Origin of the sequence: Leuconostoc miyukkimchii (genome assembly GCF_019656055.1) — a bacterium.
In the GTDB taxonomy this organism is placed as follows: Bacteria; Bacillota; Bacilli; order Lactobacillales; family Lactobacillaceae; genus Leuconostoc; species Leuconostoc miyukkimchii.
The window spans coordinates 57,672-115,342 of sequence record NZ_BPKY01000006.1; the positions used below are offsets into that span (position 1 = coordinate 57,672).

General features: G+C 36.5%; 46 protein-coding genes, 5 tRNA genes and 1 riboswitch (2 of these 52 cut by a window edge). Of the genes, 14 read left to right on the forward strand and 37 right to left on the reverse strand.

Annotated features, from left to right (window positions below; all coding sequences use genetic code 11):
- Positions 1-1,173, reverse strand: partial view of a cation-translocating P-type ATPase gene (locus K5Q13_RS06300; protein ID WP_220740867.1) — the 5' portion only. The gene continues 1,491 nt to the left of window position 1, outside the view; 1,173 of the gene's 2,664 nt are visible here — the first part of the coding sequence; its start codon is at positions 1,171-1,173; its stop codon lies off the left edge, out of view.
- A gap of 454 nt (positions 1,174-1,627) precedes the next feature.
- On the opposite strand from K5Q13_RS06300, the gene K5Q13_RS06305 reads away from it, so the two are divergent.
- From K5Q13_RS06305 to K5Q13_RS06330, 6 genes are all read left to right on the forward strand, one after another.
- Positions 1,628-2,296 (forward strand): YoaK family protein, encoded by a 669-nt coding sequence (locus K5Q13_RS06305; protein WP_220740868.1) that lies wholly within the window; start codon positions 1,628-1,630, stop codon positions 2,294-2,296.
- Positions 2,297-2,738: 442 nt separating this feature from the next.
- The gene (locus K5Q13_RS06310; RefSeq protein ID WP_220740869.1) at positions 2,739-3,590 is read left to right on the forward strand and encodes a MetQ/NlpA family ABC transporter substrate-binding protein; all 852 of its coding nucleotides are present in this window, start codon (positions 2,739-2,741) and stop codon (positions 3,588-3,590) included.
- 110 nt (positions 3,591-3,700) lie between these two features.
- Positions 3,701-4,546 carry a MetQ/NlpA family ABC transporter substrate-binding protein gene (locus K5Q13_RS06315; RefSeq protein ID WP_220740870.1) on the forward strand — a complete coding sequence of 282 codons (846 nt, stop codon included), beginning with the start codon at positions 3,701-3,703 and terminating at the stop codon, positions 4,544-4,546.
- Between the two features lie 83 nt (positions 4,547-4,629).
- Positions 4,630-5,961 carry a M20/M25/M40 family metallo-hydrolase gene (locus K5Q13_RS06320; RefSeq protein ID WP_220740871.1) on the forward strand — a complete coding sequence of 444 codons (1,332 nt, stop codon included), beginning with the start codon at positions 4,630-4,632 and terminating at the stop codon, positions 5,959-5,961.
- Between the two features lie 38 nt (positions 5,962-5,999).
- A complete protein-coding gene (locus K5Q13_RS06325) occupies positions 6,000-7,079 on the forward strand; it encodes a methionine ABC transporter ATP-binding protein (RefSeq protein ID WP_220740872.1) in 1,080 nt (359 codons plus the stop codon).
- Between the two features lie 2 nt (positions 7,080-7,081).
- Positions 7,082-7,777: a methionine ABC transporter permease gene (locus K5Q13_RS06330; RefSeq protein ID WP_220740873.1), complete on the forward strand. Its 696-nt coding sequence runs from the start codon at positions 7,082-7,084 to the stop codon at positions 7,775-7,777.
- Positions 7,778-7,897: 120 nt separating this feature from the next.
- Here the strand turns inward: K5Q13_RS06330 and K5Q13_RS06335 are convergent, their stop codons facing one another.
- The 3 genes from K5Q13_RS06335 to K5Q13_RS06345 form a co-directional block, all read right to left on the reverse strand.
- Positions 7,898-8,605, reverse strand: a complete 708-nt coding sequence (locus tag K5Q13_RS06335) for a GntR family transcriptional regulator (protein WP_220740874.1) — start codon at positions 8,603-8,605, stop codon at positions 7,898-7,900.
- Positions 8,602-9,750: an N-acetylglucosamine-6-phosphate deacetylase gene (gene nagA / locus K5Q13_RS06340; RefSeq protein WP_220740875.1), complete on the reverse strand. Its 1,149-nt coding sequence runs from the start codon at positions 9,748-9,750 to the stop codon at positions 8,602-8,604. The genes K5Q13_RS06335 and nagA overlap by 4 nt, the downstream gene beginning before the upstream one ends.
- A 128-nt stretch (positions 9,751-9,878) precedes the next feature.
- Entirely contained in the window at positions 9,879-10,400 is a 522-nt protein-coding gene (locus K5Q13_RS06345) for a phosphatidylglycerophosphatase A family protein (RefSeq protein ID WP_220740876.1), read from the reverse strand.
- Between the two features lie 110 nt (positions 10,401-10,510).
- Here K5Q13_RS06345 and K5Q13_RS06350 point away from each other — a divergent pair.
- Positions 10,511-10,582 (forward strand) — tRNA-Gln (locus tag K5Q13_RS06350).
- A gap of 101 nt (positions 10,583-10,683) precedes the next feature.
- On the opposite strand, the gene K5Q13_RS06355 is transcribed toward K5Q13_RS06350, so the two are convergent.
- The 10 genes from K5Q13_RS06355 to K5Q13_RS06400 form a co-directional block, all read right to left on the reverse strand.
- Positions 10,684-11,853: a DUF2075 domain-containing protein gene (locus tag K5Q13_RS06355; RefSeq protein WP_220740877.1), complete on the reverse strand. Its 1,170-nt coding sequence runs from the start codon at positions 11,851-11,853 to the stop codon at positions 10,684-10,686.
- Positions 11,854-11,945: 92 nt separating this feature from the next.
- Positions 11,946-13,127 (reverse strand): MFS transporter, encoded by a 1,182-nt coding sequence (locus tag K5Q13_RS06360; RefSeq protein ID WP_220740878.1) that lies wholly within the window; start codon positions 13,125-13,127, stop codon positions 11,946-11,948.
- A gap of 35 nt (positions 13,128-13,162) precedes the next feature.
- Positions 13,163-14,338 (reverse strand): pyridoxal phosphate-dependent aminotransferase, encoded by a 1,176-nt coding sequence (locus tag K5Q13_RS06365; RefSeq protein ID WP_220740879.1) that lies wholly within the window; start codon positions 14,336-14,338, stop codon positions 13,163-13,165.
- Positions 14,339-14,361: 23 nt separating this feature from the next.
- Positions 14,362-15,282, reverse strand: coding sequence for an NAD(P)-dependent oxidoreductase (locus K5Q13_RS06370; RefSeq protein ID WP_220740880.1), 921 nt, complete (start codon positions 15,280-15,282; stop codon positions 14,362-14,364).
- Between the two features lie 21 nt (positions 15,283-15,303).
- On the reverse strand, positions 15,304-16,026 hold the full coding sequence (locus K5Q13_RS06375) for an amino acid ABC transporter ATP-binding protein (protein ID WP_220740881.1): 723 nt from the start codon (positions 16,024-16,026) through the stop codon (positions 15,304-15,306).
- The gene (locus K5Q13_RS06380) at positions 16,019-16,678 is read right to left on the reverse strand and encodes an amino acid ABC transporter permease (protein ID WP_220740882.1); all 660 of its coding nucleotides are present in this window, start codon (positions 16,676-16,678) and stop codon (positions 16,019-16,021) included. Before K5Q13_RS06380 ends, K5Q13_RS06375 begins: the two co-directional genes overlap by 8 nt.
- Positions 16,675-17,529 carry a basic amino acid ABC transporter substrate-binding protein gene (locus K5Q13_RS06385; RefSeq protein ID WP_220740883.1) on the reverse strand — a complete coding sequence of 285 codons (855 nt, stop codon included), beginning with the start codon at positions 17,527-17,529 and terminating at the stop codon, positions 16,675-16,677. Before K5Q13_RS06385 ends, K5Q13_RS06380 begins: the two co-directional genes overlap by 4 nt.
- 29 nt (positions 17,530-17,558) lie before the next feature.
- Positions 17,559-18,740 (reverse strand): trans-sulfuration enzyme family protein, encoded by a 1,182-nt coding sequence (locus K5Q13_RS06390; RefSeq protein WP_220740884.1) that lies wholly within the window; start codon positions 18,738-18,740, stop codon positions 17,559-17,561.
- 204 nt (positions 18,741-18,944) lie between these two features.
- Entirely contained in the window at positions 18,945-20,498 is a 1,554-nt protein-coding gene (locus K5Q13_RS06395) for a PucR family transcriptional regulator (RefSeq protein WP_220740885.1), read from the reverse strand.
- A 187-nt stretch (positions 20,499-20,685) separates the two neighbouring features.
- Positions 20,686-21,210 (reverse strand): dihydrofolate reductase family protein, encoded by a 525-nt coding sequence (locus K5Q13_RS06400; RefSeq protein ID WP_220740886.1) that lies wholly within the window; start codon positions 21,208-21,210, stop codon positions 20,686-20,688.
- Positions 21,211-21,315: 105 nt separating this feature from the next.
- Positions 21,316-21,405: riboswitch (TPP riboswitch) on the forward strand.
- A 152-nt stretch (positions 21,406-21,557) separates the two neighbouring features.
- On the opposite strand from K5Q13_RS06400, the gene K5Q13_RS06405 reads away from it, so the two are divergent.
- The 4 genes from K5Q13_RS06405 to tenA are packed head-to-tail and all read left to right on the forward strand — an operon-like array spanning position 21,558 to position 24,877.
- On the forward strand, positions 21,558-22,139 hold the full coding sequence (locus K5Q13_RS06405) for an ECF transporter S component (protein WP_220740887.1): 582 nt from the start codon (positions 21,558-21,560) through the stop codon (positions 22,137-22,139).
- Positions 22,132-23,541 carry an ABC transporter ATP-binding protein gene (locus K5Q13_RS06410; RefSeq protein ID WP_220740888.1) on the forward strand — a complete coding sequence of 470 codons (1,410 nt, stop codon included), beginning with the start codon at positions 22,132-22,134 and terminating at the stop codon, positions 23,539-23,541. The genes K5Q13_RS06405 and K5Q13_RS06410 overlap by 8 nt, the downstream gene beginning before the upstream one ends.
- Positions 23,538-24,200 carry an energy-coupling factor transporter transmembrane component T family protein gene (locus K5Q13_RS06415; protein ID WP_220740889.1) on the forward strand — a complete coding sequence of 221 codons (663 nt, stop codon included), beginning with the start codon at positions 23,538-23,540 and terminating at the stop codon, positions 24,198-24,200. Before K5Q13_RS06410 ends, K5Q13_RS06415 begins: the two co-directional genes overlap by 4 nt.
- Before the next feature lie 11 nt (positions 24,201-24,211).
- Positions 24,212-24,877: a thiaminase II gene (tenA, locus tag K5Q13_RS06420; protein WP_220740890.1), complete on the forward strand. Its 666-nt coding sequence runs from the start codon at positions 24,212-24,214 to the stop codon at positions 24,875-24,877.
- A gap of 60 nt (positions 24,878-24,937) precedes the next feature.
- On the opposite strand, the gene K5Q13_RS06425 is transcribed toward tenA, so the two are convergent.
- Positions 24,938-27,580 (reverse strand): cation-translocating P-type ATPase, encoded by a 2,643-nt coding sequence (locus tag K5Q13_RS06425; RefSeq protein WP_220740891.1) that lies wholly within the window; start codon positions 27,578-27,580, stop codon positions 24,938-24,940.
- A gap of 395 nt (positions 27,581-27,975) precedes the next feature.
- Positions 27,976-29,334, reverse strand: coding sequence for an MFS transporter (locus K5Q13_RS06430; protein ID WP_220740892.1), 1,359 nt, complete (start codon positions 29,332-29,334; stop codon positions 27,976-27,978).
- Between the two features lie 171 nt (positions 29,335-29,505).
- On the opposite strand from K5Q13_RS06430, the gene K5Q13_RS06435 reads away from it, so the two are divergent.
- On the forward strand, positions 29,506-30,465 hold the full coding sequence (locus K5Q13_RS06435; protein ID WP_220740893.1) for a Dyp-type peroxidase: 960 nt from the start codon (positions 29,506-29,508) through the stop codon (positions 30,463-30,465).
- 85 nt (positions 30,466-30,550) lie between these two features.
- Here the strand turns inward: K5Q13_RS06435 and K5Q13_RS06440 are convergent, their stop codons facing one another.
- From K5Q13_RS06440 to K5Q13_RS06480, 9 genes are all read right to left on the reverse strand, one after another.
- Positions 30,551-31,750, reverse strand: coding sequence for an ATP-binding protein (locus tag K5Q13_RS06440; protein ID WP_220740894.1), 1,200 nt, complete (start codon positions 31,748-31,750; stop codon positions 30,551-30,553).
- A 117-nt stretch (positions 31,751-31,867) separates the two neighbouring features.
- Complete coding sequence (locus K5Q13_RS06445) at positions 31,868-32,701, reverse strand: helix-turn-helix domain-containing protein (RefSeq protein ID WP_246574206.1); 834 nt, start codon at positions 32,699-32,701, stop codon at positions 31,868-31,870.
- Between the two features lie 187 nt (positions 32,702-32,888).
- A complete protein-coding gene (locus K5Q13_RS06450; protein ID WP_220740895.1) occupies positions 32,889-37,592 on the reverse strand; it encodes a glycoside hydrolase family 70 protein in 4,704 nt (1,567 codons plus the stop codon).
- Positions 37,593-37,814: 222 nt separating this feature from the next.
- Complete coding sequence (locus tag K5Q13_RS06455; protein ID WP_220740896.1) at positions 37,815-39,893, reverse strand: DNA topoisomerase; 2,079 nt, start codon at positions 39,891-39,893, stop codon at positions 37,815-37,817.
- Positions 39,894-39,957: 64 nt separating this feature from the next.
- Positions 39,958-41,820, reverse strand: coding sequence for an alpha/beta hydrolase family protein (locus tag K5Q13_RS06460; RefSeq protein ID WP_220740897.1), 1,863 nt, complete (start codon positions 41,818-41,820; stop codon positions 39,958-39,960).
- Positions 41,821-41,909: 89 nt separating this feature from the next.
- A complete protein-coding gene (locus tag K5Q13_RS06465; RefSeq protein ID WP_220740898.1) occupies positions 41,910-42,302 on the reverse strand; it encodes a DUF3021 domain-containing protein in 393 nt (130 codons plus the stop codon).
- Positions 42,289-42,756, reverse strand: a complete 468-nt coding sequence (locus tag K5Q13_RS06470; RefSeq protein WP_220740899.1) for a LytTR family DNA-binding domain-containing protein — start codon at positions 42,754-42,756, stop codon at positions 42,289-42,291. Before K5Q13_RS06470 ends, K5Q13_RS06465 begins: the two co-directional genes overlap by 14 nt.
- Positions 42,734-43,459, reverse strand: coding sequence for a hypothetical protein (locus K5Q13_RS06475; protein WP_246574208.1), 726 nt, complete (start codon positions 43,457-43,459; stop codon positions 42,734-42,736). Before K5Q13_RS06475 ends, K5Q13_RS06470 begins: the two co-directional genes overlap by 23 nt.
- Positions 43,459-44,259, reverse strand: a complete 801-nt coding sequence (locus K5Q13_RS06480; protein WP_220740900.1) for an ATP-binding cassette domain-containing protein — start codon at positions 44,257-44,259, stop codon at positions 43,459-43,461. Before K5Q13_RS06480 ends, K5Q13_RS06475 begins: the two co-directional genes overlap by 1 nt.
- 210 nt (positions 44,260-44,469) lie before the next feature.
- On the opposite strand from K5Q13_RS06480, the gene K5Q13_RS06485 reads away from it, so the two are divergent.
- Positions 44,470-44,541, forward strand: a tRNA-Glu gene (locus K5Q13_RS06485).
- Between the two features lie 121 nt (positions 44,542-44,662).
- Here K5Q13_RS06485 and K5Q13_RS06490 read toward each other — a convergent pair.
- From K5Q13_RS06490 to K5Q13_RS06505, 4 genes are all read right to left on the reverse strand, one after another.
- Complete coding sequence (locus K5Q13_RS06490; RefSeq protein ID WP_220740901.1) at positions 44,663-46,069, reverse strand: DNA/RNA helicase domain-containing protein; 1,407 nt, start codon at positions 46,067-46,069, stop codon at positions 44,663-44,665.
- 122 nt (positions 46,070-46,191) lie between these two features.
- A complete protein-coding gene (locus K5Q13_RS06495; RefSeq protein ID WP_220740902.1) occupies positions 46,192-46,407 on the reverse strand; it encodes a helix-turn-helix transcriptional regulator in 216 nt (71 codons plus the stop codon).
- Positions 46,408-46,578: 171 nt separating this feature from the next.
- On the reverse strand, positions 46,579-47,973 hold the full coding sequence (locus K5Q13_RS06500) for a DUF2130 domain-containing protein (protein WP_220740903.1): 1,395 nt from the start codon (positions 47,971-47,973) through the stop codon (positions 46,579-46,581).
- A 156-nt stretch (positions 47,974-48,129) separates the two neighbouring features.
- Positions 48,130-49,452, reverse strand: a complete 1,323-nt coding sequence (locus K5Q13_RS06505; RefSeq protein WP_220740904.1) for an APC family permease — start codon at positions 49,450-49,452, stop codon at positions 48,130-48,132.
- Between the two features lie 289 nt (positions 49,453-49,741).
- Here K5Q13_RS06505 and K5Q13_RS06510 point away from each other — a divergent pair, with 289 nt between their 5' ends.
- Positions 49,742-50,914: an MFS transporter gene (locus K5Q13_RS06510; RefSeq protein WP_220740905.1), complete on the forward strand. Its 1,173-nt coding sequence runs from the start codon at positions 49,742-49,744 to the stop codon at positions 50,912-50,914.
- 65 nt (positions 50,915-50,979) lie between these two features.
- Here K5Q13_RS06510 and K5Q13_RS06515 read toward each other — a convergent pair.
- The 8 genes from K5Q13_RS06515 to tilS form a co-directional block, all read right to left on the reverse strand.
- Positions 50,980-51,052 (reverse strand) — tRNA-Thr (locus tag K5Q13_RS06515).
- A 31-nt stretch (positions 51,053-51,083) separates the two neighbouring features.
- Positions 51,084-51,156: transfer RNA gene (locus K5Q13_RS06520), tRNA-Asn, on the reverse strand.
- Between the two features lie 116 nt (positions 51,157-51,272).
- Positions 51,273-51,345: transfer RNA gene (locus K5Q13_RS06525), tRNA-Asn, on the reverse strand.
- A gap of 110 nt (positions 51,346-51,455) precedes the next feature.
- A complete protein-coding gene (gene lysS / locus K5Q13_RS06530) occupies positions 51,456-52,937 on the reverse strand; it encodes a lysine--tRNA ligase (protein ID WP_220740906.1) in 1,482 nt (493 codons plus the stop codon).
- 158 nt (positions 52,938-53,095) lie between these two features.
- Positions 53,096-53,992, reverse strand: a complete 897-nt coding sequence (hslO, locus tag K5Q13_RS06535) for an Hsp33 family molecular chaperone HslO (RefSeq protein ID WP_220740907.1) — start codon at positions 53,990-53,992, stop codon at positions 53,096-53,098.
- Between the two features lie 76 nt (positions 53,993-54,068).
- Complete coding sequence (ftsH, locus tag K5Q13_RS06540) at positions 54,069-56,162, reverse strand: ATP-dependent zinc metalloprotease FtsH (RefSeq protein WP_220740908.1); 2,094 nt, start codon at positions 56,160-56,162, stop codon at positions 54,069-54,071.
- Between the two features lie 24 nt (positions 56,163-56,186).
- Complete coding sequence (hpt, locus tag K5Q13_RS06545) at positions 56,187-56,726, reverse strand: hypoxanthine phosphoribosyltransferase (RefSeq protein WP_220740909.1); 540 nt, start codon at positions 56,724-56,726, stop codon at positions 56,187-56,189.
- Positions 56,726-57,671, reverse strand: partial view of a tRNA lysidine(34) synthetase TilS gene (tilS, locus tag K5Q13_RS06550; protein WP_220740910.1) — the 3' portion only. It continues 362 nt past the right edge of the window; 946 of the gene's 1,308 nt are visible here — the last part of the coding sequence; its start codon lies beyond the right edge, outside the window; its stop codon occupies positions 56,726-56,728. The genes hpt and tilS overlap by 1 nt, the downstream gene beginning before the upstream one ends.

The following is a 57,671-nucleotide window of genomic DNA, read 5'->3' on the forward strand; positions in this document are numbered from 1 at the left end:
AGTTTCTGTTGGATCTCCAATATAACCATCTTCAGTACGTTTTGTATCATTGTTTAATGCTAACAAATCAGCTAATCGACTATATGTCCCTGTCAAAGGTGCTGTTGTTGCAGCATCAGATATTTCAGCATTAACAACAATCTTTTCAACTGTCATTTTATTCTGAGTTAACGTCCCTGTTTTATCAGAACCAATAATATCAGTTGATCCTAATGTCTCCACTGCTGGCAACTTACGAATCAAAGCATTTCTAGCTGCCATGCGTGTTGTACCAAGTGCCAAAGTAATTGTCACAATAGCAGGCAAACCTTCAGGAATAGCCGCTACTGCCAATGAAATTGATGTCAACAACATGTCAACAATTGTTTCTTTACCACGTAATAGGCCGACAACAAATGTAATTGCAGCAATTACTAATATAAGATAAGTTAGAATACGGCCTAATTTAACAAGATTTTCTTGCAAGGGCGTTTTGGTTTCATCTGCAGACTCAAGCATTCCCGCAATATGACCAATTTCAGTGTTCATTCCTGTTGCTACGACAACACCAACACCTCGACCATACGTCACATTGGTGTTCATAAATCCTAGATTTTTACGATCTCCTAATGGTAGGTCACTGTCATCTAAAGTCAATGCAACTTTATCAACAGCGATTGACTCACCAGTTAACGAGGCCTCTTCTATTTGCAACGAAGCAGATTCAATAATACGAATATCAGCAGGTACAATATCACCCGCCTCAAGTCTTACAATATCTCCTGCAACTAATTCTGTCGACTTAACAGATATTTCCTTGCCGTCGCGGATAGCGTTGGCATTTGGCGTGGACATTTCTTTTAAAGCATTAATCGCATCTTCCGCTTTTGCCTCCTGAAATACACCAAAAACAGCGTTAATAATCACAATTGCTAATATGAAGATAGCATCAACTAATTCACCAGTAAATGCGGCTACAACTGCGGCTACCAATAGTATAGCAATCATAAAGTCTTTAAATTGATTAATGAACTTTTGAAAAAGTGTTGTCGACTTTGCTTCCTTTAATTGATTAGGACCATCAACCTCTAAACGCTTTGCTACTTCAGACTGAGTTAATCCAGTCTCCCCACTTGTTCGCAAATCTGCCAACACTTTTGTGACATCTTGATTGTATAATGGCTGTTCTGCCATGCTCTTCCTCCTACGCCTAATGCGTCTATATTCCTGTGGGTTAACTTCAAATAAAAAAACTCGTGCAAATGTAACTGAACGAACCCGCGTCAGCCATTTACATGAGTCTCACCATTTAAGATAGTACCGGAACAAATTGTTCGATATAAGCAAAGACTTTTGTTTTGCTCGCTTTGACGGTATTATCGCGGAAAATCCGCCAGTTACTCCCTCAGGAATTATTATATGTTAATTGTACCAAAGCACGTAGCTTGGTGCAAGGTCGATTCATTAATAAATTCCTAAATAGGCGTATATTCACATCGTAGTTAAAATAAAAAATCCATCAAAATATCAGCTTTATTTTTTGATATAGCGTAAAATAAAAAAATAGAATTTTTTGAAAGGAACAACAAGGTTAAACATCATGATTCCTAGTGAATTAATTATTAACCTTGTCACTATAATATTGACCATGTCAGAAACCCTCACCCACCCGATTCACGAGCGTCTACCAATTGCTCTTTTATTAGCAACGCATTCTGGATTTATTGATGCATACACTTTTCAATATCACGCTGAACGTTTCGCTAGTTTACAAACTGGTAATATTATTCAAGCAGGTATTGCTTTAGCTAAAGGACATTTTAATGATGCTTTAAGTTTCATCATGCCTATTTTATTTTTCTTACTCGGTGCAGCTTTTAATAGTATGCTCAAACACACATTCAAAGTAGGTAAGTTATCGATACAGCAACACAGTCTATTAGTTGAGACAATCGGTATTGCAACACTCGTTGTTTTCCGTACACATATTTCTGGTACTGTTTTTATTACATTGCTATCTTTTTTCTTAGCCATTCAACTTGACGCTTTTCCAAAAGTTCAAGGACTACCATTTACTAGTGTGATGTCAACTGGTAATTTACGAAATGTCGGTGTTAATTTAATGCAATATTTTTATACGAGAGAACATTCTGCAATCAGAAATGCTGGACTTTTTTCACTAATTATTTTGGCCTTTTTATTCGGTGCATTTCTGTCAACTCTGATTTCAAATTGGTTAAATTACATCACACTGCTCGGCTCCATACCTATCTTGTTGACAATTTTCATATTACTTTTTGATTATTCAAGAAAGTAGTTGACAAAAATTATTCAAGCAGGTAATATAAAGTTTAACGATTTTAGAAATAAACAAGTTGAACAGAAAAGTAACAGTTAAGCAAAGCTAAGAAAACTAATGGTTGATGCAAATTAGTGTGCGTGCGATTGTGAAAATGACCTGTGATTGGTGTTGACGAATTGGTTTACCATTTAGTTGACAACGGTTTGACCCACGTTATTGGGTACACCATTCGGCTAGGGCCATTTCCCGATGCTCGATGGTTAGTGAGCAAGTTATTAGCAATAATAACTGACAACTCAGAATGGTAACGCGCTATTTTTAGTCGCTTCTGTATTTAAGTGTACAGAAGTGGCTTTTTTTCTTTATCTAAAAATCACTTACCTCTATACTGATCAACTATTTTTTCTAAAATCAACGACACACGCATTCGTACAAAACAACTTGGGAGAATATATTCATGAGTAAAGTAACAAACTGGGTTATCGCTGGCGCCGCAGTGGTTGTCATTGGTGGTATTGCCTACGCTAGTTTTGGTCATAAGTCATCAGCAAAGTCTGAAGACAAGGTTGTTAAAGTTGGTATCATCGCCGGCTCAAAGCAAGATACACAAATTTGGGATACTGTTTCCAAAACAGCAAAAGACAAGTACGGTATTACGTTGAAGTTCAAGCAATTCTCGGACTACAATCAACCTAACAAAGCGCTTGCTGATGGTGATATCGACGTCAACGCTTTCCAACATTATGCTTTCCTTGACGCCTCTAATAAATCAACTGGTAACAAAATTGTATCAATTGGCGATACTGTCATTTCACCTATTCGTTTATACTCGAATACGTATAAGAAAGTTTCAGAATTTAAAACTGGTGACACAATTGCCGTACCAAATGATGCATCAAACGAAAGCCGTGCACTCTACGTTTTGAAGTCAGCTGGTTTGATTGACCTTAAGGCTGGTCTTAAAACTGCAACTGTGAAAGATATTACCAAAAATCCAAAATCATTAAAGATTAAGGAATTAGCCGCCGATCAAACTGCCCGTGCTCTATCTGACGTACAAGGTGCTGTGGTCAACGGTACTTATGCTGATACAGCTGGCCTTGATTACAAGAAAGCCATTTTCGTAGAACCCATCAACAAGGATTCACACCAATGGGTCAACTTCATTGCTGCCAATGAAAAAGACAAAAATAAGCAAGTATTAAAAGATGTCGTTAAAGCTTATCAAACACAAGCAACTAAGGACACCATCAAAAAAGTTTATGATGGCGTTGAATTACCAGCTTGGGGAAAAGATTTCACAAAGTAACCTACTATCAGTAGACATTAGTTTGCTGATATCAAGATTGGCATCCAATTATCAATCTTGATATGGGCGGATTAATTGTCACCCATTGACATTAAAAAGGAGATTGTATTATGAGTAAAAAAACAAATTGGATTATCGGTGGCGTTGCTGTCGTTGTCATTGCTGCTGGAGCTTATTTTGGATTTAGCGGCCACGGAAATAAAGCAGAAAGCAAGACAGTCACAATTGGTGTCATGGCAGGTGACAAGAATGAAGACGAAATATGGAAATCAGTGATTAAAACTGCCAAAGATAAGTATGGTATTACATTAAAAACGAAAAAGTTTACAGATTATTTGCAGCCAAACAAGGCATTGACATCTGGTGATATTGATTTAAATGCCTTCCAAAACTATCCCTATTTAGCTAACTGGAATAGTCAATATAAGACAGATATCGTTTCTATTGGTGACACATGGACAACACCACTTCGTATTTACTCTAACAAGTATAAGAATGTTTCAGAAATTAAAGATGGCGACCAAATCACGATTCCAAATGATACAACAAACGAAAATCGTGGTTTACATCTTTTAGCTGAAGCAGGATTATTGAAGATTAAAAATACCAATAAAGCTACGCCAAAAGATATTACATCTAATCCTAAAAACTTGAAAGTTACACCAGTTGATGCATCACAAACAGCATCATCATTGAAAGACCCTAAAATTGGTGCCTCTGTTATCAACACTAACTTTGCCAAGTCAGCCAAAATAGACATCAATTCAGCTATTTATATTGAAAGTTTGAACAAGGATTCTGAACAATACTTCAACTTTATCGCAGCAAACAAAAAAGACAAAGACAAGAAAATTTACAAAGATGTTGTGAAGTCATTGCAAACAAACAAGACTAAAGAACTAGTTAAGAAGTTCTATGGCACAGCAGAAATAACTGTCTGGGACTACAAAAAATAATTAAGTTGTTTTGATCCTCTTGGTAATCAAAACTCATCTGCAATTTTTTTGCAGGTACATAAATTTTACAGGAGACCACATAGATGTCCATTCGCTCACAATATATATCATTACTTGAACAACTAGTTGCAATACCAAGTGTCTCCGCAAAAAAAGAAAATTTGCCTGAAGCAGCCCAAATTATCGCCGATGCCTTTCAAAGACTCGGTGCACAAGTGACTTATGACGATACCTACTTTGCACCATTTATTCTAGCCCAATTTACCAGTCAAGTTCCAAATGCAAAAACGCTTGTCATTTATAATCATTATGATGTCCAACCAGCTGAGCCGTTAAGTGCATGGCAGTCTGATCCTTGGACATTAACAGCAAGAGATGGTAAATTATATGGCCGAGGTGTAGACGACGATAAGGGTAATCTTACAGCACGTCTTTCAGCAGTAGCTGAATACTTACTAGAAAATAATAATCAATTGCCGATTAACATCACCTTTATTGTTGAAGGTTCAGAAGAAACTGCGTCACGTCACTTAAAAGATTACCTTGATAAATACAAAGATCATATTAGTGCCGATCTTGTCATTTGGGAGTCTGGTGGTAAAAATGATCAAGAAAACATTGAAATATTTGGTGGCAATAAAGGTATCGTAACTTTTGACCTCTCGGTCACAACTGCTGCAAGTGATTTACATTCATCACTTGCAGCAGTTGTAGACTCTGCCGCAATGCGCTTATCACGTGCCATCGCATCACTATTTGACGAAAACGGCAATATTGCCATTCCGCATTTCTATGATGAAGTGTTGCCACCCAATGAACGAGAAAAAGAACTCATTCAAAAGTTACCACTTACACGTGAAACATTGATCGCTCAACATGGCTTAAAAGCGCCTTTATATTCAGATCTAAGTCATAGTGATCTGAAAGAGACGCTATATTTCCAGCCAACTATTAACATTGAGGGCATTATATCGGGTTATAATGGTGTTGGCGTTAAAACTATTTTACCTGCGCAAGCTACCGCCAAGTTAGAATCACGACTCGTACCAAATATGTCTCCTGATCTAACACTAAAGCGTATATCAGATCACCTCCAAGCAAAAGGATTATCAGATGTTGTCGTAACTAAGACACTAGGTCAACCGGGCTATCGCAGTGATATGTCAGATCCAGAAATTTTACGTGTTATCGACGTTGCTGCTGATTATTATCATGTCACACCTGTCGTTATTCCAACGTCTCCTGGAACTGGTCCAATGGCTATTATCCACGAGGCTTTACATGCACCAATTGCAAGCCTTGGTATTGGTTATGCACACACCTTAGACCATGCACCAAACGAAAACGTACGCCTCTCTGACTATGATCAACATATTGATGTGATCAAGTCACTTATTCATAATTATCGTGTATAATTCTATATCAATACACGTTTTATAAAAGGAGTAAACATATGAGCAATCCTATTATTGCATTAGACAATATTACTGTCACATTTCAACAAAAAAAGCGTGCCATCACAGCCGTCAACAATGTTTCTATTCATGTTGAACGTGGTGATGTTTATGGCATTGTAGGCTACTCAGGTGCTGGTAAATCAACGCTGGTTCGTGTTATTAATTTGCTACAAGAACCTACAAGTGGTTCCGTTGTTGTCAATGGCGAAACTTTCTTTCAAGCAGATGATACTTCAAGTAAGAAAGTACGTATTGCCACAAATGATCTACGCACCCGTCGCCGTAAAATTGGCATGATTTTTCAACACTTTAATTTGTTAAACGAACGAACAGTCACTGAAAATGTCGCGTTTGCATTGCAACATAGTAAGTTAACAGACAAGCAAAGAAAAGAAAAAGTCAAAGAACTGCTTGAACTTGTCGACTTGTCAGATCGTGCTGAACAGTATCCTTCTCAGTTATCAGGTGGACAAAAGCAACGTGTTGCAATTGCCCGTGCTTTAGCTAACGATCCAGAAATTCTAATTTCAGATGAAGCCACTTCTGCTCTTGATCCAAAAACAACTAACCAAATTTTAGCTTTGCTAAAGAAGTTAAATCAAGAACTTGGTTTAACAATTGTTTTAATCACTCATGAAATGCAAGCAGTTAAAGAGATCGCCAACAAAGTAGCTGTTATGCAAGACGGTGAAATTATTGAACGTGGTACGTTACTTGAAATTTTTGCGAAACCAACAGCGCAACTCACCAAAGAATTTATTGAAACCGCAACAAACATTGATAAGGCTATTACGACAATTTCTGCTCAACCTCTCATACAAAACTTACATGATGACGACCTATTCGTACGCTTGTCTTATGTTGGTGACACAACAGATGAGCCATTAATTGCTGGCCTATTCCGTGATTTCCAAGTAACTGCCAATATTTTGTACGGTAACGTTGAAGTGCTACAAAACACGCCTGTCGGCTCATTGTTAGTTATCTTATCTGGTGTACCTGATAAGATTAAAGCCGCCACATCAACGTTAGCAGACCACCATGTTGAAATTGAAGTACTCAAAGGAGGTAAATAATTATGTCAAAATGGTTTTCAGATACATTTCCTAACGTCGTCTATCAAGGATGGACTGGCGATACTGGCTGGTGGACATCTATTGTTCAAACACTTTACATGACATTTTGGTCGGCCATTTTTGGTGGTATTTTAGGATTAATTTTTGGTATTGGACTAATTATTACTCGACCAAACGGTATTGCGCCAAATAAAATATTATTTTCAGTATTTGATAAAGTTGTATCAGTCTTCCGTGCTGTTCCCTTCATCATTTTACTAGCGTTCATTGCACCTTTGACTAAGATTATTGTTGGCACACAAATTGGTACGACAGCAGCTTTGGTGCCTCTAGCACTGGGTGTTTTCCCATTTTATGCACGACAAGTCCAAGTAGCTCTATCTGAAGTTGATAGTGGTATTGTTGAAGCCGCCCAAGCTGTTGGTGCCTCATTTTGGGATATTGTCTTCGGTGTTTATATTCGTGAAGGACGTTCTGAACTTATTCGTGTATCCACAGTCACACTGATTAGTTTGATTGGTTTAACAGCCATGGCTGGGGCTATTGGTGCTGGTGGTCTAGGTAATATGGCTATTGCTTATGGCTATAATCGATTTGCGACTGACACCACGCTTGTTGCAACCTTCTTAGTCTTAATCTTTGTTCTAGTTGTGCAACTTGTCGGTGATTATCTTGCTAAACGAACGAATCATAAATAAGCCACAAATTTCCTCTAATAGAAAAACAAAAAATCACATTCAAAATTACTTTGAATGTGATTTTTTGTTACTAATTTTAAACTATCTATCATTACTTTTTGTAATCGTTTCACGCGCTTTCTATCGAGCCAGCGTAAATTCAAACCGTTCACCGACATAATAAGATCGTACGTACTCAAACGGTTGATCCTTCTGGTCAAATGATACTTGCCGCACACTCAAAATAGCATCGCCACGTTTAATCTCTAGTAATTCTGACAACCGCTCATTTGCCAAACTTGCTGAGATTGTCTGCTCGGCACGACCCGGTTTAATCCCCGCTTTTTCTAATGTTACATATAATGATTCTGTTAAATCGTGACGCGTAAATGCACGAATTAACTTCAACGGTAGTGTTGTCCGTTCAAGCAAAATTGGCTCCTCATCTCCCATTCGCAATCTTTCCATAACCAAAACTTCTTCACCTTCGGCTAATTGCAAATGCATAATTTCAGATGCAGAAGGAGAGGTTATTTTATAACGAATAGTTTTTGTTTTTGCAACACGGCCTGTATCGGCCATCAATTCCGTAAAACTTGTCATACCAAGTGCACGCTCTGAAACTTTTTTTTCAGCAACATAAGTACCGGAACCAACTTTTCTTTCTAATAAACCTTCATCTACTAGCGTTTGAATAGCTTGTCTCAACGTCATACGTGACACATTAAAATGTTCAGAAAGTTCACGCTCTGCAGGCAAGCGCTTCTGAGATTCCCATTCACCTGCTTCGATTCGCGCCTTAATTTGATTATGAATTTGAATATATCTTGGTATAACTGGTTTTGTCATAAATTTTCCCGTGCAAAACGACGACCGATTGAATACGTTGCCTGTAATTGCATATTTTCCTTATTAAAAATATTAAAATCGGCATCCTTACCAGCTGACAAGTCTCCTTTTTGAGTTAATCCAAATTCACGTGCTTGATTAACTGAACTCATCTGGACTGCATCATTGATATTAGCCGACGTAAATTGTTGAATGTTGCGAAAAGCATCATCATATGCTAACACAGAACCTGCCAAATGACCATTTTCAAGTCTTGCCTGCTTATCATGTACAATCACTTTTTGACCACCAAGTTCAGATGTGCCTTCACCCAATCCTTCAGCCCGCATGGAATCTGTGACTAATTCTAGACGATGAGAGCCTTTCAAACGAAAGGCAATTTCTAACATGTCCGGCACGATATGAAAGCCATCAGCAATCAATTCACCGGTAATTGCATCTTCTAACATGCCATGACCTGTCACACCCGGTTCACGATGATGCAAGGGCCTCTGAGCATTATATAAATGTGTTATATGTGTGGCCCGTGAGTATATCAATTGTGCACGTGTTGCATTTGAATGACCAATAGATGGTACAATATGATGCGCTAACATAAACGCTTCAAAATCAGGTATTCCACCGTTTTCTGGTGCATACGTTACCAGTCTAATACGTTCACCAGATAACGCATACCACTTCTTGAGTAACTCAGTGTTTGGATTAATAATATATTCTTCAGGTTGCGCACCCATAAACACTTTATTAATGAATGGCCCTTCTAAATGAATACCCTGAATAACTGGATTACTTTTAGCAACTTCATTGATTGTTACTAAGGCTTTTTCAATATTTTCCGGAGATTGTGTGATTGTAGTTGGAAATAACGATGTGATGCCTTCTGTGACCATTTTGTTCACCATGGTATTAAGACCTTCAGGGTCACCATCCATGGTATCTAATCCATAACCACCGTGTTTGTGAACATCAATAAATCCCGGAACAACAAGTTTACCTGTTGCTTCTACAACAAGTTCGTCATCATCGCGTGGTTGAAAGTCGACCATATAACCAACCTCGTTGATGATGTTAGTAAAACGCATGTAAGCATCTGCCATATGTTTTGAGCCAGTGTAAAGGTCGATATGCTGTAATAATTTAGCCATGAGTATAGTTGATAGTAAGCATTAATTTTTAAACTAATGCTTGCCTTTCCTCCTATTTATTCTTAACCTTATTATAATTGGTATAGACCGATTATGCAAATTTTTATCTGACTTCATCATCAAAAAAGCTATAATTCACCTAAATTTTCATCCGTCTTACTCAAACCACGCGCATATTTGTGGGCAACCTTTGATGCTGCTGCCGCTGCTAAGGCACCAACGATATCATCTGCAAATGTTGTCACAGCAGGTGTCGTCTTACCTTTTCTGTCTAGTTCACCAACCAAACCAACTTTTATTTTATCAATGTAACCATAATTCGTAACACCTATGGTATCAAATGACATAGCAATGGCTGTCCCTAATGTCTCATCCACACCAAAAAGTGTATCATCATTTTCCACCAAATCTTGAAGTGGTGATTCAAGTAAATGTGCTTCTGCTAATCGATCTAACTCCAAAGCAACCCATATTTGATGTTGCACAACCCGCTTGTGTAAAATGCTGATAACTGCCGCTTCGACCTGTTCAACGGTCAGTTCGGCTACGTAATTTTTTTCGCTATTATAACCAATAAGAGCAATGTCATGCAATTCAATATGATGTTGCTTCAATTTGTTTACCGTGTTTTCGTAAGTTGCATATGCCATACCATTTCCCCCTGCTTTTTTATCTAGTATATACAAAAAATAAATATTTAACAAAGCCAATATTTACTCTTGCAAAAGTCACCAAAACTCTGTAAAATAGTTAGAGTAATTGCCCCTTGGCCAAGCGGTAAGGCGGTGGCTTCTGGTGCCACTACGCGCTGGTTCGAATCCAGCAGGGGCAATAATTCTTGACGATCGATATGATCGTCTTTTTTGTTGTAGTCGATTGGAAAATCGCAACGACTCTAATCAATCCAAATACTAGTTTTTGCGACACAGTCGATTATTTATTATTTTGATATAAATTAACTAAACGTGCTCTTAACGCATCATCATAAGCTGTCAAATATAACCCAAATTTACCACGCTTAATTAGTACATTTAAGACATTAGCAATAAAATCTTGATATTGTTCATCTGTTAAATTCATGTCGTGACGTTTCTTAAAGATTTCTTTATGTGAGTACTTTTTAGGTATAATTGTCATGCTGTCAGTTTTTTCATCATAACCAAATGACGGTCCAATAATCATCCCAACATAATTCAAATCAAATCCTTGCAAGGTATAAATTGTCCCAACTTGTGTAATAGATGATTCACGTTTGGCCCAATGTGTACGTTGTGGATCCCACTCATCCCATGGTAAAGAAAAAGTATCCATCTCAACGTTATGGCGCCCATCAATGCGTGGAAATCCAGATGTTGCCACAACACGACTTAACCCAACATCTTGATTTTTTGCTTTAATTTTTTCGTACAAACTACCCGCCGTAGAAAAAACTTCAAATTCAAAGTCACTATTCCGTGGAAATGGTACAAGTTGTTTTTGCGCCGTTAAGTCATCTAGCCACTTTACTTGGTCATGACTAGCAACCATACGATATTGAAAATCCATATCGAATTGCTTGTACGGATGATTACCAATCGTTTGGAACAGTAATTCTTTTGACCAGTACATTTTTGATTGAAAAACCTGTGCAAAGTCATAAACTACCACAACAATTTTTGCTAATGCCATTAAGTCTGTGAGCTGATTTTTACCACGATAGTGTGCGTATGGCTCCGACTTTGAATACAGTAAATGTGCCTCATCTACAAAAATAATGTCGTATTGCCAATTATTTTTTTGTGCACGGTTAATCAGTGCTGTTGGTCTCAAAATATTTTTCGCATTTAATCCTGGAATATCGTCAGCAAGATCTTGATACGCTTTAAATAGTTCAGGATGATTAACCACTAGCGCTGTTTTATAACGTTTATCTGTCATATATTTAGTCACTAAATGCATTAGTATAACTGATTTTCCAGTACCAGCAGCTCCTTGAACAATAGCGACTGCATGCTGGTTTTTAATTAAACTATCGCCAATATAATCATTCATTTGAGTGATTGTTTGTTGTTGGTTATCAGATAACTGATCAATCAAAAATTGGTCTTTTAGAATTTTATTCATTTTATATTTTCTCCATTATTTTCAATTATACAGTCTCAGTGAGAAACTACAAAAAAGATGGTTCCCAGTAGGAATCATCTTTTGAAACTTCATTATGATTTTATTGCAAATTTGAATTTTCTTAAAATAATAAAATTAACTAAAAAGAAGACACTAGCTAATAAAAAAAGCGTTGTAAAACTAATATACTGTGTGAGAAAAGCGCCTAGTATTGAACCTAAAAGACTACCAAAAGACTGTGCTGATAAACTTATACTAAACACTGTGCTAATACGGTCACTAGTTTTAGAGAGTAATGCCTGTACCGACGGTGTTAAGGCTGCATTGCTAATACCAGTTAAAAATCGCAACACTGCAAATATGATCAAACTGTGAACCATCCCCAAAACGAAATAAATAATAATCGCCGAACCTTCAGCCACCATCAATACTTTGCGTGAACCAAACTTGTCACCTAATTTTCCAATAAAAACAGCAAAAATTGCAGTTGCAACACCAGGTAAAGCCGATATAATTCCTGCCCCCATCATAACGTCATGGGTTGATACAATCATTTTTTTTACCATTAAACCAATGTATGGGGTTATTAAACTTTCTACAAGTTGAATTGTCATCACTGTCATTAACAAAATCAATAGTTGTCCTGTCACAATTGATAACTTCTTGTCCTTTTTTATTGTTATTTTTTCTTGTTTCTGGAACTTTTCCTGAATGCCGAAATAACTCAGCCCACCTACAAGTAGCAAAATAATACCAGTCATTGTAAAAGTCATACGGATGCTAAACACTGTTGCTAAAATACCACCGACTACTGGACCTAACAACCCACCGATGATATATCCAGTTGATAATTTACTGATCACACTTGCCCTCTTATCCACAGAAGTTTCGGATGCAATTAATGCTATTGCGCTTGGCGTATAGCCATCAAAAAAGCCTTGAATTAATCGTAATACAATAATTTGCCACAGATGAGTTGCGGTACTAATTAGTATAATTACAATTCCCATGCCAAAGGCTGTACGTATTAGCATTGGTTTCCTGCCAAATTTATCTGCCAACCATCCCCAAATCGGTGAAACAAGTATAACAATAAGATAGGAAGCAGCATACGATATCCCTGCATAAAAACTCACCTGAGTATCTGTGTAATGTCCTAATTGCATGATATATAAGGCCAAAAAAGGCATGGCTTCACTAAATGCCATGCCCGCCATAAATGTACCTAACCATGCAATCTTAAAGTTTTTTGCGCGTTGATATTCGCTATTCATGTCAAAGTCTCTCTTAGTAGTAACACGATGGTAAATTAATCCACTCTGTTGTTTAAAATTTCAATAGCAGCTTGTAATCGATTCATTGCTTCTTGTAAAGTTGGTATGTCCATTGCATATGATATACGAATGTACCCTTCTCCAAAGTCTGTAAATGCCGATCCATGAACAACTGCTAAATCAACCGACTCAATTAAATATTTTACGAAATTTAAGGAAGACAACTTGAACTTTTCGATATTAACAAAGACATAAAACGCACCTTCTGGTTTAATATAATCAAGACCCATTTCATCTAAACGTGCCATGATGTAATCACGCCGCTCTCTAAAAATTGTTACTAAATGCTTGGGATTGTCTTTGTCGGATGTTAATGCAACCATAGCAGCTTCTTGCGCAATACTTGATACACAACCAACATTTGCTTGATGAATTTTGAATATTTCTTCAATTAATTTTTCGGGTCCTAATAAATAACCAATTCGCCAGCCCGTCATACTATGCGACTTCGATAACCCATTTAACACAATCGTACGTTCTTTCATACCTGGTACGCTGGCAATTGACGGTGCGTAATCTTGATCATAAACTAATCGATTATACACATCATCGGTCAGAACATAGAGATCATGTTGCTTAATTACATGACTTAGAGCAGTTAATTCTGCGGTATTTAGTACGACACCACTAGGGTTATTGGGGTAATTTAGTATGACAAGTTTTGTTTTGTCCGTTATTGCTGCATTCAGTTGTTCCGGTTGTAATCTAAAGTTACTCTCACGTGTATCCACAACGATAGGCTTAGCACCTGCCAGAGTAATAGCTTGCATATAAGCTGTATAACCTGGCGAAACTATAATGACCTCGTCCCCCGCGTTTACAAGCCCTCGAATTGTCAAATCAATACCTTGACTGGCACCGACGGTGACTATTATTTCGTTATCAGGATTATATTGCGTATCATAGAAACCTTTCATATACTGAGATATGACCTTTCGTAATGGTAACATACCTCGATTATCAGTATATTTTGTTTTATCTTGCTCAATAGCACTAATACCGGCTTTTTTTGTTGCTTCTGGTGTAGGCAAGTCAATCTCACCAACAGTTAATTCAATAACATCTTCAATTGGCTTTTTAATGAAGTTAGCAACTAACCTAATACCCGATAATGATGTGTTCTCAACAGTCTTGCTAATTAATTTTGTCATTGTGATTTACCCTCCTTAATACATTAATTGATGTGATTAACCGCGTTTCTCGGTTGTTGTTCCTTAAAAAAATCAATGACATTTCCCACAACAGCGTTGGCTGTTAAATGTTCTGCCTCAACAGTGTTTGCACCAATATGTGGTGTGACAAATATTTCATTCTGCTTGGCTAAACGATCACTATTCAGTGATTCATTTTGAATTGTATCTAATCCAGCACCTAATATTTGATGTTTTTGAATTGCCACAACTAAATCATATTCATCAATAAGTGCCCCACGTGCTGTATTAATTAAAATAGCATTATTTTTCATATTTAAAAATGTATTGTGATTAAACATTTTTTCAGTATCTTGCGTTGCTGGAATATGTAATGTAATAATATCTGATTGTGTAATTAGTGTTTGAAAATCTACAAATTTAGCATATTTGGGTATGATTTCACGGTGATTGTATACTAAGATATTGACACCAAATCCGCTTAAAATTGATTCAACATGCTTTGCTATACGACCATATCCGACAATACCCACAGTTTTACCTTGCAGATTATGTCCAAGTACCTGAGATTTTCCGCTAAGTATAGTATTTTTAATATGACGTATAGTATTCAGTAATAAAATAATTGTCATTTCTGCAACAGAGACAGCATTAGCCCCTGGTGTATTGGTGACCCACACACCATGTTGTGTGGCAACATCAATCGATATGTTGTCATAACCGACACCGCGCCTTGTAATCATTTTAAGGTGAGGTAATTGTGAAAACCAACTATCCTTAAATGGCATATCCGTCAGGACAATGACTTGCGCATCATATGCTAACTGCAGTAAATTTTTTTCATCTAAATTGTCGCTACGTGACACATGATAGCCTAACTTTTTAAATTCTTCAATCGCATCATCCTGCAAGGCTCCGACAATATGTACACGCTTAATTGACATGATCGTTCTCCATTAAGGTTGTTATAATACTCTACTTAAAAACTCTTTAGTTCGCTTATTGCTTGGTGTATTGAATATAACTTCAGGTGTACCCTCTTCCACGACAACGCCATCTGCCATAAAAACTACCTTGCTAGCCACTTCACGTGCAAATCCCATTTCGTGTGTAACCACAATCATAGTTATTCCTTGTTTTGCTAAATTATGCATCACATCTAGAACATCATCAACCGTCTCAGGATCGAGCGCTGATGTTGGTTCATCAAACAATAAATACTTAGGTTGCATTGCTAGTGACCTCGCAATACCAACACGCTGTTGTTGACCACCAGATAACGATTTTGGATAAACATCCGCTTTGTCTTGTAAGCCAACCAATGCCAAAAGCTCATGAGCTTGTTTTTCGGCTTCTTCCGAGGTTAACTTTTTGACACGTTTTGGTGCAAGTGTAATATTTTCCAAAACAGTTAGGTTCGGAAATAAATTAAAGTGTTGAAAAACCATACCCATTTTTGCCTGTATTGATTGGATATCATTATTTTCGTCTGTAATGTCATCACCATCAATCCAGATATAGCCGTCTGTTGCAACTTCTAAATGATTTATTAACCTCAGCAATGTTGATTTTCCAGAACCAGATGGTCCAATAATGACCACAACCTCATTATCATTAACATCTAAGTTAATATCTTTAAGCACTTCAATTTGATCAAATTTTTTTGATATATGTTCAACTTTAATCACTTTTTGCCATCCGCCTTTCCAAGATCCCCATTAAACGACTTGCAGTCAATGTCAAAATTAAATATAGTACTGCTACTGTTAAGTAAGGTGTCCACACAATATAGTACTGTGCATTCATTGCTTGCGCCCAATACGTAATTTCTGGTGCTGAAATTGCTGAAATCAGCGATGAATCCTTAATCAAACTAATAAATTCGTTTCCCAAAGGTGGAATGACAACTTTAATCGCTTGGGGCATAATAATAAATCGCATCGTATCAAACGAACTTAAGTTCAAAGTTCTTGCTGCCTCAGTTTGACCGTTATCTATTGACTGAATACCTGATCGAAATGTTTCAGCTATATACGCGGCAGCATTCAACGATAATGCCAATGTACCCGCTATATAGGGATTTGAATGTCCAACAATAACTGGAACGACACCAAAATTAATAATCAATATTTGAACAAAAAGTGGCGTGCCTCTAAATAGACTAATATAGAGCTTGAAAATAACAGAAATGAAAGGTATATTCGACATTCGTCCTAATGCGATTACTAAGCCCAAAATAGTGCCAAAAATAATCCCACTAATAGAAAAGCCCAACGTGTATAAGAGACCTCGCATGAAATATGGTGCATAGTCAAGGATCATTTCATAACTAAAACTCATTTACTGCCCCCTTGTCGTGCTTTAATTAAATTCAGTGCTGGCTTATTATCAAACCACTTAAGATAAATTTTTGTGTATTCACCATTATCAATTATCTTTTTCAATGCGTTATCATAATCTGAACGATATGGTGAATTTTTTGGGAACATCATACCAAAATATTCCGGTTTAAAGTTTTTGTCATCGTAAATAATTTTTAAATTATACGACGGATTACTAGCAACATATTTTGTAACTGTGGTTTCATCCCCGATAGCCGCTGTCGCTTGACCATGTACGACTTGTAAATTGGTGGTACCACCATTATCAGCGCTAATATTACTATTATGCTTACCAAGAATAGATTCTGCCGCTGCCTGACCAGTAGAACCAGTTTGTACAGCTATCTTTTTTCCTTTCAAATCTAGGGCAGTCTTAATGCTAGTATTATCTTTTTTGGTAACAATTGCTTGACGTGAAACAAAGTATGGATTTGAAAAATCATACGACTTCTGTCGATCAGATGTAATTGTAATACCAGAAATAGCTGCGTCAACTGATCCCGAATGCAATTGCGTAAACATGGCATCCCAACCCGTATTTTTAACAGTATAATCGTATCCTGCTTCTTTGGAGAGCGCTTTTAATAAATCTAAATCAAAACCAACTACTTTACCATTATTAACAAATTCAAATGGGTTCCAGTTAGCATATGTTAGTATTGACAATTTTTTTGTTTTATCCTTTTCTGAAGATACTTTTTTGTTGTTTGACACATTCACGATACCTATCACGAACACTGCCACAATAATAATACCAACAACCGACCATACTATTTTTTGTTTACTCTGCTTTTTTTTCGGTGCAACCATCTTATTTTTCTCCTTCAAACATTAAGTAACTAGTCAATTTGTGCCAAAGCTTGCTGGAAATCATAAATCAAATCTGCTTCATCCTCAATCCCAGCACTAACACGTAGTAATTGATTCGTAATGCCAATTTTACTGCGTTCTTCTTCAGGCGTATCAAAATGTGAGGAAGAAACTGGATGAGAAATTGTTGTTCGAATGCCACCGAGTGTCATAGCATACTTCGTTAATTTTAATTGTCCTAACAATTGGTTGATGCTATCATAATCACCATTTAATTCAAAACTCAACATACCGCCGTAGTAATTTGAAAATTGATTCGAAGCCAATTCATGCTGTGGATGACCAACCAAACCAGAATAATAAACTTTTTTAATCTGAGGTTGTTCTACCAAAAATTCTGCTAAAGCCAAGGCGTTACTCGACTGCTTCTTAACACGCAAATCTAAAGTTCTCATCCCACGTGTTGCCAACCAAGAATCGAATGGTGCACCAGTTGTACCTAACAAAACTTGCCATTGATATATTTGTTGTATTAGTTCTGAACTACCACTGATAGCACCAAGACTAACATCACCATGTCCATTAGCAAATTTAGTTAAACTATTAATAACAATATCTGCACCAGCGGTAATTGATTGAAATAAAACAGCGGTCATAAATGTATTATCTACAATAAGATAACTCTTGTGACTATGGGCTAATTTAGATAATTCGCCAATATTGGCTACTGTCATCATCGGATTTCCCACAGTCTCCGTGTAAATAATTTTCGTATTTTCCTTTACGGCAGATTCAACAGCATGGCTATCTGTGATATCAACAAAATCAACAGTTATGTTGAATTGCGATAACTCATTTAACAAGTCGATTGATTCACCATATAATGTTTTATCAGCAATGACATGATCCCCATTGTGTAACAGCGCCAACAACGTTGTTGATATTGCCGCCATTCCAGAGTTTGTAATCAGGCTTTGCTCTGCCTTTTCTAGATAAGAAACCAATTCTGCTGCCCCATCACGGTTTGCATTATGTGATCTAATGTAAGCATATCCTTGTCGATCATAAGTGTCATGTAAATCATCTAAATCTGATACATTATGTGCAGTAGATAAATATAATGGCATAACCTCTGGTTCACTAACTTTTGTTTGATCAATTTTGTTGCCTTTATATAATAGGTCTGTATTTTGTTTATTATGATGTGCCATTTCTATTCTTCCTTCCGTGGGGATCAATTAGCATTAGATATTATGTTAATATTTGTTTTATTCTATATTTAATTAAATATAATTACATTAGTTAAAACAGCTATAATTTATCTAATCATTGTGTCATTTTTAAAACTTTGAGCTTAATAATGACAATAATATCTAATAATTGTTACGAAAGAACCAACTTTTAAATGCTTTATGTCATGACTTATTTGATGTCAGATTCCATAACATGGTTCCCAAAAATAATTTTTCAACATCTGCAGCATCTTTTAAATTAATTTTCAATAATGACTCAATTTTTTTTAATCTAAAAATAACCGTATTACGATGAATAAACATCGTTTCAGAAACCTTAGCGATAGATTGACCATGTGTAAAATAAACATTGAGCGTTAAAATCAAGTCATCAACATCATTTTGTGTTTTTATATTTGAAAATACCTCGTTGAGATATGATTGTATTTCCCACTCAGGTATTAACTTCAAAACTTCTTTATCATGTTTTGGTCGATACTGAATAACCCGTTGATTTTTTGTAATTCCTAATCTCGCTGCCTCTAAAGCCTCTCGATACACCTTATTTAAATTGCTAAAAACTACCGGTGTTTTACTATAACCAAAATAAAAAACCTCATATTGCAATAGATTTTGATCTAAAAAATTTTTTAATGCAATTAAGAGATGGCTGATATTTTGAGTGCTCGGTAAAACGATTAAAATTCTGTGTTCATGTTTTATCAATACCGAGGAGGCATGATATTCCTCAGTAAACCATTTAATTAATTCATACGCTTGTTTTAAAATTTTTGATTTGGTACGTAAGTTCGTTATAGGTATTTCAAACAAACCTAGCTGATAGGTATCCGTTTGACTAATATTTAGTGACTGCAATTGATTGGATATTTGCTCCGAGGTTAATTCTTCTTTAATAATACTGCTGTAAATTTTATTTTTTTGTTCAAGTGCATTGACTATTTTAAGATTCACTTTGGAATTAACCACACTCACCATTGTCAGTATTTGTTGTAATATTACATCCTGATATTTTTTATTTTCATCAAAATCAAAAATTCCTAAAAAGTATTTTTCATTATTTTCTGGCACAATAAGTGGATAAATATTGATAATGTGTTCTTCATACTTACACTGAACACTATTACTTAATATTGTGTAATCTATTTGGCTGTTATTCCTTAAATCTTGGGTAATGCTCTGGGTACTATTAGCTATTTCTGGCGTTGATGCTATAACTTCAAAATGGCTATTTAATAAAATAATACTGTGTGCTGTTACCTGCCCTGCAACACCTATTATTTGTTTTTGGCTCGCATTTGAAGCCACAGATTTAGCTAATTCTCTGGTATCTTTTAACACTATGCTGACTGCCTGTTCTTCTTCAAACTGCAACATTTTAGTCAGCTTTATGATGACGTTATTTAAATCAACTGGCTCTTTGAACTGAAAGACACTGATATTATTACTTTCTAGTAATTCATAAGATTTTTTAGCTAAATTATCTGTCAATCCAATCACTACTTGATCTATATTTTTAATTTTTTCATCAAAATTTTCTTTGCCAATTGCCTTCTCAAAAAGTGCCTTATTATCTACTAATAATAACTGATGCGATTGAAAATCAGTCATCGCTACATCTTTACTTAGATAATCAACGTGTGATACTTCAATGTTTGGAGTTGGTTTTTTTGTTAACCATTTAATACTTTTATAACTAATTAATTCAAATAATTCCATCACACTTCTCCTTATTCATAACTATTTATCAATCTGCTATTTAAAACTAGAATAAGTTGATTTATTATTTATAGTAATCCATTTTATCAATATCATCCTCCTTTTCGTTAGATATCCTAACAATAAATCGAAAAAAATTGTGTGCATGACACCTAATTTTCACTTGTTTTTAACAAAAAAAAGCCGCTTACTGCGACTTTTTTAAATGGATTTCTGTTAATTCACCAAGTTGTGTTGTTTCTATGAAACGTAACTTTGTTCGGTAATCACCAGACTCAAATAGTCGTTTGCCATCCCCAAGCAAAACTGGCACAATTTGAATCCAAAACTCATCAATTAAATTAGCTTCTAACAAGGTTTTTAAAATACCGCCGCCACCAATAATCCAAATCATACCACCTGGTTGTTGCTGATATGATTTTATGATATCTACAACGTTGCCCGAAACGTAAGTAACATTTTGTTGCTTAACTTGTTTTTTTCGAGAAAATATAACCTTTTCTTTTCCTGCATAAAGCGTTTGATCACCGATAATTTGTTGTGCCACTTCAAATGTTTTACGACCCATGACAAAAGTACTCACTTGTTTTTCAAAATCTTCATAGGTAGACTTACCACCCAAATCACTATCCAGTAGCCATTGTAAGTCGTCTTTTCTATCCGCTAAATAACCATCTAAACTCATGGCACCATAAAAAACTATTTGACGCATCACATTACCCACTTTTTTATATTTGTTCTCACAATAGCTTATGCCTTATTTTAACACGGTTGCATTACCATAAAAATTATGTTAAATTGTACATGTAGTTTAATATTTAACAATCTGGGGTGCCATATGGCTGAGAAATACCCATTGAACCTGATCTGGTTAATACCAGCGAAGGGAGAATTGCTTTTTTTAGTTTTGTACTAGGCAAACTCTTGGCTCATAAATGAACCAAGAGTTTTTTATTGTCCTATAAAACACCACGTTAATTACTAAACGTAACTTGAATCCATACTGTATGCCAGACATAAAATATAAACTACAAATAATTTTTATGGAGGCATAATCTTATGCAAACTGTTTCAAAATCAAAAACACCACGTTGGGCTTTACGTGATGTATTATTATTGGCATTCGTTGCCGTTTTTATTGGGTTTATTTTTTGGGTACTCGGTCCAATTTATAATCTCTTATCAGCTGCCTTAACACCACTTGGACTAGCACCATTTGCCAATGAACTACTAATTGGTGGTTGGATGATGGCCGCACCGTTGGCAAGTATTTTAATTCGACAAGCTGGTGCGGGACTTTTAGGTGAATTTTTTGCTGCTGCTGTTGAAATGCTACTAGGCGGTCAATGGGGTGTTGCTACTTTACTCTCTGGTTTAGTCCAAGGTATTGGTAGCGAAGCTGGTTTTGCTATATTGGGTTATAAGCATTGGGGATGGCGTGGTATTTTTGCCTCAGCAATCACAGGAACACTTGTAACTTTTGTTTGGTCAGCTCTGCGAGATGGTTATGCTTCTTACCATATTGGTATGTTAATTGCTTTGTTTATCACACGCTTTGTCTCAATTTTATTCTTTGGTGGTGTATTGGTTGTCGCTATTCAAAAATTAATTGAAAAATCTGGCGTTCTTCATCATGGGTGATTTAGTAGTTGACAATGTTAACTTTGCTTATCATGAGAGCCAAGTTCTAACAAATGTTTCACTCACATTACGACCAGGTACTTTTAACTTACTTGTAGGTCCCAGTGGTGGTGGTAAATCTACTCTGCTTAAACTACTATCTGGTTTGTATCCCAAATTTAGTGATGGCCAATTGACTGGTAAATTAAGTATTGATGGCTATGCAATAGATGATATCGTGCCTTACCAACGTGTAACTTATATTGGCTATTTATTTCAAAATCCAACACGCCAATTCGTCATGCAGACACCCTTTGAAGAATTAAGATTTAGCCTAGAAAATTTACAATTACCTCCAAATGATATCAACACACGCATTCACGACGTATTGAAAACGGTAGGCATGTTAGATTTCATGCATCATGATTTATTGACATTATCAGGTGGTGAAAAGCAAAAAATTGCATTGGCTGTTGCCTTAGCGATGAACAGTGAATATTTGCTACTAGACGAACCTTTTGCAAATGTTGACCCTACTGCGCGTTTGCAACTCATTCAAGTTATCAAACAATATCAGCAGACTGGTAAAACTATTTTAATAACCGATCACGATTGGAGCGGTTATACAGACTTGATTGATGATGTATTTTTCATGGATGCTGGTCATCTTCACCAAGCAAATCAAGTGGAGCGGGCAAAAGTTCTCAAGCAATTACCTATTCAAACAAATATTGAAACTACATTACCTATTCAACAAAGTAATTTAATAACACTCAAAAAAGTCACACTAAGCAATGGTACACGACCATTGCTTAGTGAAACATCATTAGAAATTCCCAAGGAAAAACGTATTTTAATTACTGGACCAAATGGTGTTGGTAAATCAACGCTCTTTTCTGCTTTAGTTAAACTGACACCCTATGGTGGCATAATTACCTATAATCAACAAAATATTGCCAAACAAAAAATTGCAAAACATGTGCGTGACATTGCACTCGTATTTCAAAATTCTGAACAGCAGTTTGTAGCCATGACGGTTGCCGAAGAGCTGACTCAAGCGCAACAATTTAGTTATTATCCTGATATTTGGACAAATGATACACTGGAAAAAATACTAACACAGCTTAATTTATCTGAATTACGTCAACATGTTGTTTATCAACTGTCTGGTGGTCAACAAAAAAAATTACAAGTGCTTATCATGTTAATTATCGGCACCCCGACTTTATTATTTGATGAGCCATTAGCAGGATTAGATAACGATTCACAACAACATTTGTTAGAAATAATTGCTGAATTTTCAACACGTCAACATCAAACAATTTTATTCATTAGCCATCAATTACAAGCTGTTACCCATTGGTTTGATTATCATTTGCATTTTGAAAATAAACAACTCGTTTATCTCGGAGGTGACTCATGAATCCACTAATCAAATTCATTACAGTCATGGTCATCGCCTTAGAACTGACTTTTATCAAAAGTGTGACGGTTAATTTGGTTGTTATTGGTGTCAGTGCGTTACTCTATTTGTTCTTACACTTACATTGGAAACAATGGTTATGGTTGATACTTTTGCCACTATTACCAGGACTTGGTTCATGGTTTTCACTCATGTATTTTGGTACTGGTAATCACGTGCATATGGCTTGGGTCATGCTCACCCGTGTATTTGCTTATCTCTGGTTGGGTGGTTTGTTTACACTGAAATTAACAGAAGAACGCGAAGTTTTTTTAGCTACGCTTGAGCAAAAAGCTAAATTGAGTAGCACATTTGTCTATGCATTGGTTGGTGTTTTGAATTTTATGCCTGCCGTTAATCAACAAATTAAGACGATCCGTATTGCTTCACAAATGCGTGGCCAAACTTTACATATTTGGCAAGCTCAGCTTTACTTCAAAGCCATTTTATCAGCAATTCGCTGGTCACAAAATCTAGCCGAAGGTATGGTAAGCCATGGATTTACTGAAGGCGCACCGCGAACATACTTAAACGTTATTACTATTAATAAACGTGACTGGGTACTTTTAGCAATCATATTAATAGCATTTCAATTATTACTATTTCCTAACTGGTACTAAGGAGCAAATAAATGACATTTTCACAAGATTTATTAACACGTGCGCAACCTATCATGACAGCTATTATGGCACACCCCTTTGTTGTGGCTATCGCCGATGGTACAGTCCCAGATAACGTCTTAAACTATTATGTTGAACAAGACGAACATTATTTAAAAGACTATCTCACAATTACTGCACTAGCCGTTACGCAAACTGATAATAACGATGACATCTCAAAACTATTGGATGTTGCACAATTTGTGGGTAATGAGTCCAAAGCCCATGACGTGATGCTAGGTATCACAGGGCATCAAGTTGAAAATTGGCGTCGTGGACCCGAAACACAATTATATGTGAATCATATGTATGAATCAGCTTATCGCGGCACATATGCTGATACCTTGGCAGCACTACTACCCTGCGCTTGGAGTTATGAAGTCATGGGTCGCGAGTTAGTGGCAGCAGGTGCTAATAATGAGGGAAATCCACTGAAAGAATGGATTGAATTATATGCACCAAATGATGCTAGTAAGAGTTATACAATTTGGCGCTTAGCAGCCTTAAATCGTGAAGTTACGCATCTAACACCAGAACAACAAGAACACGTTGCACAAACATTTTTATTAAGTCTCGAAATGGAATGGCGTTTTTGGGAAGCAGCTTGGCAACAAGAAAACTGGCAGTTTAATTTTTAGACTTATATGCCATTCAATAAGCAATATAAAAACGATCAACAAAGTGTTGATCGTTTTTTACTATACTTTAAACAAACTTGGTCGCAGATACTTCAAGAACTCAATAACAACAGTAGGTACAAGTGATAAGACAACAATAATGCCCCAATGACTTAATGATAACGCTGTTAACCCAAACAATGATTGCGTGACTGGAATTAACGTAATTATTATGGTAATTACTGCTGCTAAGAATGCCATGTTAACCAATGACGAATTAGCATGATATTTGATAGCAAACAACGTTTTTTCTGAACGAATGTTAAAGACATGAATGATCGATGTTAAAGACAAAATCGTAAATGCCATTGTTTGTCCAACCTGCTCATTGGCTACTATATTGCCTAAAACAACATTTTGACCAATCCAAATGGCAATCAAAGTCACAAGAGCAAATAAACCAGCGTTCAATCCTATTTGTCGTCCTAAGCCTTGAGCAAAAAGTTTAGTTTTCTTAGGCATAGGTGGCTCGTTCATAACATTTGTTAACATTGGTTCCCGACTCAATGCAAACCCTGGAAGTCCATCAGCTACTAAGTTGATGAACAACAAATGTACCGGTAACAATGGCGATCCCCAGCCCAACAACATAGCAATCAATATAACGATCAATTCAGAGATATTTGCGCTTAATAAGAAGTTAATTGTTTTTCGAACCTTAACATAAACGCCACGGCCTTCAGAAATTGCATTAATGATGGTTGCAAAATTATCATCAGTTAAAATAATGTCAGAAGCTTCACGCGCAACATCAGTTCCTGTCTCGCCCATCGAAATACCAACGTCAGCAGCCTTTAAGGCTGGGGCATCATTTACGCCATCCCCTGTCATAGCAATTGTGGCATCTTGACGCTGCCAAGACTTGATAATTCTAATCTTGTCAGTCGGTGTCACACGGGCATAAACAGTATAATCGTTAATATTTTGGTCAAGACTTTCATCAGATAGTTTGGCTAATTCAGAACCTGTAATCGTCTTGTCCCCAGTACGTAAAATACCAATCTCTCGAGCAATGGCGCTTGCCGTTTCAACGTGATCACCCGTAATCATAATCGTTTTAACCCCTGCAAGACGTGCTTGTTCAACAGCAGGTGCTGATTCAGGTCGTGGTGGATCGATAATACCAACTAAACCAACCAATGTTAGATCTTGTTCATAAAAATCTTGTGTCGGATTATCCGGCATTTGGTAAAATGTCCGTTTAGTGATTGTTAAGACACGTAAGGCCTGTTGACCAAAAGTCTTATTAATTTTTTCAGCTTGTTCGAGATCACCATGCTTAATCATTGGCAACAACACATCAAAGGCGCCCTTAGTAATAGCAATATAGCCACCCTCTGGTCGTTTGTGAACAGTTGTCATTCTCTTCTTTGTTGAATTAAATGGTATTTGTTCAACTAATGGGTATTGTTGCAGTAATGCTTCCCGTGTTGTCACAGTTTCAATGCCACGAACTAACGCTACTTCTGTTGGTAATCCGTCGTAAATTGTCTGCCCATCAACTTCGTTTACTGAAACGTTCGTTGATATAGCTGCCAGCGAGAGTACTTCTTTAGCAGCTGCATCTACGCCGTCATCAGCAATATGACTTAATTGATCTTGTTCAGCTTGCCATACCTGCCGAACAGTCATTTTATTTTGTGTTAATGTACCAGTTTTATCAGAAGCAATAACATTTGTTGTCCCTAATATTTCAACAGCTGGCAATCGTCGAATAATTGCATGCTTCTGCGCAATTTTCTGTACACCCAACGCCAGCGTCATTGTTACAATTACTGCCAGTGTTTCTGGCACAACTGCGACAGCCAGCGAAATAGCTGTTAAGAAAATATGTTTCAAATCCATGCCTTGTGAAATGCCCAATCCAAGCACAACTATTGCAGATCCAATAGCAAGCCAAGAAATATTTTTACCTAATTGAACCAACCGCCTCTGTAAAGGCGTGAGTTGTGTTTTTGATTCACTATTTAATAGGCTAGCTATGGCACCCATTTCAGTTTGCATACCAATAGCTGTAACAACCGCTAAACCATGACCGTTAACAATCGTTGTGCCACGAAAGACCATGTTCACACGTTCTCCAAGACTCACCTCTTGCGCTTCAATAAAGGTTGCATTGGCGTCTTTTTCAACCGGTAAACTTTCACCTGTTAATGCCGATTCTTCAGCTTGAACTTCAATAGCCTCAATCAAACGTGCATCAGCAGCAATCGCACGGCCATTTTCAATAACTAATAGATCTCCTAAAACAACATCATCGGCATCAATCAACTCAGTGTGACCATCACGCAATACCTTCACTTGTGTCCGATTGAGATTTTGCAAAGATGCTAAGGAACTCTCCGCTCTGCCTTCCTGTACAATTGATAAAACCGAATTGATAACCACAATTGCGACAATTAACAAGCTTTCAAAATAATTTCCAGTGTTTTCAAAATATGTTGCGACAAACGAAATTACGACTGCAATTAATAAAATAATGGTAGCAACATCATTTAAACTTATTAAAATTTTGCGTAATAGCGATGTTTTTTTCTCCGCAACAAAGACGTTCCTACCAAATTTCTCTCGATTTTCAGTAACCTGCTCTGTGCTTAATCCATTTTTGACATCTACTTGATGCGCCGCTATCGTTTCTTTAATACCCTTTCGGTACATTGTCATTTAGTTTCCTCCATATTGTTTGATTTTTGCGGAAAGTTTGTAAAACCATATTTTAAAATATAGCCACGATACGTTTTCCCCAGCGTAATCATGTGAAAAATTGCATACGACTTAAAATCAAGCATTTTCAGAAAGTTAATCTGTTAATAAACTTGATTTTAATATTAATTTCCATAGATAAAACCTCATCATGTTACTGACCATTTACTATATAAAAGTTCATTTTCATGGCATAAATGAACCAACATTAATAAAAGATGTAAATATGATTGTTTTTATCTCATTAGTTTAATACCTTTATTGTAACATATCTTGAAATGATAAAAAATAAGAGTCAGTGTTATGAGCAAAATACGTACCAAAAAACGCAAGGAATTGACTAGTACCCTGCGCTTTTACACACTTTTTGTTTTATTTTGCAATCTCGTGGTCAACAGTAAGCCAATAATAGGCACCGCGATAAACCAACCACTTGTTTGTGCCAAAGACTGCCCAATTGAAACGTGCTCATTGAAGTGAGTAATCAAAATAGACGCCACGACAACACTTCCGGCTCCAATAACTTGTCTCATTGTTGTAATCAACGCGGTACCATGACTCACCAATGTTTGAGGTAATGCGTTATTAGCTGCGGTAACTGCTGGCATCATGACAAATGCATTGCCACCTTCTAACAGCATCGCTGCTACTAAACCAACAAGCCATGAAGCGGTTCCCGCAACCATCAGTAAGACATAACCTGCTATCATCATGGCCATACCAATATAAACTAATTTTTTCAAACCAATTTGATTTAACAATTTTCCAGTGCGTGGATTTAACTGACTCAAGAAAACTGCTGCTGGCACCATTAGTAGACCAGACCATAGTGGTGTTAAATGAAATACACGTTGATAAAATAGCGGCATTAAAACAGTCGCAATAATCAAGCCTGAGTAAGATATACCAGTGAGTAATAAACCAGGTAAAAAACCTTGATATTTAAACACTGTCAAATTTAAAAAAGGTTGCGTGAGTTTGTATTGGCGCGTTACAAATATCGCTAACAAAACAAAACTACCTAACAGAATAATCCACCAAGTTGCATGCATACCTGTTCGCGGTACACTAGCAATACTATATAAAATTCCGCCAAAGCCAATCAATGTTATAGCTGATAGCCAATCGAAATTTGATTTTTTCATTTGGTGTGTATTTTTAATCAAATGTTGACAACTCAGCAATAAACCGACTAACACAATGAAAAATAGTGCAAAAAGTGCACGCCATGATACCCATTGTAAAATCACACCAGAAATGATTGGTCCGACAGCAAGTGCTGATCCCATGACCAAACCAACTACGCCCATGGTAACACCACGTTCTGCCTTTTCGGTATTCTCCATAATGACACTTTGAAATGTTGGAAACAACGCGCCTACTGCCATACCTTCGAGCAATCGACCGATAATAATGCCTGAAAAATGTGGTGTGACCATAGCAAGTGCCGTTCCCAATAAGAACACAGCCACAATACCATTTAATAATGGTTTCAAAGCCACGTTATCCAGTAGCCAAGGACTCAGTGGCATAACCAACGTCATAGCAACCATAAATCCAGTCGTGAGCCACTGAACCGTACTTGTATCAACATTGAAACTTTTCATTAATATTGGATAAGCCGTTGTCATTGTGGACTGACTAATAGACATTGTAAATGATATTGACAACAATACCAATGAAAATGGTGTGAGCTGTCTCATATTTTTGAACATAAAAACACTTCCTTCTAAAAATTACATTATAATCATTCTAAACTACTTTTGATAATATTTCAATATTAATAAATAATTCCTTAAATCGTTGTTTTGTTTAGAATGATTCTTGATAATAAAAACTGATTGGTGTATGCTAAAGTTATTATCAACTTTAAAGGGAAAATAACAATGACAATTAATCCAGCAAAATCACAAGATGTATGGCAAGATATTGGGGAGCATGTACAATTTACAGTGCTCAAGCTAACAAGAACAGACCAAGATGCCGCTCAAGAAGCAATTCAAGAATTCGCCGATCGTTCACAAGCAATTATTCGCTCACTAAGAATTCGCGACACTAATAGGCATGAAAATTCAAGATTAAAAGTGTCTTTTGGCATTAGTAATGCTGCTTGGGACTACCTCTTCCCTAACAAACCAAAACCTGCTGAACTCGTTACATATGAAACACTACGTGGCCCAAAATATACAATGCCCGCAACAGAGGGCGATTTATTTTTCCATATTCGTGCTAGTAATGAAGCTGTTGTTTATGAAGCACAAACACAATTTATGCGCTTTTTGAAAGACATTACAACAGTCATCGATGAAACCAAAGGTTTCCGTTATTTTGAGGGTCGTGCAATCATCGGCTTTATTGATGGTACTGAAGCACCAGCTGTTGAAGATGCTGCACCATATGCTATTGTTGGCGATGAGGATTCAAACTTCATCAACGGATCATATGCTTTTGCTCAAAAATGGCAACACAACATGGATTTTTGGCACCACCTCAAAACTGAAGAACAAGAAAAAGCTGTGGGTCGTGAAAAATTTTCTGACATTGAACTAGATGATGATGCTAAGTATCATAACGCCCATAATGTCGCTTCAAAATTTGAAAAAGACGGTGAAGAACAAAAAATTATCCGCATGAATGTACCCTTCTCAAATCCAGCATCTGGTCAAACAGGCACTTATTTCATGGGTTATTCTCGTCATTGGTCAGTGACAAAGGGAATGCTTGAAAATATGCTTGCCCAATCTGATTTCTTGTTGAGCTTCTCCGAAATTTTGTCTGGACAACTTTTCTTTATTCCTTCTCGTGATACCTTAGCACAAATTGCTGACGGCGAATTTAATTCATAAATCACACCACATGAATGACAAATAAAAAGATCAAGCACTCGGTAATTAGTGCTTGACCTTTTTATTTGTCATAATATTTCTTAAATCAATTAAATCTTGGCGATTCAGTGTGATGTGTTGTATGTGGTACTGGAATAGTGATTAATGTTTTCTCACTTTGACCGGTTAATTTTAGAACGCCTTCACCTGGTAAAAACTTTTGGTATATGCCGGCATCTATATTGCTATCAGCAATGACACTATTTACTTCTGCTTGGTCATTGAGTTGATGTGCTAAAACACTACCAAATTGCCCGCGTAACTTAACAGACAGGTCAAGTGGCGATTGTGTTGACAGCACAACATACAAACCATATTTACGTCCCTCTCTCACCAACTTAAATAAACCAGAATCTTCTGTTTGTTGATTCTCAGCGGGTAAAAAACGGTGAGCCTCATCTAAAAATATCGTTAATGGGAATCGTGCTTTGCCTTGCACTCTAACTAGCAGTAACTGTCGTAATAAAATGGAAAGTATGAGCCGACTTTGTGGCCCATTTACCATTAATTCACTCACATCAATAATTAAAGTTGATTTACCTTGATGTTCAGCAAACAATTTTAAAACATAGAATAAATCAATTTGTGGTTGCTTTGAATCGCTTTGATTACGATTAAATATGTGTTCTAACTGTTGCGAAACTAAGTGTTCCTGCATTGATAATATTTTGGACCAATATCTTTTAATCACTTGATAATCTAATTCTTGACCTAGTAATTGATAGTCAGCTCGATCATCTTGATACGGTACAACAAATTCTTGAATCACTTGATCAATTAATTTTTGTGCATCATAATCAGAACCACTCATCTTTAATTGCTCTTTTACTTGATGAAATGTGTGCCGATTTTGATTAATTTTGTGATAGACACCAGATTTTTTTAAAACATTTTTTTGTATTTTTAATGAGATGATAGCCGCAGTAATTTGACTGACCAACTCCCCTTCAAAGTCACCTAATAAATTAGCAATTTCATTAGGCATCAAATGATTAAAATCAAGATTCGCATTAACACCAAGTTTATATCGGATAGCATCCCCTACTGATTGATATTCACCAGTTGGATCAAAAATAACTGTTGCTTGTTGGTTTTTCTGCAAACTTTCAATTAGTTTTAATAGCGAAGTTGATTTACCACTACCTGTTGCCCCTGTCACCAATAAATGATGTGTTAACAATGAGTCTGCATCTATGGGTAACTGTGCATTTGATTTTAATTCTTTTGCAAAATTATCTAATATCACTTAAGTTCCACCTTTATTACCATATTGTGTATAAATTTCAGGTCAAGTCTACTGCTTCATAGTAACACTTTTTGAAGCGCTGCTAGCAAGTAAAATCTGTTCTAGTTAACGTTGACACTAACTCAAAAACAAATCAAATCGTTTCATTAATTGATCCTGTTGTAATAAATTACAAATTTTATAAGCATCCTTAATTTTTTGGTCATTATCTTCAAATACACCCTCAAAAAATAATAAGACGGTTTGAAACCGCATATCTTGTTTTTGAAAATTAATATTTTTAATTTTATCAAATATAAACGCGCTTGTTTCCAAATCATTTTGCATGATGCTTGATTCTAATAATGCCAGAATAACATCACCAATAATGGGTTCAATTGTTGCAGGTAACTCTCCGTTTGTATATTGCTTTAAAATATCTGTTATATATGGAATCATTCTCTTTGCCTTAATACCGTATGCAACCTGTAACAATAAGTATAAGTCATACGTTTGCCAAATTTCAATAAAAAAAAAGTAATCAATCAGTTCATTTTGGATATCTGTTGATATCAGCTCATGATTCAAATGATTGATACTACTAATTACCATCAAATGGTAATGGTAATACGCCAGTATTTCAGGATTACCTTGGACTAATTTTTCAGTAACATGGTACAGTTTATTTTGTTCGATATGATTTTGATATAAATACGCATTAGAAATAGCTCTAGATAATATTAATATATCGGGTTCAACTTTTGAAAACACAGCAAAAAAGTATTCCTCAGGTGTTATTGATAGTGCCTGACTTAACAATAAAATAGTCAAATCATTGGGATTAGATATATTATTTTCAATACGCGATATGGTTGATTGTGATCCAATCAAATCACCCAATTTTTTCTGAGAAAATCCTCGTTTTTTCCTAGTTTTACGAATAAATTCACCTTGTTTATTATTTTTTATCACTGAAGCTACCTTTTTCTAAATTGATTATTTTATAAAATAAAATTATTTTAATTATAATTAACAATCACCTTAATGTACATTCAAGACTGTAGTCAGTTATATTTGATTTAGCTTATACAATTTATTTAAGAAAGACGATATGATTAATAACCTAACAAAAAAGCACTTAAAAAGTGCTTTCTGTAAGTTATTTGTTGTTTATTCTAGACACCACACCACTATCTGTATCCATCCAGTAAGTCACTTTACCAATCGTGCGCGACTGCCCTTTAACTTGTTTTCCATCGTTATCAAAATATAATTTTTGACCATTGATTTTCTGTATACCTGTCACGGCTGCACCATCTTTGCCAAAATAAACCCATGAACCGTCTTCTAATTGAACAAAACGGTTTTTAACCAGCTCACCTGTGTTTGGATCATAGTAATATAACTTACCATTCTTACTACGGAACTCACCCTTGAATTGAACACCATTATCATCAAAGTAAAGTTCTTGACCGTTGATAGTTTGTTCACCAGTAACTGCTGCGCCATTACTTCCAAAATAAGCCCACTGATTATTGCCAATTTGTTCAAATCTATTGGTAATCATATTACCAGAGTTAGCATCATAATAACGCAATTCACCTAATTCATTTTTAAATGCATGCCCTTTAATTTGAATACCATCATTACCAAACATCAACTGTTGTCCATTAATAATTTGTTGTCCAATGACAGCGACACCTTGGTCATTTAAGTAAAGCCACTCATTATCAGCTATTTTTTTGAAGCTGTTTTTGATTTGCTTGCCATCATCATTGAAGTACAGTGTTTGTCCATTAATGGTTTGTTTTCCAGTAGCTGCTGCACCAGTTTCTCCAAGATACAACCATGAGCCATCGGGCAATACCTTAAAATCGTTCTTAACTTGTGTGCCGTCTTCATTAAAGTACATGATCTGACCATTAACAACCTGTTTACCAACTAGAGCAACACCTGTTTTATCCAAATATACCCAAGCCCCGTTAGATAGCTCTCCCCAATCATTTATAACCATGTCACCGGTACTTGCGTTAAAGTAATGCAATTTTCCTTGTTGATCTTTTATAACAACACCCTTTTGTTGTACACCATTATCATCAAAGTATTGCGTCGTTTCTTTACCAGTACTTGAAGCAATTGTTACAATACCTTGTGCCATTTGACCATCTGCAAAGAAATAACGCCAATTTTTTTGATTGTCTAAATAGTATTGATTTTGAATTTGCTTACCAAGCTTATTATAATAATACGTTTTATTACTATCAGAAAGATAAGCATCTCTCAATTCAACACCATTTGGCAAAAAGTAATAGTTAGTATCATTGATTGATTGATTACCAACAACCATATAACCCTGTTCATCGAAGTAATACCAATTATTGTTATCTTCAATAAACGTTGATTTTGCTTGATAGCCACTTGTTGTGTAGAACAAAGTCTGCCCTGCTTCATCAACAAACCCTGTACTTGCTCTTTCACCTAACAATTGTTTTGGTAAGAACTTATTGTCACCTGATACAGTAAAGTATTGATTTGTGCCCCAATCCTTTAGAACATACCAGGCACCACGACCTTGAATATTTGAGCCATTGAAGTATTTAGCTGACCATTCAGATATTTTAACACTTGGATCCATTGCTTTGCCATTAGATATCTGTATTTCTTTAAATAGTTCAGGATACTTCTCCTGCAATGTTTCCAAGAAGGCACCGCCATATTGCTTTTGATATTCTCCGCCACCAACAGTTTTAGAATCATATAGTGTATGATTAATTTCTGAATCATAGGCATGTTCCCCAGAACCGTCTGTTCTGACTGCGCTCACAATTTGCTCTCCTGGCAAATTATAAATTTGATCAGGAACCCAATCATTAATTGCTTGAATACCTTGTGAATGTAAAGCACGTAGCGCATCCAATAGATTGTCTGAAGTACCATATTTAGTTGGTGTATTATAGCCAATATCATAACGGTCAGTAAAAGCATAACCATTTTGAATTAATGAATCAATGAAACTATTGTCAGAACTAGAACGATATTGCGGCGCTAATTCAAAACTCGTAACTCCCCAACTCTTGAACAAAGAAATATTTTGTGCAATTTTAACGTTTGTAAAGTCTTCTGCTTTTGTTGGAAAGTCTTGGAAATTAGAGAAACCTTCATAGATAACCTGTGAATCTAACGCTGCATTAGAATGATAGACACTGCCATCCGTTGTTGGCGTTGTTGAACTTTCTGTCCGTGCATCTTGACTTTGTGCTGCAAACATAGGTACCCAAGCTGCAATATATCCTGACACTTGTGGATCATTGACCCCAAATACTGATTTTGAATCAAATGATAAAATACCATTGCCATCTGTATAAACAATTGGTGCGTTCTTAGTTGTAGCATCAACATCAGATGTGTAAATTTGTAATCCTTTGCTCGTTGTTAACAAAACTGGTCGGTAAGCTTGATTCTTATGTGCTGCACCCATATTCAAACTAATTTTTTCTGTTGCAGCCAATTTTAGCGTAGGTTGATTGCTAATCACAACACCAATACCTTGGGTTCGCGTTTCAGAACTGCCAGTATCCGTCGCATTCATTGCACCTTTACCATAACGTACGGAAGTCATCACACCCTGACTATTGTTCAAGTAAGTCATATCCATTGCTTGACCACCGGCAACATACTGTACACGTGCTTTTAACAACGCATCAATGGCATCATAATAAGGCGAGTGAGCAGCCATATATTGCCCATCATCTGTAAATAAATCACCATAATATACCCGAGGAATTGTATCCTTATTGGTTAATAATAGCGCGTAAGATGATGGGATATTATACGGTGTGTATACTTTATCCGCTTTTAACTCATCGGCATTATAGATTTCAAATGCTTGTTTTAATTGATCCAATGTTACTGAGGAATCAAGACCGGTAGATTCTGGATTAATTTTATCCTTAATGATGTCAGAAATGATTGTTTGTACTTCACTATCATGAGCGCGAATAAATGAATAATTAGGCTGTGCGCTATCTTCTGAGTTATCAGACGTACGATCAACCAAACTGTAAGTACGTGTTGGTTCTAGACCACTACGTTTGTCCAATGGCATATTTAATGCGTACTTCATTGCCAAATGGATTGGGAAATCCATTGTTATTTGTTCATTGCCATGTGCCTTGATATACGCTGAGTCCTGATCTCCCCAGTCCTCTAAAATCGATAAATGTTGATTAGCAGCGGCATTATTTTTATCAATGCCGTACGCTGCTTTAGCATATGAACCTGCAATTTGTAATAAGTCTGCATCGACATTATCGACAGCATCCACACGATATCCATCAAAATTAGCAGTTGGATCGTTTTTCAAAATGCTACCTATATTCATCATATAGTGTAACCAATTAAGTTGTTCAGCCTGTACTGTTGGGTTAGAGTTATCAACATCATTTGCCAACAACAATTCAAAACCGCCTTGCTTGTATTTGTCAGCAATTTCACCTTTTTGATTCAATGGTGTACGGTTGAGCTTACGATAATCGGAATTAGCGTCTGGTGTCTGATCACTATTGACATACAGTAAGGCACCACCTTGCAAATGATCGTCACCCTTTGATTCACTGTTAATGTTCCAGTTTTCCTGCGAATCAATATATTGCGTCATCAAACTCTTTAACCAATCAACATTACCAACATGACCTATTTGCTTTTCAATATTAGCTTGTGCAACCATTGCAGCGTCTGTTAACTGAGTTGTACTGTCGTTCTCTGTATATTGTTGATTACTCAAAATTCCTTTTGAATCAAGGTAATTTAAATAACTGACTTGTGTGCTTTTATCAGGCCACCACGTCATCAATATGGGTCTCAAATCTGTGGATTGTGATGCTGTCCAAGTTGTGCCGTCCTTTAAAATTTCCTTTGGACGATACCAACTATTGGCCGTCAAATAACCATCAACATTTTCAAAACTGTTTGTTGTTGCATCATAAGCAGCGTTGTGATCGTTTGTAATATTCACTAAATCATCAGAATACTGTTTATCATTAGATGTTAAAACGCCAGTTGTCTTATCAAAATAAAAAACATGACCTTGAACAATAGCTGTAAAGTTCTTTTTTACCTGACCATTAGCATCATAAAAATAACTTTTACCGTCGATTGTTTTAATATTTGTGTCACTGTTCAAAGCTTCTTGTCGTGTGACATTAGTTTGGTTTGCTTTGACATCTGATTGACTAACTGATGACGGTGTTGTTGCATCTTTTGTTGCATTTTTTGTTGCGTCTGTTTGATCTACTGGTGTTTGTGCTGTTACATCTTTTGTCTCATCTGTTTGATCTACCGGTGCTTGGGTTGTTGCATCTTTTGTCTCATCTGCTTGTTCTACTGGTGCTTGGGTTGTTGCATCTTTTGTCTCATCTGTTTGTTCTACCGGTGCTTTTGGTGTTGCATCTTTTGTCGTATCTGCTTGTTCTACTGGTGCTTGGGTTGTTGCATCTTTTGTTGCATCTGTTTGATTTACTGGTGCTTGGGTTGTTGCATCTTTTGTCGCATCTGTTTGTTCTACCGGTGCTTGGGTTGTTACGTCTTTTGTTGCATCTGCTTGATCTACTGATGCTTGGGTTGTTGCATCTTTTGTTGCATCTGTTTGATCTAATGGTGCTTGGGTTGTTGTGTCTTGATCGTTATCTGCCTGATTTCCAAGCTGTAGATTAGTAACATGAGATACCGCCGCTGTTGGTATTGTATCTGCCTGTACATTTGTCGATACACCGACCAAACCCACAATCGAAATGACACTCGCTGTGACCAACATTTTCCCTGATTTGTACAGCTTCTTACGGTTATATAACTTATTTATTGCCATGCTTTCTCCCCTAAAATGAAATTAAATTATTATTGTATGGCTACTGCTAAAGAACAATAACTCGATAATAATACCGCTTTCAAAGGTCGATTTAGAGAATATGCAATATTGCATATTCTCTAAACATCTGCAAAAAATGTGGCTTTTATAGCATCAATAATAGTTCTACAAAAAAATGATTAAAACAAAATACATTGTTTTAACCACTGTTTTAAATGCTCATTATTTATTTGTTCTTGGATTTAATTTGAAACCATAAAATGTACGACCTTTAAATGTCTGTTTTGCTAGTTTGCCAGTTGCAGTGTATGCTTTTCCTCGCTTTGACTTGGCCGGAAAACTAATTTCAGCACCGTTAAGCAACTGAGCTAGCTCATCATCAGTAAATACATGGCCGCTCCATTCTTTAGCAAAAGTAATTTCTTCACCTTTAAAAATACCGGTAATTTTTTCCGTCACTTGACGTTTTGGTGCAGGTTTAGGTTGTCCCAGTAGCGTTTCTAACTGTTCAGCGTTGTTTAACATAATTGGCATATCATGTGTTACAACTTTTGTGACCGAATCAAGTAACTCGGGCATTGTCATGTCAAACCGACCAACTTCGTTCATCATTTCAAACAATCGCTTGGTAATTTTAGGGGATGCAATCCACGTATCTTTTACCATCACAGCAGAGACATTACCCGTCTCTGTTAAGGTCAACTTGCCTCGTGTTTCTTTAATCATAGACTTTGTACCACGAGCCATTTCAGATAACGTTGAAACACGTGTCGCACCAGTACCAACATTGTGTTTTTCCAAAAATGCCATGATCCATTTAGTCGTGGGTGCCTGTGGCTTTTTATTCGCACCTTCATACATATAAGGTTGCGCGATTGGTCCAACTTGACCAGTCAGTTCTGCCTCGTCTTCATCCTCAACAGTCACAGCACGTTGTGAATCATAAATTGCCTTAAAATTAAGTTGAATAGGGACATTAAATGCGGTTTTAAAAGTTGAATAATCCTGTAATTCTGCCGTCACATGGTCATAAACATAGTCTTCGGCTAACATTGCCAAATAGTTTTTAGCTAAAATATCGTAAATAGCCTGTGCGCTTGGTCCGTATTTAGTCAAACTCGCCAAACTGACGGGTATATTTTCACCCGGTCGGTTCGCACCATGAGCACCTTTAGGCTTGACATGCGTTGTCCGAGGCTGGCGATGTGTAAGTAACTTCGTATCCACATGCACCACTTGGGCAATTTGATCAACTTTTAGTAACAATTCGTTGAATTGCTCTGGCGTAACCGTCTTATCTTCTGTTCTTGGATAAGATACGACCTGTGCTTCGTACATTTTCTGATACGTACTCAAGACTTCCTTGGAAGAAAAACCTTTTGGTGCCAAAATAGCTGCCAAACCAGCCAAATCAAGTAATTTCCCTGGTGCTTGTGTCCGTGTTTGATGTTTTTCGTTAACAACCGCGCTATCATGATACTGCGCTAAATCCTTTTGCGCATCAGCTTGATTCTCAAATCGCCAAGAAATGACATCACCTTCTGGTGTCACACGACCAAAAACATGACCTGCTGAGTCTTTGAACTTTACTTCAAAATAAGGTTTTTTAACATACTGTTTAATTGCTTCAAGTTGCGCATAAATTTGCCAAACGATAACCGATTTTAAACGTCCTTCACGCGCCACAACTTTAAAACCTTGTTTTTTGGCAGCTGTTGTCGCAATTCTTGTGAGTTGCATTGAGGCAAAGTCCCAACGGTTACGGCTTTCTCCTTTGATGTATTCTCCGTCTTGATGCTTATCTGAGACATCACGTAGATTCATCATGGCTGTTTTGATACCATGGGCAGATTCGTCCATAAAATTTGCACGAAATACTTTCCCTCGCCAATTGATGGCGTCAAGCGCTTCCCATGCTAATAATTCACCTTCACCAGAAGGATCAGTATCAGTAGCTATCACGATTGCATCGTAGCCGTTTTTAGCTTCTTTTTTGAGTTCATCCACTAATTTTTTAGTGGATTCTATTTTACCAGTACGCAAATTACGTTGTCGAATATATGTGCGTTCCCAAGAAAAATCATCCAAACGCCAAGGCAAATGCTTGACAAGCCATGATTTATATTGCTTTTTAAGTGATTCTTCAACCATTTCTTCTGGATCTTTGAGCGTCATTACATGACCGCGTAAATTTGTTATTTTATAATTAAAATCATTAAAAATACCCGTTTTCCCACCAAGTGCTTTAACAAAGTTGGCAGATGCGGAAGGTTTTTCAGTTAAAATGAGATAGTTTGACATGAATTTTGTATTAACTTTCTTAATCTTTATCTCTCTTATTTTAACAGATTAACAAACAAGATATTTATGAAAAGCGTTTAAACCACGCTAGCATGTTTTCCAAACGCGCCAATCGTAAATTAGGCTTACCTGTCCGTCCGACACCGTGAAAACTCTGTGGTAGTCTAACAAATTCTATTGGCGTATCAGTTTGCGTTTTAATCGCACTAAAGTATTCTTCAGATTGACCTATTGGCGTACGTAAATCATATTCACCATGTAGTAAAAGAATCGGTGTATTAACATGTTTGGCATACGCCAATGGGGACAGTTGCCAAAGTGCATTAACATTTTCACTTGTTCGTAAATCTAATTCTAATTCATTTGTTGTAAAATCAACACCAATATCACTTGTTCCAAATAGACTAATCCAATTAATAACTGGTCTCTGTGCCACTGCTGCTGTAAATTTTTGATTGTGACCAATAATCCAAGTTGTCATAAATCCGCCGTATGAACCACCAGCTAAAAATACATGCTCTGAATCAACAACATCAGAAAATTTCTTTTGAGCAAATGCCAATCCACTCATAATATCACGATAATCTATCGTGCCATAATTACCGATGACAGATTGCGCAAACGCTTGGCCATAGGAAGTTGAGCCATGTGGATTAACAAAAACCACATGATAACCCGCTTGATTAAATTGTTGAAATTCCCAAAAGAAGGCATCAGAATAGGCGGCATGTGGACCACCATGAATATATAATAAAATTGGTGCGGGCGTCTTGTGCGCTTTCATGAACCAACCATCAATCAAACGCCCATCTTCAGATTCAAACGTAAATTTATCGGCCTCAGTTAAGAATGACTGATACTTTGGTTCATAAATAATATGACCAGATCGTGTCAGAATTCGCGAAGGAATTGCAGTCGTGCTTTCAATGATGTGGTTTTTAGTTAATGCTAAAATAGATTGCCTTTCATCAGACACTAAAGTCACATCTCCTGATAAAGTTAAACGATAAATACGATTATAACCATGGTATGTTGCAATAAATTCCAACGTTGTTTCATCCAACCAAATCAATCCGTGACTTGATTTTTTAAATTGCACATCACTTGATGTCGATTGAACAGCATCAACATCCTGATTGAATTTTTGTGTGAGTTTTTTCGTTGCTAAATCATAGAAATAAATGCTAAAAATCCGTGTATTTTTAAATAAGTGATCATGGGCAACTAATGCTACCTGCTTGTCATCGGGACTGTATACGGCATCTTGTACAAAACCATCAACCAATTCACTTGTAATTTCTGTGGTTTTACCATTCTTTGCTAAAATGTAAGCCTGGTTTTTTGATGACAAGCCGCTTATGTCATCAGTCTGTGTCATGATCACTTCTGATGCCTCATGATTTTGCGATAATAACTTTGTGTATCGTGTCGTATGAAGGCGTTCACGTTCTGTTTTTTCACTCACACTCACTTCATAAATACGATAAATAGTTTGTTCATCAACTAAACCATGCCCATCAGCTTTATACATTTGAGCGGTGATACGTCTTGGTTTTGGTACATTTTCAACTGGTGTAATTGCTGGTTTCAGCGCATGAATTGTTAAATAATGAAAGACATCACTGGTCCCACTTGCGACAAAGTGACTGACGCCGTCGACATGATTTGTGACTTGCACACCTGCAACAAATACTTGTGCCTTACCTGCAATGTTTTGCAAATATGCCAATTTCCCATGACTATTTTGTGGTAACCAAGCATCATCAGCGACTAATTCGAGTTGATGATGTATCACACGATAAATAGCATGGTGCGTATCATTTTCTTTTTCTCGTAATTGACTTTTAGTAACATAAATGTCGTCATTAATGACTACCAATTGACTCAAATTTTCAAGATCAAATAATAAGTTTTGCGTTTTCTTCATGACAATCCTCACATCTTTTTCTAACATTATACACCAACAATAAAATCTTCACATTAAAAGGCACACTATATAAAGTATGCCTTTTAATCTCACTCACGTCGTTTGTTTAATAATTTTTCATTAATACGTTTCGCATTAGCACGCCCTTGCTGTCTGAAAAAAATGAAAACAATTGTATAGCTAATGAGAAATGTCGGTATATTTCCCAAGATAATGACACCATCCCCAAATGTTAACCAAATAAAGACACTATATGTGCTAAGTTCTAAAACAAAATGACTCACAAATTGTGCGGTAAATGGTAATTTGTCATATTCAAATATCATCGATAATAGCCCCATAATGACACTCATGGTCATTAATAAGCCAAGCTGTGCCATTGACAAAGTGGCCTGATGTAACGTTACTGAAAGTAAAGATATGAATGATCCGATACCAACACCAATTGCTATGTACAGAATTGCATTTTTAAAATATCGCATCTTCTGAACTCCCTTCTAATGTGTCTAGAATACCCTGAATGAATCTTCTTGATACAGTGACACGTGTATCGTTTGTTAAAAATCCATAGTAATTACCAGAAAATGCAGCTTCCATTTTTGATAAATACGCTAGATTAATGACTTCGGATTTAGAAATCTGTACAAAATCAGATTTTTGGTTCTCCTCCAAAAACTTCTTGAGCGTTTTTCTAGTCGTTATTTTTTGGTTATCCTTGAGCGTAAATGTTAAATCATTACCAAAACTTGTCACTAACATAATACTTGTTTTATCGATTATACGCATATCATCAGCTGTTTTAATAACGATTTGATGCGAAGTGGTACTTTTTGATTTGAGATATTGTGCTATATCTGCTAACTGTTCAATGTCGCTACCAGAGATAACAACTTTGACATCCGACACACTATCATCAACGTTGATGCTTATTTCCATTACTTCTCCCCACAACAGCTTTTACAATCATACTTAATCCTGCTAATAAAATAAGTGAATATAGTCCTATTTTACCAGATATATAACTTGTATCCCCAAGATGTGTGGCATAGTTCGTAATAAACATTTTAATCGGTAAGTATGCACCTATCCGACCAACGTTCATATTACCCATAATACCCGAAATGATCATGATACCAAAATAACTAATCATCGCGACGCCATACACACGAGAAAACTTCTTCAAAAGAATTGTCAATAAAAATACAATCAGAAAATATATTGCCGTGCTCAAAATTTGAAAAATCGCCATTTGCGCAATAATTGATAAGTTGGGTAAAGGTAATTTAAAATAGGATAGAAAAATATATGAATAGATAATACTTGATAAGATGACAAACACAGTGATCGCCATGAATTTATGCCAAGCTTGGGATAGTCGTGAATAGCCAAATAGTTCCGCACGTAAAGTAAAACCACGTTCCATCTCTTGTGAAAATAACGAACTAAACCCAACAAATACCATTGAAAGTGGAATTGTGCAAAAGAAACTCAAGTAAATTTGATTTAATGCTTGCGGCACATCTGAATAGCTACCACCAAACACTAATCCCATCATTGGTGCAAAAGCGAAACCAAAAAACAACGTAATCATATTACCTAATAAATTTTGCATTTCAAAAACGAATTTCCTTGATTGCATTATGCCTGTTCTCCTTTCATAACTTCCGTATAGACTAATTCAATATCCCCTTGTGTCCGTCTAAAGTCATCCCCATCACTAATCAAACGACGCGCAACTGCGTACTCTTGATCTGGCTGTTGCACTTTCACACTGGTTTTTATATGATTACCAATAATAAACGCTGAGTAACCAACATATTGTTGAAACAATCTCTTAGGCTCATCAAAAGCAATGACGCGTCCATCATGAATAATTAATAACTTATCAGCTAACTGTTCAATTTCTTGAGCGTAGTGCGTGACCATTACAACCGTTGTCTGATGTTGCCTAAAATAAGCCTTTAGTTGAATAATCAATGCCTGTCGACTTTCAAAATCTAGTCCCGTTGTCATTTCATCAAGAAATAATAATGTTGGTTCTTGATAAAGTACCATGATTAAACTCATACGTTGCTTTTGTCCACCTGATATATTTTTAAAATGATGTGACAGTTGTGAACTGAACTCAAAAAAATCAACTAATTCTTGTAGTTTAGAATCTTTATTGAGTCGCGTGTTCAATAGTCCTTCAATAATCTTTTGGTTTGTCATGGTATCAACGTAATATTGTTCTTGCATTAATACACCGATATCATCTGTTTCAATTATTACTTCACCCTTAAAAGGTATCAATCCTAAGCAACTTTTTACTAATGTTGATTTCCCTGAACCAGATTGTCCCATCACACCAATAATCTCACCTTTTTTTATCTCTAAGTTTGAGACAGTCAACGCAACTTTATTACCGTAAGATACACTTAAATCTTTCACTTTTAACATACTATTCTCCTCATGTCGTGATTTGATTGTAGCAATTTAACGCATGAAAAAAACCGCTTTTGTGATAAGCGGTTAAATATAACACATAAAACGTATATTTCAGAAAAATTGTGAAGCTCATTGTGGCAAATACTATAAAACGCTTGACGACTGCCGTAAAAATTGATATTATATTATAGTTGTCTGATTATATCAGACATCACTGACCATGGCTCGTTGGTCAAGTGGCTAAGACGCTGCCCTTTCACGGCGGAATCGAGAGTTCGATTCTCTCACGAGCTATATCAAGTCGCAACTTCGGTTGCGGCTTTTTATGTTGAAAAAATTATTAACAACAAATTAAACAACCAATAACTGCAGTGAATTCTCTAATTTGGCAAAATAGGGATTCACTGCAGATTTATTATTTTCGTCTATTTAGTAGCATTAGTCTCTGACGTAACTCTTTATTTACTGCATATATGTAAGTCCCATGAACACCACGTGTTAATAATACATTAACCACATTTTTCAAAAACGCCTTGTTCTCAATTGTGTTGTACGTTCCATTCTGCTTTCGCATTTTAAGATGGTCACAAGAATAATCTGGATCAATATCTAATGAGTTTGTATGCTTATTCCAAATAACAGATGGACCCAAAATTACACCCACATAATTTAAATCAATTCCTTGTACTGTGAAATCACTACCAACTTCTCCTATACTCTCATTAATTTCTTGCCAAGGTATTTGCTTGTTCTGTGCTTCTTTTACTTGAGGTAACTCCAAGTTCCATGGCATAACCTCAGTTCCAAAATTCACCATCCAATATTTATCATCTTCTGGCCTGGAGGATTGGGAATACTGCCAATCATATGTCGCAACCATTCTGCTTAAACCATTTTGTTTGTTTTTAGTTTCAATAGCAGCTTTAAACTCTCTAGAATTGTCAAAAAATTCAACGTCATAATCTTCATCTTTTGGTGGCTTAATCAATGAATTTTTCTCAAAATGCGCTAACTCTTGAATCCATTGCCGCATTTCTGGACTGGCGTGTATGCGCCACTGTTCTTCCAAATAGATCGTTCTTGTATCGAATCCATTAATAAGTTGAAATAATTCTTCATTGTCATCAATCTTATTTCTCGCAGAAGTTACTTGTTTTGGATCGTAAATCAATACTAATGTTTTAGCTAATTCGTGTAAGGCAATCAAATCTGGTTTCCACTCATTTTTATTAACTCTACCGTAATTACCGCTCCACAATAAATGAGCTTCATCAACAAGAAGAACATCGACTTTCTCTTTTTTGCGAATAAAACTGGGTATATCACTCACAACATTAGTTCCCATGTCAAGTTTTTTTGCAATTTGCTCGTATGTTCTGAGCTGTTGCTCATGACGAACTAACAAGGCAATTTTAGATTGATGTTTTGTTCTTCCGTTATCATTTAATACTGTATACGGATCACGCCAAATATCATAAAACAATTGAGACATTAACACAGTTTTTCCAGAGCCAGCTAATCCTTGAATCTTTATTATTTTATTACTTGACCCATTTATAAGCGTTTCTGCTATTACCAATCCTATTTCATTTTTCGCTTGCTCTTGTTTTTGGCTCAATGATTTAAACGGACTATTGGCGAAAAGCGCTGAGTTACGTACATCACGAAGACTTGAGACAATATTTTGTTGATGTAATCGTTCCCATATTTCAGGAAAAACACCAGTTCGATATGCCTCACGTTCATAAAAATCAAGTGATAATCCATTATTGCGACTATTGTAAATTTTTTTAAATTTTTTATCACCTAACAAATAATTCATGAACATTTGTTCCAGTTCTAGAGTTGCAGATTTTTTAAATTTCGAGTGCCCAATTATGTAAAGTTTTTCCTCTTGTTTATCAGCACTATTTTTAATAATATTTAATTTATCGTCATTTGCTCTCAAATGTTCTCTAAAAAATCAAATGCTGACAAAACTTCATGAGCATTAAATTCCAATAAACTAAAGTATTCGGCTAATAGTTCATTTGGTATCGCTCTTTTGTTATTTTCCCAATTTTGAACAGACTGTCTAGTGACATTCAAAATTTGTGCAACATCCTCTTGAGTTAATCTTTTATTTTCACGTTTTTGCTTAATCAATTCGTATAGTTTCATAGCTTAATTATCTCAAAACAACCTAGAAGAAAAAGCAACAATATGTTGCTTTTTCTTCTAGGTTTTATTTTTAAACGTTCATGTAGTTAGTGCCCATTATACTATCATAAACACTCTGATGACGACGTTCATTGGGTAATACATCTCCAAAAGTTGGAATTTTTTACGAGACTATTCCAAGCCACCAACCTCATCAAACTTCGCTTTCATCGTCGGATTACCCCGTGTGAGCTTCTTAACGCTCACATCTTCCAACTTGTTGTTAGCAAGACGTAATTGATTTTCAGACGTCGTGAGGGCTTTTTTAACGGCTTCCATGCGCGCAATGGATTTATCGATTTCTTCAATGGCAGTTTTGAAGTTTCTTGAAGCACTTTGATAGTTTTTACCAAAGGCAGTCTTAAAATTCGTTAAGTCGGTTTCAAAATGTGTAATGTCAACATTTTGTTCACGAATTTGAGCGAGTTCTTGCTTGTAGGTCACTGTATTCAGCGCGGCATTTCGCAAAACACCGATGAGCTGTACAAAAAACTGCGGACGAATGACATACATTTTGTCATACTCCGTGACTTGCACAATGCCTGTATTATAGTAATCACTATCAGCTTCTAATAATGACACTAACACCGCATACTCTGTTTTTTTCTCACGACGGTCTTTATCTAATTCCTTAAAAAAATCTGCGTTTTTGTGCTTTGTTGCCGTTGTATCAGCTTCGTTTTTCATGTCGAACATGATACTCACGAATTCTGTACCATCTTGATAATCTCTAAAAATGAAATCACCCTTTGAATTCGTCTCTGACAATTCATTATCTTTTTCAAAATAAGCGTTTGGGAAAGCATACGGACGAATCTTGTTGAATTCAGTCATGGCATATTGTTCGAGGCTTTCACCAATTTCCTTAGTCGATTGACGTGCTTTAAAGTCTTTATAGAACTCAATCTGCTCGTTTGCCATTTTTAATTCTGATTCATATTGACTTTGAATATTTTTAATTTGTAACTGCTTTTCTTGATCTTTTAGTTGTAGCTGTGAAGTCAATTCACTGAGCTTTTGATCGCATTCTGCTAATGTCTTTTGTGTCTCAGCTTCTTTTAAAATACGTTGTGTTTCAAGTTCTGATTGATTTTTTTGTTTAATTGCTTCAATTTTTGATTCTAATTCAGCAATTTCAAGCTGTCTCTTAGCTAATGTATCTTGCATGTCCAGCTCTTTTTGAACTAATTGTGATTTGAGCTCAACATCGGCTTGCTGAGATATGCTTTTAAGCTCGGTCTCTAATGCCGTAATCTGGTTCTCTTTTTCATTGATGTGTGCTTGCAATTCTTGCTTTTGTGCTTGTAATTTATTTTCTAAAGTAACAGCTGACTGCTCAGCTTGCTGTGCTGACCACTCTTCTTTAGCTTGGGTCAACTTATCCTCTAAAATATCAGCGATTTTACCATTAATAATACTTGTATCAATATTTTGTTCATCTGTCAGATCAACGATATCACCAATCTTAGCATCTTGGTCCAACACTAATTCTGTCTGTGATGCAATGTGAAATTTAATTTTTGCCATATGTACTTACGCTTTAACTGACCTTTCTCAAAAATGACTAAACTAGTTTCATTATAGCAAAGATAATAGTTCAACACGCAATTTTATCCCGTGTATATGTTAAAAAAGTAAACAACAAAAAACGTCCGTTTTACACGAACGTTTTGCATTATAATATTAATTTTTACGGTATTTCATAACAAAGTATAGTGGTAGTCCAGCTAATGTAGCGCCAACCCCAATTAATGCAAGTTGCCATTCTGTCAAGAGCGTCATGACAATAATGAACAAACCACCAACAATAGCAACAATGGGCACTACTGGATAAAGCGGTACCCGATATGGTCGTTTTAATTCTGGCTCTGTATGACGTAATTTAATCACGGCAACAAAGACCAACGTATAGAACAACCAAATCACGAAAATCAACATGTCCGTTAAGGTATCAAAACCACCAACAAACATCAACGCAACTGCCAAAACTAATTCAAAGATACCCGCAATATAAGGAATTTTGAAACGATTAAGCTTAACCAAATACTTCGAAAATGGCAAGCTGTTTTCCAATGCCATAGCATAAGGCAAACGCATACCAGTCATTGTATAGCCATTCAGTGTACCATAAATAGAAATCAAAATACCAATGGTAATTAATTTACCGCCAAAACCACCGAAAATCTGTTGCGCCGCATCCATGGCTGTGTTAGCATTGCCTTGAACAGCGCTAAAAGGCAATGCGTGAAGGAAGGCATAATTAACCAACAAATAGATGACCATAATACCCATCAAACCACCAGCAATCGCACGTGGCAAGTCACGTGTTGGGTTCTTCATTTCACCAGCAATATTACCCACGTGAATCCAACCATCATAGGCATACATTGTAGCGATTAAACCAGCACCCATCGCTGATGCCCAACCACTCACTTCATGTCCAGGTGCAACTGGGAAAAGTGTCACATCAACGCCACCTGATTGAAATAAGCCAAAAATAATAATTAAAGCCAATGGAATCAATTTGAAAAATAACGTAATTGCTTGGAATTGCCCAGCAATTTTTGAACCTAGCATATTAATGCCAGCAATTGATACTAAGGCAACAATTCCTGACGGAATAATCGCACCGTAACCCCAGTGCAAAAGATTTGCCACCTGCGTGCCAAAGATAATCCCTTTGGCAGCAATACTTGCTGGGAAGTAAATAATAATTTGTGCCCAACCTAATAAATAGCTAGCTAATTTACCATAAGCCCGTTCGATATAGACAAGCATACCACCTGTTTGAGGCAATGCTGCTGCCAATTCAGCGCCAGTCAACCCTGCCGCCAAACTAATCAAGCCACCAACTAGCCAAACAAACAATGACATGCTGGTGGATCCTGTGGCATCCGCTACACTCGAAGCTTTATAAAATACACCTGCACCTATGACTGTGCCCATGACTGTTGAAATAGCAGGAATTAACGTCATAGTACGATTAAGTTTTTGATCAGTCCCCATGGTGGCCCCTTAGTGAAGTTTAATATTTATTCATACTCTTATATCATAACAGGTTAGATGTTACAAACCTACCACTTTTGAATATTTTTACACATTATCTCATAATGATGCTGATTACCATCTTGACAGTTATTTTTTTTGATGATACTCTGAAAAGTATACTGAATATTACACAATTATTGTGTATGCGTTATCCTGCAATAGTGGATGTAGATTGGGCGTTGTCAATGCGACGCCCTCTTTTTTATACTCTTTTTACAAAAACTAACAGAAAGCATGATGATTCCACATGACACAAATTCAAAAACGTGCCCTCGTATTAATAGTCGGCTCACAACTCCTAATTATGCTAGGTATTGGTTTAATTATTCCAGTTGAACCCTATATCAAAGAAGATATGCACCTCACTGCAACTGATATGGGTGTTATGGCAGCCTTGTTTGCAGTGGCACAATTTATTGCTTCTCCTATTATCGGTCGCTTTTCAGATAAATTTTCACGTGTCCCATTAATTGCTGCCGGTCTCTTGCTTTTTACAATTTCCGAAGGCCTCTTTGCTTTTGGAATTGGACACTCACTCTGGCAACTCAATAGTGCTCGTGCATTAGGTGGACTAGCTGCTGCATTATCAATGCCTTCAATTACCGCACTAGCATCAGACATGACTACTAGTGAGAATCGTGCACGTGTTATTGGTTGGTTATCAGCATCATTTAGTGGTGGTATTATTTTAGGCCCTGGAATTGGTGGTATGTTAGCCAACATTGATCATACTTTACCGTTCTTCGGCTCTGCAATTTTGGGTTTAACTGCATTTGTCGTCTTTATTATTTTCATGCCCGATGAACAAAAACTTCGTGTCAAAAAAAGTACGGCACAAGACAAAACTACCAAAAGAGTTGGTACCAGACAGTTTTGGTCTATTGCTCTAATCATGTTGCTCATCATGATTCTTGTCTCGTCATTTGGTTTGGCAGCATTTGAAAACATGTTCAGCCTGTATTTCCACGATGTACGTGGTTTCAATCTGTCAGAAATTGCCTGGTTTTTGGTTGTTAATGGCATCTTATCATTAATATTCCAAGTTGTTTTCTTCGAAAAATTAGTTCACTATATTGGTGAACTAATGGTGATTCGCATTAGCTTCATTTCAGGTTTCTTGTCTATTGTTTGGATTTTATTTGCACAAAGCAAATGGGAAGTCTTCGTTGCCACATTGATTGTTTTCGTTGGTTTTGACATCTTACGCCCAGCCATTACAACTTTACTTTCACACATCAACGAATCACAGCAAGGTCTGATTAACGGACTCAACATGTCATTAACAAGTGTCGGCAATATTGTTGGACCCGTTCTAGGTGGCATCTTTTTAGATATTGGTAGTAACCTACCATATGCTTTTGTGGCAATTATTTTAGCAATTGCTAGTTTGTTAACGTTTACGGTTAGATTTAAAAAATAGTTTACTCTAACGACCCAAATAAAAAATCTAGTTAGTATACTAACTAGATTTTTTATTTTATTTAGTGCCGACGAGAGGAATCGAACCTCCGACCCCAGGTTTACGATACCCGTGCTCTACCAACTGAGCTACGTCGGCAAGTAGATAACCAAAAACGTTATCTGTTTAACTCCGACTGCCGGGCTCGAACCGGCGACAACCTGATTAACAGTCAGGTGCTCTACCAACTGAGCTAAGTCGGAATAATTGCTTAACACAACTATTTAATTATGCCAGTTTCGTCTGCAATTGTCAATACTTTTCAAGCTGTATTCAATCACAAAAAAAGCGAATCCCAAAGGATTCGCTTCTCATAAAACTCCGACTGTCGGGCTCGAACCGACGACAACCTGATTAACAGTCAGGTGCTCTACCAACTGAGCTAAGTCGGAATAATTGCTTAACACAACTCTATAATTATATCTAATAACTACAGGTTTTGTCAAGCCTTTAAAATCATTTTTTAGATTGTAGATAATTTACCCAAGCGGAAATTTATCTATTAACGCATTGTTGGGAATAATAACACATCACGAATTGTATCAGAATCAGTCAAAAGCATAATTAATCGATCAATACCAATACCCAAACCACCCGTAGGTGGCATACCGTATTCTAACGCTTCAATGAAGTCTTCATCAATATTTTCAGCTTCATCATTACCGTTTTCACGTTCAGCAACTTGTGCCTCAAAACGGGCACGTTGGTCAATGGGATCATTTAATTCTGTGAAGGCATTGCCATATTCGCTACCCATGATGAATAGCTCAAAACGATCAGTAAATCGTGCATCTTTGGTACTTTTCTTTGCCAGTGGCGATACTTCTACCGGATGACCATAAACAAATATTGGTTGAATCAGCTTGTCTTCTACAAATTCTTCAAAGAAAGCGTTAATAATATGACCCACACGCCAGTATTCTTCGTACTTAACATGATTATCATCAGCTAGCTTTTGAGCTGTTTCAATAGACATCTCTTGCCAAAAATCAACACCAGCATATTCTTTAATCAGATCAATCATATGCTTACGTGCAAACTTTGTACCAAGGTCAATTTCTGTACCTTGATATGTTACTTTTAGTTCATCTGATACAACTGCAGCGGCAGCCTTAAAGATACCTTCCGTTTCATCCATAACGTCAGTAAAATCCATATAAGCAGCATACGTTTCCATTGTTGTAAACTCTGGATTATGTTTTGGATCCATACCCTCATTACGGAAAATACGACCAATTTCATAAACACGCTCAAAACCACCAACAACCAAGCGTTTCAAATATAGTTCAGTAGCAATACGCATATACATGTCAATATTTAGGGCATTATGATGTGTAATGAATGGTCTTGCAGCAGCACCACCAGCTTCTGTTTGGAGAATAGGTGTCTCAACTTCCATAAAGTCTTGTGAATCCATATACGCACGGATTGCTGAAATGATTTTTGAACGTAATTGAAACTTCTTAAATGATTCCTCATTGGCAATTAAGTCCAAATAACGCTTACGGTAACGTGTTTCAACATCGGCAATACCATGAAACTTATCTGGCATCGGACGTAAGGCTTTAGTCAAATGTGTCAATTCTGTTGCCAAAATTGTTAATTCACCAGCCTCTGTTTTCATAACAATGCCTTTAATACCAAGGAAATCACCAAGATCGGCACGCTTAATAATAGGATAGTTTTCACCTAAATCATCACGCTTAGCATAAACTTGAATTTTACCAGACACATCCCTGAAATCAGCAAAAATAACTTTACCAGCACCACGTTTAGCAATCATACGACCAGCGATAATGACTTCATGTTTTGTCGTTTCAAGTTCTTCTAATGTATTATTATCATACAAATCATGTAATTCTTGTGCCTTAGCTGTGCGCTCAAAACGCTTACCAAAGGGATCCAAATGTAAGTCATCCACAATTGTTGCTAATTTTTGACGACGTGCTAACATTTGATCATTAAGAGCTTTTTCTTCTGCCATTTTTTTAGAATACTCGATTCACTACAACATTAGTACCTAATAGCTGTTGTTATAGTACACTCGAGCATATTTCCTCCACTTTATTTCGGTTCTGATTGACCGGTGTTAAAAATCTCACTAACAATTACTATACCAAAAAATGGCGTTCATCTCAAAGGTTACTCAGCATTTTTGGCATTAATTTCTAAAATAACGTCGCGCAATTCTTGAGATGTGAAGAAATAGCGCTTACCAGAGAACTTACCCACAACTTCAGCACCATCGTCCTCATCAATCATTGCCTGAACTTCTGTTGCAGGTAGTGTTGTTAACATATCACGATAATCATCCTTTGATGGTTCTGCAGCTAATCCAACACCAGCAACCTGTAAAATTTCAACTTCGCCTTTTCCAAAGACATCCTCTAGAATTTCTAATGGCGTATACCCATCAACTAACATATCAGATAACGGCTTTAAACCTTTGATGGCTGTTTCAAGTTCATCAATGGCTGCATCTGTGGCATCTGGTAATGCTTGAATTAAAAATCCACCAGCAGATTCAACCGTATCATCAGTGTTCATGTAAACAGAAACGCCAACAACTGAAGGAATTTGTTCAGATTGCGCTAAGTAATAGGTAAAATCATCACCTATTTCTCCTGAAACAAGCTGGCTTTGCCCAATGTAAGGATTAGAATACGGTGCAAACTTAGTGACCTGCAAGAAACCATTTTTACCGACTGCTTCCGCAACATCCAATTGACCCTGTTCATCAAAAACTGGTTCTATCTGTGAATTCGTTACATAGCCGCGCACACTACCCTTGGCATCTGCCTCCACAACAATATTACCAATTGGTCCACGACCATTAATTTGAATAGCTAATCGCTCTTCGCCTTTTAAAACAGATTGTGCTGTCAATGTTGTAGCCAACAAACCTCGGCCTAACACGATTGAAGCAAGTCTTGAAGTATTGTGAGCTGTTGCTGCTTCTCGCACAAAATTTGTGCCGTCCAAAGCATAGGCACGGAAATATTTATTTTTTGTAATTGTTTTAATAAATTGATCTGACATATTTTCTTTCTTTTACTATTTAGTAAGCATCGTATTGTTTAAAATAAAAAAGTTGACGCTATCGTCAACTCCTATTTTACTTATTTTCATCTGCTTTGTCATCAGTTACAGAATCATCATCTTGATCAGCTTCCGACTTATTTGCGTCATCATCTTTATCATCATGATGTTCAAAACGTGCTTCTGCTTCAGAATCCTTAGCATCAACTGCTGCTTTTGCTTCTTCAAACGATTTTGCTTTTGCTAACTCGTCATTATCTTGAGGATCTTTTCGAGTAAACTTACCAGTTTCGTAAATATCCTTGATTTGTCTTTCGTCCAAGGTCTCAACTTCAAGCAATGCTTCCGCAATTGCAACCAGCTTATCTTTATGTTCAGCAATAATTGCTGAAGCGTCGCTAAATGCTTCTTGTGACAGACGACGTACTTCTTCATCAATTAAACGCGCTGTTTCTTCAGAATAGGCCCGATTACCTGCTTGTTCGGCATAACCAACACTAGCGTTTCCTTCCAACTGCACCATGCCCAATTTATCTGACATACCAAATGCTGTTACCATCTGTCGAGCTAACCCAGTAGCTTGTTGGAAATCATTAGAAGCACCAGAGCTGGCTTCATTGAACATAAATATTTCAGATGCACGACCACCCATGAGACCAGCAAGTTGTTCTTTTGCCTCAGAATATCTGAGGTTGTATCGGTCAGTCTTTGGCGTCATTAAAGCATAACCACCAATTCGACCACGCGGTACAATTGTAACTTTACGAACAATTGATGCCTCTGAACGAATCAAGCCAACCAACGCATGACCAGCTTCATGGTAAGCTGTTGTACGACGTTCTCTTTCAGACATGCCACGATTTGTTTTTGCAGGACCTTGGAAAATACGATCTTCTGCTTCATCAATATCTGAGGCATCCACTTTTTTCTTATTACGACGAGCTGCTAATAAGGCTGCTTCGTTTAATAAGTTTTCTAGATCAGCACCAACATAACCTGGTGTTTGTTGTGCAACTGCTTTCAAATCAACATTATCATCTAATGGCTTATTCTTAGCATGCACATTAAGTATTGCTTCACGTCCCTTAACATCAGGTGCACCGATCAAAATTTTACGATCAAATCTACCTGAACGCAATAAGGCAGGATCTAAGACATCGGAACGGTTGGTTGATGCCAAGATAATGACACCTTCTGAACCTTCGAAACCGTCCATCTCAATTAAGATTTGGTTTAAGGTTTGTTCACGTTCATCGTTACCGCCACCCATGCCAGTACCACGACGGCGACCAACAGCATCTATTTCATCAATAAATATGATTGCTGGGGCAGACTTTTTTGCATTTTCAAACAAGTCACGCACACGCGAAGCACCAACACCAACAAACATCTCAACGAAGTCTGAGCCAGACATTGAAAAGAACGGTACATTTGCTTCACCGGCAACTGCTTTAGCTAATAATGTTTTACCAGTTCCGGGAGGTCCCTCAAGTAAAACACCCTTTGGAATACGTGCACCTAAGCTAACAAACTTCTTGGGTGCCTTTAAAAATTCAACAACTTCAACTAATTCTTGTTTCTCTTCCTCAGCTCCAGCAACATCAGAGAAACGTACTTTATTATCTTTTGGATCAGATGGCTTAGCTTTAGATTTACCAAAGCTCATCATACCGCCTTGGCCACCTTTACCACCACCACCTGCTTGACTCATCATGACATAAAACACGGCAACAATTAGAACGATTGGAATTAATGACACCAATAAGTTGAGCCAGAATCCAGAAGATTCTTGTTGTTTTGTCTCAACATCTGTTTTAGTCGTTTCGGCTGCATCAGTCACTGACTTGAGCGATGCATCATTTGGTAGCACTGTTGATGAGAAATGTGTCACTTTTTGTGACTGTTGTAAAATATTAAATCCCTTGTCTGACTTAACAGTCTGAGGTTTTCTATATTCACCAGAAATGTTATAGACACCATTTGCTGGTTGGACTGTGATTGACTTAAGGTCCTTATCATTTAACGCTTTCAGAAATTCACTCGATGTGAGAGTTTTAGAAGTTGATTTATCATTACCAAACAAACCATAAATCATCCCTACTACAGCAAGGAAGATGAAAATGTAAAAGATCGAACTTTTTAAGAAACCACCTTTTTGATTCTTATTCATTAAAGTTTCCTCAAATTCTAGAAGTTAATCAGTATAAACTTCTTTTTTCAAAATACCAACATATGGTAAGTTCCGGTACAACTCTTTGTAATCTAAACCATAACCAACAACAAATTCATTACGAACATCAAAACCAACGTAGTCTGCTTCAATGTCAACCTTACGGCCAGCTTTTTTATCAAGTAATGTGGCAACTTTAATTGATGTCGCACCACGTTCAGCAAGTAATTCCTTCATAAACAGTAAGGACTGCCCAGTATCTACAATGTCTTCTAAAATAATTACCTGACGGTCCCGAATATCAGAACGGATATCTGTTACAAGTGTAATTTCATCCGTACTTTTGACACCACCATGATAACTGGAAACATTTATAAATTCCAAATCAAGGTATAAGTCAACCTCACGTAATAAATCAGCTGTCCAAAGGTAGGCACCTTTTAATACTGACAACACAACTGGTTTTTCACCAGCATAATCTTGCGTAATTTCTTTTCCCAGACGTACTGCTGCATCATGAATGCTAGTCTGGTCAAACAACACTTCTTGTATATCGTTATTCACTACTTTTCCTCAATTCGCCATGCTAACCAATATGGCTTCGCATCTTGTTTGCTAACAAAATCTGCGCTTATACGCCAATGTTGACGGATCTTAACCGCGATAATCACGTCATCTGACGTTGCCAAAACTTGCATATTTTGACGTTCAAATGTAGATAATTTTTCATCAATTGCTAACCGTCTCAATAGTTTATGTCCGCTTATGAGTGCTAGTTTATCACTTGTTTTCACTGGACGCAAGTATATTTGTGATGTGGGTAACTTTAATTGAAATGAAAAATAATGATCATCGTTATTCGGTTCATAATCTGACCACAAATACGTGCTTTTTGCAAAATTCTGCCATTGGTTTAATTTTAACATAATTGCCGGCAAAACTTGTAGTGTATTTGTTATTTTTGTACTATTTTCAAGATAGATTTGTTGATATGATTTAACAAATTTAACATTTTTTGATAGTTGTACGACACCAGTTGGTTTTTTATTATTTCTAAGCAATTGTATTATCTGAAAAATTTGGGTTTGTTTGAAGCGATATATGCCTTTTAATTGCATGTAGCGTTTGATCGTTTCCTCTTGCCATAACTCTGGAATAGCTTGCCAATCATGTTCGATATTTTGCACATAAACATCAACTTGTGCAGTGATTAATTCTGACTGCTTTTCAATTTGATTGGCAAAAGCATTAATATGTCTCACGGTTTGTGGATTAATTGTTTTCAATTGTGGAATTATGACTTGTCGTAAATAATTACGTGGCGTATATGTTGCATCTTGGTTTGTCTTATCCTCTTGCCAGTGAAGATTATTTTCCTGTGCATAATGTATCAATTCTTGCTTAGTTATCAACAAAAACGGTCGAATAATTTGTCTGTTTTTTGTATGCATTCCCGATAATTGACTGAGTTGTCCACCACGAATAAGCTTCAACAGCACAGTTTCTGCT

Bases quoted from the DNA above. Each gene is read 5' to 3' on its own strand.
- K5Q13_RS06305 (WP_220740868.1), top strand. From the start codon at position 1,628: ATGTCAGAAACCCTCACCCACCCGATTCACGAGCGTCTACCAATTGCT.
- K5Q13_RS06310 (WP_220740869.1), top strand. From the start codon at position 2,739: ATGAGTAAAGTAACAAACTGGGTTATCGCTGGCGCCGCAGTGGTTGTC.
- K5Q13_RS06315 (WP_220740870.1), top strand. From the start codon at position 3,701: ATGAGTAAAAAAACAAATTGGATTATCGGTGGCGTTGCTGTCGTTGTC.
- K5Q13_RS06320 (WP_220740871.1), top strand. From the start codon at position 4,630: ATGTCCATTCGCTCACAATATATATCATTACTTGAACAACTAGTTGCA.
- K5Q13_RS06325 (WP_220740872.1), top strand. From the start codon at position 6,000: ATGAGCAATCCTATTATTGCATTAGACAATATTACTGTCACATTTCAA.
- K5Q13_RS06330 (WP_220740873.1), top strand. From the start codon at position 7,082: ATGTCAAAATGGTTTTCAGATACATTTCCTAACGTCGTCTATCAAGGA.
- K5Q13_RS06335 (WP_220740874.1), bottom strand. From the start codon at position 8,605: ATGACAAAACCAGTTATACCAAGATATATTCAAATTCATAATCAAATT.
- nagA (WP_220740875.1), bottom strand. From the start codon at position 9,750: ATGGCTAAATTATTACAGCATATCGACCTTTACACTGGCTCAAAACAT.
- K5Q13_RS06345 (WP_220740876.1), bottom strand. From the start codon at position 10,400: ATGGCATATGCAACTTACGAAAACACGGTAAACAAATTGAAGCAACAT.
- K5Q13_RS06355 (WP_220740877.1), bottom strand. From the start codon at position 11,853: ATGAATAAAATTCTAAAAGACCAATTTTTGATTGATCAGTTATCTGAT.
- K5Q13_RS06360 (WP_220740878.1), bottom strand. From the start codon at position 13,127: ATGAATAGCGAATATCAACGCGCAAAAAACTTTAAGATTGCATGGTTA.
- K5Q13_RS06365 (WP_220740879.1), bottom strand. From the start codon at position 14,338: ATGACAAAATTAATTAGCAAGACTGTTGAGAACACATCATTATCGGGT.
- K5Q13_RS06370 (WP_220740880.1), bottom strand. From the start codon at position 15,282: ATGTCAATTAAGCGTGTACATATTGTCGGAGCCTTGCAGGATGATGCG.
- K5Q13_RS06380 (WP_220740882.1), bottom strand. From the start codon at position 16,678: ATGAGTTTTAGTTATGAAATGATCCTTGACTATGCACCATATTTCATG.
- K5Q13_RS06385 (WP_220740883.1), bottom strand. From the start codon at position 17,529: ATGGTTGCACCGAAAAAAAAGCAGAGTAAACAAAAAATAGTATGGTCG.
- K5Q13_RS06390 (WP_220740884.1), bottom strand. From the start codon at position 18,740: ATGGCACATCATAATAAACAAAATACAGACCTATTATATAAAGGCAAC.
- K5Q13_RS06395 (WP_220740885.1), bottom strand. From the start codon at position 20,498: ATGGAATTATTTGAATTAATTAGTTATAAAAGTATTAAATGGTTAACA.
- K5Q13_RS06400 (WP_220740886.1), bottom strand. From the start codon at position 21,210: ATGCGTCAAATAGTTTTTTATGGTGCCATGAGTTTAGATGGTTATTTA.
- K5Q13_RS06405 (WP_220740887.1), top strand. From the start codon at position 21,558: ATGCAAACTGTTTCAAAATCAAAAACACCACGTTGGGCTTTACGTGAT.
- K5Q13_RS06410 (WP_220740888.1), top strand. From the start codon at position 22,132: ATGGGTGATTTAGTAGTTGACAATGTTAACTTTGCTTATCATGAGAGC.
- K5Q13_RS06415 (WP_220740889.1), top strand. From the start codon at position 23,538: ATGAATCCACTAATCAAATTCATTACAGTCATGGTCATCGCCTTAGAA.
- tenA (WP_220740890.1), top strand. From the start codon at position 24,212: ATGACATTTTCACAAGATTTATTAACACGTGCGCAACCTATCATGACA.
- K5Q13_RS06425 (WP_220740891.1), bottom strand. From the start codon at position 27,580: ATGACAATGTACCGAAAGGGTATTAAAGAAACGATAGCGGCGCATCAA.
- K5Q13_RS06430 (WP_220740892.1), bottom strand. From the start codon at position 29,334: ATGTTCAAAAATATGAGACAGCTCACACCATTTTCATTGGTATTGTTG.
- K5Q13_RS06435 (WP_220740893.1), top strand. From the start codon at position 29,506: ATGACAATTAATCCAGCAAAATCACAAGATGTATGGCAAGATATTGGG.
- K5Q13_RS06450 (WP_220740895.1), bottom strand. From the start codon at position 37,592: ATGGCAATAAATAAGTTATATAACCGTAAGAAGCTGTACAAATCAGGG.
- K5Q13_RS06455 (WP_220740896.1), bottom strand. From the start codon at position 39,893: ATGTCAAACTATCTCATTTTAACTGAAAAACCTTCCGCATCTGCCAAC.
- K5Q13_RS06460 (WP_220740897.1), bottom strand. From the start codon at position 41,820: ATGAAGAAAACGCAAAACTTATTATTTGATCTTGAAAATTTGAGTCAA.
- K5Q13_RS06465 (WP_220740898.1), bottom strand. From the start codon at position 42,302: ATGCGATATTTTAAAAATGCAATTCTGTACATAGCAATTGGTGTTGGT.
- K5Q13_RS06470 (WP_220740899.1), bottom strand. From the start codon at position 42,756: ATGGAAATAAGCATCAACGTTGATGATAGTGTGTCGGATGTCAAAGTT.
- K5Q13_RS06475 (WP_246574208.1), bottom strand. From the start codon at position 43,459: ATGCAATCAAGGAAATTCGTTTTTGAAATGCAAAATTTATTAGGTAAT.
- K5Q13_RS06480 (WP_220740900.1), bottom strand. From the start codon at position 44,259: ATGTTAAAAGTGAAAGATTTAAGTGTATCTTACGGTAATAAAGTTGCG.
- K5Q13_RS06490 (WP_220740901.1), bottom strand. From the start codon at position 46,069: ATGAATTATTTGTTAGGTGATAAAAAATTTAAAAAAATTTACAATAGT.
- K5Q13_RS06495 (WP_220740902.1), bottom strand. From the start codon at position 46,407: ATGAAACTATACGAATTGATTAAGCAAAAACGTGAAAATAAAAGATTA.
- K5Q13_RS06500 (WP_220740903.1), bottom strand. From the start codon at position 47,973: ATGGCAAAAATTAAATTTCACATTGCATCACAGACAGAATTAGTGTTG.
- K5Q13_RS06505 (WP_220740904.1), bottom strand. From the start codon at position 49,452: ATGGGGACTGATCAAAAACTTAATCGTACTATGACGTTAATTCCTGCT.
- K5Q13_RS06510 (WP_220740905.1), top strand. From the start codon at position 49,742: ATGACACAAATTCAAAAACGTGCCCTCGTATTAATAGTCGGCTCACAA.
- lysS (WP_220740906.1), bottom strand. From the start codon at position 52,937: ATGGCAGAAGAAAAAGCTCTTAATGATCAAATGTTAGCACGTCGTCAA.
- hslO (WP_220740907.1), bottom strand. From the start codon at position 53,992: ATGTCAGATCAATTTATTAAAACAATTACAAAAAATAAATATTTCCGT.
- ftsH (WP_220740908.1), bottom strand. From the start codon at position 56,162: ATGAATAAGAATCAAAAAGGTGGTTTCTTAAAAAGTTCGATCTTTTAC.